Here is a 57671-nt window from a genome sequence, read left to right on the forward strand (position 1 = left end):
TCGGCGAGGTATTGGTGCACCACCGACGCGAAATCCGGGTCGGGCTCCAGCCCGAGCGCGGCGGCGCGCGCGTTGTCGAAGCCGGCGGGCCACGAGCCCACGATGGCCTCGACGCCGGGATCGGGTGCGGTCGTCACCAGGTCGGCGACGGCGTCGCCGGCCACGCGGCGCAGTGTGGTCAGCATGTCGGCGACCGAGACCGTGAGCGCCGGAAGGTTGACCGGCACCCCGCCATCGAGGAGGCCCGGGCCGGCGCCGCGCTCGACCTCCGCGATGCGCAGGATCCCCTCGACGGTGCGCCGTGGCGAGGCCAGGGCCACCCGCAGGTCCGGGCGGACCGGGCAGGTCGCCGGGAGGCCCGCGAGCGGTTCTCGGATGATGCCGGACAGGAAGCCGGAGGCGGCCGCGTTCGGTTTGCCCGGCCGTACCGACACGGTCATCAGGCGGGCGACGCGTCCGTCGATGAAACCGCGGCGGGTGTAGTCCGCGATCAGCTGCTCGCAGACGAGTTTCTGGGCCCCGTAGCTCGACCGCGGCGTGGGCAGGGTCGCCTCGCTGACCACCGTGGGCAGCGGCAGCGCGGGGTCGGAACCGTAGACGGCGACGCTGCTGGAGAACAGCACTCGCGGCGTCGGCCCGCCGGCGGCCGACTGGGCCCGGGCGGCTTCGAGCAGCGCACGGGTGGTGTCCACATTGGCGCTCATGCCGAGATCGAAGTCGGCCTCGCACTCGGCCGAGACCGCGGAGGCGAGGTGGATCAGCACATCGACGGGCTGCGCGAACACCTCATCGAGCCGCTCGGTCACATCGCCCTGCACGACGTCCACGAGCGGGTCGGCGGCTGATGGGTCGGAGGGCACGACGCGGTCGGCGAGCACCAGCCGGTCGATGGGTGCGCCACGGAACATCCGTGTCGTGAGCAGTGCGCCGGCGACCTGGCGTCCCAGAAAGCCGAAGCCGCCCGTGATGACGATCCTCATGCGTTGTCTCCTCGGTAGTCGTCGAGCCAGCCGAGCCCCTCGCTCGTGGCGGCCGCGGGGACGTACTCACAGCCGATCCACCCGTCGAAGCCCAGGTCATCGACGACGCCGAAGAGGTGGCGGATGTCGAGTTCACCCCGGTCGGGCTCATGGCGGTCGGGCACGCCCGCGATCTGCAGATGGCCGACCCGGCCGGTCGGTACGTCGCGGCGCAGGGTCGTGGTGAGGTCGCCTTCGACGATCTGGCAGTGGTAGAGGTCGAGCTGCACCTTGAGGTTCGCCGCTGCCACCTCCCGTACCACGGCGTGTGCTTCGGCCTGTCGATGCAGGAAGTAGCCGGGCATGTCACGGCCGTTGATCGGTTCGATCAGGATGTCGACGCCCGCCACGGCGGCCCGTTCCGCCGCCCAGGCGAGGTTGGCCAGATAGGTGCCCCGGTGGCGGGAGGACTGCGCGGGTGTCGCTTCGGGCGTTACGAGTCCGGCCATCACATGCACCTGAGGGCAGCCCAGTTCCGCGGCGAACTCCAGGGCCCGGTCGATCCCGGAGCGCGTCTCCGCCTCGCGTCCGGGCAGCGCCGCGGTCCCCCGCTCCCCGGAATCCCACGCACCGGGCGGTGCGTTGAACAGCACCTGCCGCAGGCCGTGGTCGTCGAGCCGGCGGCGCAGTTCGGTGGCCTCGTACGCATAGGGGAAGAGGTATTCGACGGCCTCGAAGCCGTCCGCCGACGCGGCGGCGAAGCGGTCGAGGAAATCGTGTTCGGTGTACATCATGGACAGGTTCGCGGCGAACCTCGGCATGCTGGCTCCTGTGTTCAAGCCGGGACCGTCCCGGTCAGCGGTTGACGACCTGCCTCTTGGTGGTGAGCACCGCCGTGGCGCCCACGACGAGGCTGAGTGCCAGGACGTACATCGGGATCGACGCCGACCCGGTGGCGTCCTTGAGTGAGCCGATCATGTATGGACTGACGAATCCGGCGAGGTTGCCCACCGAGTTGATCATTGCGAGCCCGGCCGCGGCCGCGGTGCCGCCCAGGAACGCGGTGGGAAGCGACCAGAACAGCGGAGCGCAGGTCAGCACCCCGGCCGCAGCGACGGACAGCGCGATCAGGGACAGTGGGGTCGACCCGCTCCAGACGGCGGCCAGCGAGAATCCGACAGCGCCCATGAGGCTCGGGGCAACCAGGTGCCAGCGGCGCTCGCGACGCCTGTCCGCCGAACGGCCGAACAGGTTCATCGCGACGAGTGCGGCCAGGTACGGCACGGCACTGAGCACACCGATCGCGAGGTTGCCTTCGATGCCGGTGGACTCGACGAACGAGGGCATCCAGAAGGTCAGGGCGTACTGGCCCATGACGAAGCAGAAGTAGATGACGCACATCAGCCACACCTTGGGCTCGCGGAAGGCGTCCCAGACCCGGCCGTGCACGGTCTGGTGCGCGGTGTCGTCGGCGATCGCCCGCTCGACGACGGTCTTCTCCTCATCGGTGAGCCACTTCGCGCCGCGCACGTCGTCGTCGAGGTAGAAGAGCGTGGCCACACCGACGGCGAGTGCGGGGACCGCCTCCAGCAGGAACATCCACTGCCAGCCCTGCCAGCCGCCCACGCCGTGGAACCGGTCCATGATCCAGCCGGAGAGCGGGTTGCCGAAGATGCCCGCCACCGGGATGGCCGACATGAACATCGCGATGACCCGGGCACGGCGGTGCGAGGGGAACCAGTAGGTGCAGTAGAGGATCACCCCCGGATAGAACCCCGCTTCCGCGGCGCCGAGCAGAAACCTGAGCACATAAAACGTCGGCTCGTTGGTGACGAACACGAACGCCGCCGAGACCAGCCCCCAGCTGATCATGATTCGGGCGATCCACGTACGGGCTCCGACGCGTTGCAGCATCAGGTTCGAAGGCACCTCCAGGAGGAAGTAGCCGATGAAGAACAGCCCGGCCCCGAGACCGTAGGCCGCCTCGCTGAACCCGAGGTCGTCGGACATCTGCAGCTTCGCGAACCCGACGTTGACCCGGTCCAGATAGGAGACGACGTAAGCGAGGATGAGGAAGGGGACGATGCGCCGTACGACCTTGCGGAAGACAGCGTTCTCACGAACGAGTCCGGGGGACTCGGCCGCCGCTATGGGCATGGACATGATGAATCCTTTGCGCGGCTCAGGGGATTCTCGACGGGGAGGGTTGGGTCACCACGCGGCGCCGAACGCGGACCTCAGCTCTTCGATGGCGTCGGCGGTGAGCGGACTGGGCCGACGGCCGGTCAGGAGCCAGAGGCGTGCCGTTTCCTCGAGCTCTTCGAGGACGGCGAGGGCGGCGGCCGCGTCGGGGCCCCAGACCACGGGGCCCAGCCGGTCGAGCAGCACGGACCTGATCGGTGTGCGGCTCGCCGAGTGGTCGTTGATCCGGGCGGTCACCAGGTCGGCCACGCGCGGATCGCCGGGCCGGTGGTACGGGATGAGCGGAACGTGCCCGACCTTCATCACGAAGTAGGGCGTGAGCGGCGGAAGCACATCGTCCTGGCTCCACACACCGGCCAGGGTGAGCGCGACCAGATGGGTGGAGTGGGTGTGAATGACGAATCGGGCCGTGGGGTCGGCGGCGTAGATACGCCGATGGAGCGTCAGGGTCTTGCTCGCACGGTCGCCCGCGAGCTGTTCGCCCCGGGCGTCGACCAGCGCGAGGCGGTGGCGTTCCAGGAAACCCAGGGCCGCGTCGGTGGGCGTGATCAGATGGCCGTCGCCCACCCTGGCGCTGATGTTCCCGGCGCTGGCGTGGACATAGCCCCGGTTGAACAGGCTGGTCCCCACCCGGACGATCTCCTCGCGCGCCTCGTTCACAGCGGTGTCGCAGAGCTCGGTCATCATGCCTCCCGGTCCAGCAGGGCGAATGCGTCGGTGAAGAAGCCGGGGCCACCGAAGTTGCCGGACTTCAGCGCGATGTGGAGCGCGTCCCCGCCGGGAAGCGCAGCCGCGCACCAGGGCACTCCGGGATCGATCTGCGGTCCGATCCGCAGTCCGGTGATGCCGAGCGCCCGGACGACCGCGCCCGAGGTTTCTCCGCCGGCGACCACGATCTGGCGTACACCGCGCGCCACGAGGCCCTGGGCCACGTGGGCCAGGGTCCGCTCCACCAACTCGCCCGCCCTGGCGGCTCCGAGCCGGCTCTGGACGGTGCGGACCGCCTCGGGGGTCTCGGTGGAGTAGAAGAGGACAGGCCCGTCGGCCAGGTGCGCCGCGCCGAATGCCAGGGCCTCCCCCACCATGTCCTCACCGGCCGCGATGCGCAGCGGATCCACGCTGAACGCGGGGCGGCCGCCGCGCAGGAACTCCGCTACCTGCTCGTTGGTGGCCGTGGAGACCGATCCGGAGATGATGGCGCGGTGGCCACCGGGCGGCGGCAGCTGTGCGGCGGCGCCCGACGGCTTGAACCCCCAGTTCGCGGGCAGCCCGATGGCCAGCCCGGAACCGGCGGTCACCAGGGGCATCTCCCGGACCGCCGTGCCGAGGCGCAGCAGGTCGTCGTTGGAGATGGCGTCGGCGATGGCGACACCGATGCCCTGCCGACGCAGTTCGTCGATCCGGGCCTGGATGGCCTCGGCGCCGCCGGCCACGGTCGTGTGGTCGATCAGGCCGACCGCTCGCGTGGTCTGCGCGCCGAGGACCGAGACCAGATTGGGGTCGGCCATCGGCGTGAGCGGGTGGTGGCGCATACCGCTCTCGCTGAGCAGCACACCGCCGACGAAAAGATGGCCCTTGAACACCGTGCGCCCGTTGTCGGGGAACGCGGGTGTCGCGATCGTGAAGTCGGTATCCAGCGCGTCCATCAGGGCCTCGGTGACCGGCCCGATGTTGCCCGCCGGTGTCGAGTCGAAGGTGGAGCAGTACTTGAAGTAGATCTGTTCGGCGCCCGCGGACCGCAGCCAGTGGAGGGCCCGGAGCGACGCCTCGACGGCGTCGGCGGCCGGAACGGTCCGCGACTTGAGCGCGATGACCACGGCGTCCGCGTCCACCGCCGGCTCCGCGCCGGCCGACGGTACGTCGATCAGCTGGACCACCCGCATGCCCGCACGCACCAGGTTGTTGGCCAGGTCCGTGGCGCCGGTGAAGTCGTCGGCGATGCAGCCGAGTCGGATGCCCATCTCAGCCCTCCACCGGCGCGGGCAGGTCGATCCCGGGGAAGATCTTGATGACCGCGCTGTCGTCCTCTGAGCCCAGACCGGACGCCGACGCCTGGAGGAACATCTGGTGGGCGGCGGCGGTCAGGGGCAGGGGAAACCTCTCCGGCCGTGCGGAGTCGAGCACCAGACCCAGGTCCTTGACGAAGATGTCGACCGCGGAGCGGGGTGTGTAGTCACCGGCGAGCACATGAGCCATGCGGTTCTCGAACATCCATGAGTTCCCGGCGCTGTGGGTGATGACTTCGTAGACCGTCTCGGCCGGAACACCGGCCTTCAGCCCCAGAGCCATCGCCTCGGCCGCCGCGGCGATGTGCACGCCCGCGAGCAGCTGGTTGATGACCTTGACCTTGGAGCCGAGGCCGGCCCGCTCGCCCAGGCGGTAGACCGTACCGCTCATGGCCTCCAGCACGGGGCCGGCGACTGCGTAGGCGGCGGCGGGGCCCGACGTCATCATGGTCAGCTCACCGGTCGCCGCCCGCGTGGCACCGCCGGAGAGGGGGGCGTCCAGATAGAGCACACTCCGCTTCGCCAGGCGTCCCTCCAGTTCGGCGGACCAGCCGGGGTCGACCGTGGAGCACATCACGAAGACGGCCCCCGGGCGAAGCCGGTCGGCGGCCCCGTCGGCGCCGAACAGCACCGACTCGACCTGCTCCGCGTTGACCACCACGCTGACCACGATGTCCACGGCGGCCGCCAGGTCGCCGGGGGAAGCGAACGCCGTTCCGCCGCCACGGGTGAAGTCCGCGGCCACCTCCGGCCGCAGATCATGGACCCCCACGTCGTAGCCCGCTCTCCGCAGGCTGCGGGCCATTCCCAGCCCCATGGCCCCGAGGCCCACCACACCCACGCGCGGTCGTGCACGCCTGTCCTGATCGTCCATACCCATCCTCATGTGTGCTGTGCGAATCGGGTACGCCGCCGCATTTGCCGTGCCCGTTTGGCAGCGCAATCGGCTCCCGACGCCTGCGGCGATCAGGTCATATGATGACCTGATGACACACCACTCGCTACTGTGATGCCTGTCACACACAAACGAGAGGATTCGAGCCGCAGCCATCAACGGCGATGGATGATCAGCTGATCGACGAGCTGGTGGGCATACCGCTCCGCGCACGACGCCGGCACCGACACCGCCGACGAGCGAGACTGCGCGGTCACCCACAGGTCTGGAGAAAAGCGGTGGCCTCGACGGCTGGAGTGGGCGGGGCGGAGGATCAGATGAGTGTGGCGACCTTCTCGGACGGCTTGTTGCGCCGCCAGCCCGCCGCGAGGTAGGCCAGCATCCCGGCGGGCGGGAGTGCGCAGACGGCCCAGCTGACGGACAACGGCGGGCCCGGCTGGCTGAGCACGCTGACATCTCGCAGGGTGCCGCGGCCGTGGCCGGCGTGGCCGTCGATGTCGAAGGTGAAGTTCCATTTGCCGGGCTCGGGCAGGGCCTGGACATCCAGGCCCCAGACGTCCCGCTTGCGGGGGTGCCTGCTCAGCGGGGTCTCCCGATCGTCGGCGTCGAGGCCGGGCCCGTCGAGAGTGAGCGTGCCTGACTTTCCTGCGACGCCGCCGTCTGGTGCGAACGTGAAGTCGAGTGACTGCATGGCCCGCAGGGGCCACTCGGAGAACCCGACTGTGACCGTGTAGGGACCTGCCTGTACCCGTTCGGTATGGACGATGCCGACCGGGGCGTACGCCGCGGCCGGCGCGGTCGACACCGCCACCAGCGAGAGTGCGGCGGCCGCGGCAAGCACCAGTCGGCGTGCGTGGTCTCGCACGCACCTGGATTCGGAGGCTACGGCGAGGAGGAGCGGTGAACGTGAGGAGCGCATGGTCATCGGCCCTTCGTGACTGAGGCAGTGGAGTGCTCGCGTAGCAGGACGGCGAGTCGAGCGGCGAGGTAGCCCGCGAGGACGCCCGTCGCCAGACCGACGGCCGTCATCGTCAGCAGTTCGGCCGGAGTCGGGCCGGAACCGCCGAACAGGGCGCTCTGGATGGGGAGGGAGAGGCCGATCACGGCTCCGCCTCCGGCGCCCACGATCTGCGGCGCGATGCGGCCCGACCAGCCCCGCTTCCGGCTCAGCCACAGCAGTGCTGTGATGGTCGCCGCCGCAAAGAGCATGAACACCGGAATCTCAGAGGGCAGTTCGGGCGGATTGTCGCCGAGGTTGTCGCGCAGCGGCAGGCCGGTCGAATCGGCGTAGACGCGGGCTGCCCAGGGGGAGAACCACCACAGGATGAACTGCAAGACGCCGAGGGTTACGGCGGTCGTCAGCGCGGTGCTCCGCCGGCCGATGGTGAGCGTCCCCATGATCAGCAGGAGGGTGGAGAGCAAGATGTTCCCGACGAGATCGGGTTCGACCGGCAGAGGAAGTGCGCCGAACGCCTTCGTCGTGATGGGGCTGAAGACGATGAGCACGGGAACACTGAGGATCACGCCTGCTCGGCCCCACCGGGTGTCGCGCGCCGCGGCGAAGACGATGATGCTCCCCACCATGGAGAAGGAGATCGAGAGGAACAGCCCGATGTGGGGCGGTGAGTCCAGCACGGCGTCAAAGCCATACAGCGAGTGCCACCACAGGTCCAAAAGCCCGAAGAGAAGGAACAGGGCGGCTCCCGTACCGGCGATCAGATAGCCCAGCGGGGCCCGGAAGACCCCGCCGAAGACGCGTACGGGTTTGCCGCCGGGGAACTGGTCCACCGGCTGGCCGGCGCGCTGGGCAGCGGTCGCGATCAGGACCATGGCCAGGCTGGCGATGCCGGCGAGGGCGCTGCCGGAGTACAGCATGAGGTGGGAGAGCGTGAAGAACGTGTCCGGGCCGACATCGACGTGCCACTGGATGTCCCAGCTCAAGCCGAACAGGGACGTCGTCGTCCCGGCGAGGACAGTGTTGGCGGCGATGGGGCCGGTCCGGCTGCTGCGGGAGACGCTGACAGCGGGGGACGGCCGGGATGCCCTACTGGTACTGGTGACGGGTAGTGTTGTGTCCACGGGATGCCTTTCTCATGACAGTTGCAAGAGCGGTTACTGGCGCTGCGTGGTCGGTCGTTCAGCCGGAGATCGCCAGAGGGAAGGCGAACTGGTCCCTCCGCGTGCCGTAGTCGACGCTGACGTGGAAGGTCCAGCGCCCCGGCATCATCAAGTGGACGGCCGTGGAGTAGTTGCCTGGGCTGTGAACCTGTGCGTGTGCCGCAGACGTTGCGTGTCCGTGGGTGGGCATGACGGCCTGAAGCGTGACGGTGGGAGGACGTCCGTCCTTTTCCCCCCGGCGCGAGGCCAGACGGATGTCGACGTCCGTGGCGCCGATGCGGGGCCGGGCCACGGTCAGTGTCACTTCGTCGGTGGCATTGCCCCCGGTCAGCGAGACGGCCTCGTCCGTCCAGGACGGAAGGAACCCGACGGCCAACAGAGCGAGGGACATCGTCAGCAGGGCCGCGGCGCCTCCATACAGAAACCGGACCGTGGGGTTGCGCGAAGTGCTGAGGGGGTTCACTTCGCTCCTCCCGTCGGCGCCACGCGCAGGAGGTATGGGATGGTCAGGACGGCACTGTCGCGCTCGGCCTGTATCCACACGCGGTAGTAGCCGGGACGGGAGAAGGTGTACACGAAGGAGACGTCCGGCCCGTAGGCAGCCACGGTCTCGTCCGCGGGACTGTCGCCGTTGAGGGGCATCAGCCCGCTCATCGAACCCATACTCGTCTCGTTCTCGTCTTCCCTGGCGCCCGCGTGGTGGGCCGAAGCGCCTCCCATGTCGTGTGTGGAGGGACTGCTCGTGTTGCCACCCATGGAGTGCGCGTGAGCCCAGACGGGTGCGCCCTGGACGGCTTGTCCCATACGTGTCGGGCTGGTCGCGTCGGTCTTGTCGAGCGGCCCGACCACGATCATGTGGCCGACCATGCCGAGCCAGGGTTGGAGCGTCGGTGTATCGCCGACGCGCGCGGTCAGGGTGCTCGCCTCTCCCGCAGTGGGTGAGGGCGCTGACAGGCGCACCGATACACCGTCGATCGTCCGCGTCCCCGGCCCCTGCGGGGTGAGCTCGGCGGGCAGGGTCGGGGCGCCTCCGCGCGCGGTGCCGTCGGCGACGGTCAGGCCGGTTGCCGAGCGCACGTGCTGGATCCCGCCACCGCGTCGGGCGAACTCCGCGGACACGGCGTAGTGGCCGGCAGCGGGCAGCCGCAGCTGGACCTCGTAGGTGCCGGGCGCGGTGCGTATGGGGTGCCGGTGCCAGAGCTCGCCGGTCGGTCCGATGACCAGCAGGTGCATCAGGGCACTGTCGTGGACGATGAGATCGTCCGCGGGCAGGCCGGTGGAGCCGTCGGTCACGCTCAACCGGAGCGTGCCCCGTTCCGCCGCCTTGGCCGTGTACGACCCTATTTGGAGTGAGGCGGGCGGCCGGGAGTAGTCGTTCGTCACCGGCCGGACGACCGCGTAGGGATTGGTGACGTTGTCGTTCGTGGCATCCACCTGCCCGCCTGGCTCGGGCGGCAGAGGCAGGGAGGCGGACAGCAGCGCAGAGGTGACGGCTACCGCGAGCGCAGCCACGACACCTCCTGCCGGCAGCAGCACCCAGGCCCCGCGCCGGACCCGGACAGCGACAAACAGGGTCACCAGCATGAGCGCACCGGCGGTGACGAAGCCGCCGAACACGGCGAGTTCCGGCGGAGACGTGGCCTGGCCCGGCACCACGAAAGGGATCCGCGCCGTGCGGGATCCGTCATCGACGACGAGCTCCCAGGGTCCGGCTCGATCGATGTCCAGGGCTCCGCCGTAGGACCCCGGCGTGCTGCCGAGCCTGACCGAGGCGCTGCTGGTGGTGGTCCCCGCTGAGGAACCTTCTGCCCGATCTGCTGACGCACCTGTGGGAACGGTGCCCAGGCGCAGGGTCCCCGCAGCGGTGCCTTGATGGGTGAGCACATCCACATGCAGGGTGCCGGGCAGCCCGGTGACGCGCCGCAGGATGACGGTCAGGTCGCGGTCGCCGAGCGTCTGCGCCACTTGCAGGTCGCCCCCAGCCGTGGAATCCGCCCACGTGGGGGATGCCGCAGTGACGGACAGGACCAGGGCGCAGAGCACGGCCACCACCACTTGTGCCGCGCGTGACGTGCCAAGGGTGTTTTGACCGGTGGATCTGCTGCGAACAGATGGAGGTGGTGTGTTGTCGTTCACGCGGCAGACAGTAAAAGCGGCCTCACGTGGTGTCATCACGCAACCGGGGTACGTCATGTCCCCCGCACGGGGGACACCGTCTCCCCCAGGCGCAGGAATGTTTTCCCCTGGGGCTCGTGCACTATGTGTGCAGCGCCTGGTGCAACTGGCCGCGTACAAGGCGGCGTTCCGACCGCACCTTCCACCTTCCGACATGCTCGCGGTACGGGCATGCAGATGCCCTGAGAGAGGGGCCGTGTCCGTGCAGACTTGGGACGTGAGTGGGTCCCTGACCCGGCAGTCCGTCATGGTGGCGGCGTTCTGCCTGCTCGCGGATACGCTCACCTTCTCCTACGAGGGTTCGCATGTGTATCCCGCAGTGTCTTTCTGGTGCCTGCTGACAGGGATCGTCCTGGCGGACGCGGCGTTGGCGAGTTCGGCCCGTCTCTCGGGAGTCGTGGCGCTCGCCCAGGCCGCCCTGGCCATGGCCGGTGCGCTGGCCCTGCCCAGCGGCAGCCCGCTGCCGGACACGAACGACGCCGGACTGCTCATTGCGGCCTACCGGGCCGGGGCCTGGCTGAACGGCCGACCGGCCGTTCTGGCTCTCCTGTACCTGGCCGCAGGGTCCATCGGGTCCAGGACACTCGGCGGAACAATCGATCTCACCGAGTGGCGCTCTGTTCTGCTGAGCGCGGTGAAGGAGGCATTGCTCGCCTGGCTGGTGGGCCGCTACACCACCGCCCGGGGCGCTCACATCGCCGAACTGGAACAGCGGGCCGTCCGGGAGCGGGAAAGAGCCCGGCAAGACCTCGTGGACGCCATTGCCGAAGAACGCAGTGCCATCGCCCGCGATCTCCATGACGTCATCGCCCATCACGTGAGCGCCATCGGCGTCCATGCCGGAGCCGCCCGTCTGGGACTCTCCGCCAAGGAGGTGTCACCGGTGTCGACGGCGCTCACGGCGGTGGAGACCTCCAGCCGCGCGGCCCTCCTCGACCTGCGCCGCCTGCTGGATTTCCTGCACGACAGCCCTGCGGAGGGCGCACGGCAACCGGGTTTGGGCGACCTCGACGAACTGATTCACGTCGTGTCCGCCGCCGGCCTCGAGACGAACCTCAGCATCAAGGGCACCCGACAGGAGTTGGAAGGGTCCTTGGACATCGCCGTTTTCCGTGTGGTGCAGGAGATGCTGACCAACGCTCTTCGCCACGGCGACGGCCACGTGGACATCACCCTGCACTACGGGAGTTCGTCCATCGCTGTCACTGCTGTCAACCCGATAGCCGCCTCGAAGCGTCTCGTGGAGGATTCTCCGCACCGGGGCCTCGAGGGCATCAGCAGCCGAGCCGGCATGTTCAACGGCTTCGCCTCGTACGGACCGGTACACGGCGGAGCGGACTGGAAGATATCCGTCACCTTCTCCATGGATGGCACATGAGTCTGCGTATTCTCCTGGCCGACGATCACGCCATGTTCCGCTCGGGACTGAACGCGGTCCTGAGCACCCAGGACGACCTGTGCTGTGTCGCGGAAGTGCCCGACGGCCAGGCAGCCGTCGAAGAGGTCATCAGGTTGACACCCGACGTCGCCATCCTGGACATCCGTATGCCGCGACTGGACGGGCTTCGTGCGGCCGAACGCATCCTCGGCAGGCCGGGCAACACCACGAAAGTCATCGTGCTCACCACCTATGACGACGACAGCTACGTCTACAGCGCCCTCCACATGGGAGTCAGCGGATTCCTCCTGAAGAGCGTCCCTCCCGAGGAGACGATCGCAGCCATCCGCATTGCCGCCAGAGGTGATGCCATCATCGATCCCTCGGTCACGCGCCGTCTCATCTCCCGCTTCGCCGGCAGCATCGCCCCGCCCGCATCCTCCGCCGGGCTTGAAAGGCTGACGGCCCGCGAGCGCGAAGTCCTGATGCTCGTGGCCCAGGCACACAGCAACACAGAGATCGCACGCGGCCTGGGCATAGGCGAGGAGACGGTCAAGACACACGTCTCCCGGATCCTGGCAAAGCTCGGTCTGCGCGACCGCACTCAGGCCGTCATATACGCGGTTTCCCATCAACTCGTGGCACCGCTTCGTGCTCTGCCGCCCGGTACGGAGAAGACGGGTCGGCACAAGGGAAGAGGCCGTCGCCGCGCCACATAAGCCGCCACAGAGTGCGAAGACAACACCCTCGCATTCTAGAGAGATGTCGGCGATGACCTTTCCGCGTGCGCGTTCGCGCGTGGGCTGTGCGGAGGGATCTTTACGACCGTGATGTCGGCGCTGGTCAGGACAGCATCGAAGGAGGCGGTGAGCTGCCCGGCCCGGTCCCGCACCAGGAACGCGAACGCGGATGCTCGGTCACCCATCCCACGTCCCCGCCGACCGTGACGCGGGCGGTGCGTCCCGCCCGTAGCAGGGCGGTAGCCTGGTCTGCCACCGCCGGGCCTGTCGGTCCCTCGTCCAGCGTGCTGCCTGCGACGCGGCCGTCGCCGAGCAGGCTCAAGGTGGCGCCGAGCAGTGTGTCAGGGCCGTCGACGACGTGTGCCACGGCAAAACGCGTCGTCGTCGGAGTAGCCGAACCAGGCGCGCTGGGGAGCGCCCCGGTCGTGGAGCGCCTGTCGGCACAATTCGTATACCGAGCCCTCGACGCAGCCGCGCGAGATACTGCCGACCGCGTTGCCGTCCTCTTCCACCGCGACCGACGTACCGACCGGCAGCCGGGCCGCCGCCGCGCCTGCCGGGGAGCGAAGACGTGGTGGCGGCCCGGGGGGTCGGCAGCCGGGCGGGGGACGTGGCTGCCGGACCGTTTCGATGGGCCCGGCCCATGAAGGAATCGCCCAGGGTCAGAGCAACGCTTCGGTGGTGATGGGAAGTTGGCGGATGCGGCGGCCGGTGGCGTTGTGGACCGCGTTGGCGATGGCGGGTGCGACGCCGACGTGGACGACCTCGCCGAGGCCCTTGACGCCGAGGGGGTCGGCCTCGCGGTCCTCGCCGTCCAGGTAGATCGCCCTGACGTCGGGGACGTCGGCGTTGACGGGGACGAGGTAGTCGGCGAGGTCGGCGTTCACGATGCGGCCGTCGCGGTGGTCGGTGATGGTGTGTTCCAGCAGGGCCGTGCCGATGCCGCCCACGATGCCGCCGATCGCCTGGCTCTCGGCAAGCTTGGGGCTGATGATGCGGCCCGCGTCGTACACACCCAGCATCCGCCGCACCCGCACCAGACCGAGGGTCGCGTCGACGGCGACCTCGGCGAAGGTGGCGTTGTAGGCGTAGAACGAGTGCCGCTGGGAGCTGGGCGCCCCCGCGTAGGAGCCGAGTGCTTTGAGATGAGAGCGGTTGTTGCGGTCCAGCAGCCGCTGGTACGTCTCACCGCGCACCGGGTCGTCCTTCACGTGCAGACGGCCACCACGGACGACGACCTCGTCGGCCGCCGCACCATACAGCGGCGACTCCGGGTCCTCGATGGCCAGCGTGATCGCCTGACGTCGCACCTTGTCGCAGCCGTCGAGGACGGCGGAGCCGACACTGGCCATGGTCTGGGAACCGCCGTGCGGCGGGGTCGGCGGGAAGAGGGAGTCGCCGAGCCGCAAGGTGACGGTGCGCATGGTCAGTCCGAGGGCGTCGGCGGCGACCTGGGTCTGGGAGGTGTAGGTGCCCGGTCCCATGTCGCTGGCGGCGGTCTCGACCAGGGCGGTGCCGTCCGCGTCCAGACGGACCCGGGCCTGGGCTTGGTTGCGCTGCGTCTCGTACACGCCGACCGCGACCCCCATGCCGAGCAGCCACTCCCCCTCACGCCGGGAACGCGGCCTCGGGCTGCGGCGGTTCCAGCCGAACTCCCGGGCACCGACGGTGTAACACTCGCGCAGACGACGGGTGGAAAACGGCAACCCGTTCGACTCGTCCTCGTTCGGCTCGTTGCGCCGCCGCAGCTCGATCGGGTCGATACCGAGCTTGTCCGCCAGCTCGTCCAGGGCCGACTCGATGACGAACGACGCCGTGGCGAAGCCGGGACCGCGCATCCAGATCGGGCTGTTCACATCCAACGGCACCGTCCGGTACGCCTGGCTCACATCGGGCATGCTGTAGAGCATCTGACCCGCGGGCATGACCGTCTCGGTGAACGTCTCGTACGACGAGGTCTCGGCGTCCATCTCGTGAGCCATGGCCCTCAGCCGACCCCGCCGGTCGCTGCCCACCCGCAGCCGGTACTCGTACGACGGCCGGAAGCCGGTACCGAAATACTGCTGCCTGCGGCTCAGCACGAGCTTGACCGGACGGCCCGTCTCGCGCGCCGCCACCGCGGCGACGACCGTGTGCGGCCAGCAGCGCAGGCCGCTGCCGAAGGCACCACCGACGAAGGGTGAGATGACGCGGACGGAGTCCATCGGCAGGTCGAACACCGTGGAGAGTTCGGTCTGCGTACCGAGCACCCACTGGGTCTTGTCCCACACGGTGAGCTTGCGGCCGTCCCAGCGGGCGATGGTGGCGTGCGGCTCCATCGGGTTGTGGTGGTTGCGGGCGAGCTTGTACGTCAGATCCAGCTGTACGGCGGAGGAGCGCAGGGCGGCCTCGGCGTCGCCGCGCGCGTAGTGCGTCGGCTTGTCCGGCTTGCCCTCGGCGAGGTCGGTGGTGGACTGCTCGGCGTCGTAGCGGACCTCGACCAGGCTCGCGGCGTGCTGCGCGGCTTCCAGGGTGGTGGCCACTACGACGGCGACCGGCTGGCCGTGGAAGAGTACTTGGTCGTCCTGGAAGACCCGCAGCCGTCGGCCGGGCGGGTTGTTGGAGTTGGAGTTGTCGCGGTACGGCAGCTTCGGGGCGTTGCGGTGGTGGACCACCTTCAGCACGCCCGGCTGGGCCTCGGCATCACGGGTGTCGATCGAGGTGATACGGCCGCTTCCGACGCTTGCGTCCACGATGACCGCGTGCACCACCCCGTCAGCCTCGTGCTCGGCGGCGTACAGCGCCTTGCCGGTGACCTTGAGACGGCCGTCCACCCTGGGCATGGGCGCGCCCACGGCTGCCTGCGGCTGGGGGCTCACTTCGTACCTCCTACGATGCGCAGCTGGCGTTCGACGGTCCGTTCCAGCAACTCGGCCTTGAACCGGTTGTGCTTGAGTGGTCGCGCCCCCTCGGCGGCGCGCGCAGCGGCGGCTGCCCACAGGGACTCGGAGGGGCGTTCACCGATGAGGTGACGCTCGACCGCGGGCAGCTTCCACGGCACGGTCCCCACTCCCCCGGCGGCGACCAAGGCCTCGCGAATCACCCCGCCGCGCACGTGCAACGCAACCGCCGCCGAGGTCAGGGCGAACTCGTACGACTGCCGGTCACGCACCTTCAGGTAGCCCGACTTCAGCGGGCGCGGATACGCCGGGATCTCGACGGCTGTAATCAACTCGCCTCGTTCGAGGGCGTGTTCACGCTGAGGCGTGTTGTCCGGCCGTAGCAGGAAATCGACGAAGGGGACCTCGCGCTCCCCGTCCGGACCGAGCAGGTGCACGGTCCCCTCCAGCGCCGCGAACGCCACGGCCACATCGGACGGGTGCGTGGCGACGCAGTGATCCGATGTGCCGAGGATGGCGTGAGTGCGGTTGAAGCCCTCCCGTGCGGCACAACCCGAGCCGGGCTCACGCTTGTTGCAGTCGGCGGTCACGTCACGGAAGTACGTACACCGGGTGCGCTGCATGATGTTGCCGCCGATGGTGGCCATGTTCCGCAGCTGGGCCGACGCGCTCAGCTCCAGCGCCTCGGAGATCACGGGGAACAGGGTGCGCACCTTCGCATGCGCTGCGGCCTCGGCCATGGTCACCAGCGCTCCGATACGCAGCCCACCGCGCTCGGTGACGCTGACCTCGTCCAGCGGCAGACTGCTGATGTCGACGAGGATCTCAGGGCGTTCGACGGTCTCGCGCATCAGGTCGACCAGGGTGGTGCCCCCGGCGATGTAACGCCCGCCGCGGTGACCGGCGTTGAGGGCTTCCCCGGTGTCGGAGACGCGGGTGTAGGAGAAGGGATGCATGACGGCCCGGCCTCACTTCCGGCCCGCGGTCTGCTGGACCGCGCGCACGATCTTCACGTAGCAGCCGCAGCGGCAGATGTTGCCGCTCATCCACTCCCGGATCTCCTCCGGCGATCCGGTATGCCCCTCCTGGATGCAACCGACACCGGACACGATCTGACCGGGGGTGCAGTAGCCACATTGGAAGGCATCCTCGTCAATGAACGCCTGCTGCAACGCGTGCAGTTCGTCACCGTCGGCCAAGCCCTCGATCGTCGTAACCTCCGCGCCCTCAAGCCGCACGGCCAGCGTCAGGCAGGAGTTGACCCGGCGCCCGTCGACCAGCACCGTGCACGCTCCACAGGCACCGGCGTTGCAGCCCTTCTTCGACCCGGTCAGGCCGAAGTGCTCGCGCAGCAGATCCAGCAGCGACGTGCGGTTGTCCACCGTTACGGTCCGGGACGTGCCGTTGACCGTCAGGGACACATGGCTGGAGGGCGCTGGCCCCGCAGCGGCCGCTTCCTCGGAACCGACGAGGGACATTCCCCCGATCACACCGCCCGCGACGACGACACCGCCGACCGCCGTACTGGTGGCGATGAACGTGCGCCGACTCGGAGCCGAGGAGGACTCATCGGCTCCGGGGGGAGGTGGAGCAGCGGGCTCGGAGACTTCGGTTGACATAGACAGCCCTTCGCATCACAGACGGACGGCCGCGCGCCGCGGCCGCTACGCGGGATCAGGTGTTCCAGGCGACGACCGTGGAGGAACGAGGTCGGCGCTGGGTGAAGGCGATGGCGATGGTGGGCACCAGGGTCAGTGCCGATATTCCGGTGCCGATCATGGCAGGACCGGCGGCCCCGAGGGTGGAGTCCAGGGCGAGTCCGTCGATCCACGAGCCCGCCGCGGTACCGAGGTTGAACGCCGAGACGGTCAGGGCGGACCCCAGGGTGGGAGCGCGGCCCGCGAAGCGGACGCCCAGGGAGATCAGCACCGGGGTGGCCACGAACCCGAAGAAGCCCAGCAGGGCGACCAGCGCGACCGTGGGCACGGCGAAGTCCGACAGCAGGGCGATCGCCAGCAGGATGACCGTGGCCGACGCGGCAGCCATGACGGTCGTCGCGTACGGGCGGACGTCACCGAGACGACCCCCGACGAGGAAGCCCACCAGGGCGCCCCCGCCGAACCCGACGAGCACCAGCGGGACGAGACCGGCCGCGATACCCGCCCGCTCGGTCAGCAACGGCGAGATGTAGGAGTACGTCCCCAGCACCCCGGCGTTCGTGGTGATGCAGGCCGTCAGCGCCAGCCACAGGCGTCCGGAACGCAGCGCGGACAGCTCGGACCGGATCGACACCGCCTGCTGGCCGGGCCCGTCCTCAGGGACGTGGCGAGCGATGAGGGCGATGGAGGCCGCTGCGAGGGCCGCGAGTACCCAAAAGGGTCCCCGCCAGCCCGCGAGGTGCCCGGCGAAAGCGCCCAGCGGCACGCCGACGACGTTGGCGAGCATCGCGCCCGAGCCGACGACTCCCACCGCGCGCGAGCTGGCGGCGGGCCCGGCGGCGCGTGCGGCCACCACATTGGCCACAGCCCAGAAGGCTCCGGTCGCCAGCGCCGTCAGGAAGCGGGCCGCCAGCAGCAGCGGGAAACTGGAGCTGAGCGCCACGATGACGTGGCCGGCGGCGAAGACGCCCAGTGCGAGCACCAGCGTCAGCCGCCTGGGCAGCCGCAGCGTCAGCATGGACATCAGCGGCGCGCCGACGATCATCCCGACCGCGAAGACGGTGATCAGCAGCCCCGTCCGGGCCACGCTCACGTCCAGATCGCCCGCGATCTCCGGCAGCAGGCCCGCGACCACGAACTCGGTCGTGCCCATCAAGAAGGTGCCCAGCGCCAGCACATGGATGACGAGCGGAAGCCTGGCAGGCGCACGCTCGCGCTCTTCGACGCCTGCGTCGCCAGGGATGTCGAGGACTTCTCCTCGCGTGGTCATGTTTCTTACTCCAGAGGGGGCGTGATCAAGCTTTCGTCCCCCAGGAAACCTTCCTGGCCGCGCGCGAGGAAGGTTGAATTTATGGGGGGTACAAGCTCAACCTCTCTCCGCGGTGGTGCACGGCTACCGTGGGGTCATCGCGGCCCTCGCCGCCACCGCCTGGCGCCATTTCGTGTCCTGCACGCCGAACTCTGCACCGAAGCGCTGAGCACCCGGATCACCGACCTGGATATCAGCTCGCTGCCGAGGATCGGCACCGTCGACCAGCTAGGTGTGCTGTCCGGGGACGTTGGTGACGGGCGACGCGCCGTGAGTGGTGCTTGAACGAGGCGAGGGCCTCTGGTTTCGGTGTGGATTGCGACATCTGTACCGGCACGCAGGAGGCCCTCGTTGATCCACCGTAACGCCCCGCTGACTCCGACCGGCAGGCTGCGTCTGGCCCGGTGTGTCGTCGAGGACGGCTGGCCGCTGCGACGGGCGGCCGAACGGTTCCAGGTCAGCCACACCACCGCAGCCCGCTGGGCCGGACGCTATCGCCACCACGGGGCAGCGGGCCTGCACGACCGCTCCAGCCGCCCCCACCACTCACCCCGCCGGACACCCGCCGGTGTGGAGGAGCGGGTGCTGCGGATGCGCCGCGAACACCAGATCGGCCCACTGCGGCTGGCCGCCCGTTCTGGCGTCGCCGCCTCCACCACCCACCGCATCCTCCAACGCCACGGCCTGCCACCGCTGACCGTGTGCGACCGGGCCACCGGCGAACCCCTCCGCCGCTACGAACGCTCCCGACCGGGCGAACTGGTCCACATCGACGTCAAGAAGCTCGGCCGCATCCCCGACGGCGGCGGTCACAAAGTCCTGGGCCGCGTGGCCGGCCGCAAGAACAAGAGCGGGACCGGTTATGCCTTCCTGCACACCGCGCTGGATGACCACTCCCGCCTGGCCTACACCGAGAACCTGTCCGACGAGAAGGCGGCCACCTGCGCGGCCTTCCTGGCCCGCGCCGCCGCCTGGTTCGCGGTCCAGGACGTGACCGTCGAACGGGTGCTGACCGACAACGCCTGGGCCTACAGCAAGAACACCTGGCGGCAGACCTGCCGTGACCTGGGCATCAGCCCCCGCTGGACCCGCCCCTGGCGCCCGCAGACGAACGGGAAGGTCGAGCGCTTCCACCGCACCCTGCTGGAGGAGTGGGCCTACCAGCGGCCCTACACATCAGAAGCCGAACGCCAGGCCGCGTTTCCCGACTGGCTGGACTGGTACAACTTCCACCGACCCCACACCGGAATCAGCGGCCACACCCCAGCCAGCCGCATCACCAACCTCTCCGGACAACACAGCTAGGCCGTGTCTCTTCGATCATCAGCCGCCTTCCTCGGTCCCCAAACCCGCGGCACGCGAGCCGGTCGGAAACCGGGTGCGGACTGTCCGTGCCGTGGTGTGTGATCGGGGGTATGGCGATTAAGTTGGGCAAGCCGGGCATCGACGGGCTGAGCGAGGCTGTGGTCGTGCTGCGGGAGTGGCAGTACGACAGGGCGCCGATGCAACTGCATCCGGGGGACCTGGGCTGGTTCTGGCGGTCAGGTGCGGAAGCGACTGCCGCGGCGGTCAGGACGTGGAGCCGGGACAGACAGATTCTCGCCGTCGGGCTGCTGGACGGTCCTGGGCTGTTGCGGCTGACGATCGCGCCAGACGCTCATCGGGACGAGGAGCTGGCGCAGCAGTTGGTTGAAGACGTGACCGAGCCGGAACGCGGCGTGCTGCCTGTGGGGAAGGCGAACATCGAGGCGCCGCTGGGTGCACTGGTCCAAGATCTGCTGTCGGAGGACGGCTGGAACGCCGACGAGCCGTGGACGCCGCTGCGACGCAACCTCAAGGAGCCGGTGAAGGACCCAGGCGTGCGGATCGAGGTGGTCGGGCCGGAGCAGGCGCACGTATTTGCCGCCGTACATCGCGCAGCGTTCAACGGGTCGAGGTTCACGGACGAGCGCTGGCGATGGCGGCCGGATTGCCGTACGTCGACGCCCGGTCTCTGGTCGCGTACGACTACCAGGGCAACGCGGTGGCGGCGGTGACGGTGTGGTCGGCCGGTCCGGGTAGGCCCGGGTTGCTCGAACCGATGGGCGTGCACCGGGAACATCGCGGTCACGGCTATGGCAAGGCGATCACCGTCGCCGCGGCGGCCGCACTCCAGAAGCTGGGCTCGTCGAGCGCGATCGTCTGCACCCCGAGCTCCAATGTCGGCGCCGTCGCCACCTATAAGTCAGCCGGCTTCCAGCAACGCCCCGAGGTCCGGGACAAATACCGGGATGCCCAGTGCCTTGTCTCCTCGATCACGAGCGGAGCCAGATGAGGAGTGCGGCAGCTGTGACGGTGCCGAGGAAGACGTATCCGCGCTTGTCGTAGCGGGTGGCTACGGCTCTGAACTGCTTGAGCTTGTTGATCGCCCGCTCAACGGTGTTCGGGCCTTGTACCGGGTCTTGTCGAAGCCGGGTGGCCGACCGCCGCGTGAACCCCTGCGGAGGCGGGCGGACTTGGTGCCGCTCTTCTCTGGGATCACGTGCCGGATCCCACGTCGTCGCAAGTAGGAGCGGATGAGACTGTTGCTGTACGCCTTGTCGGCGCTGACGCTGTCCGGCAGCCGCCGCGGTCGCCCCGCGCCGAGCCGGGGAACGCGGATCTTGTCCATGACCGGTTCGAACTGGGTGCAGTCCGCCCGCTGGCCTGGGGTGACAACCAGTGAGAGCGGTCGGCACTTACCGTCCGCGCTCAAATGGACCTTCGTGCTCAGTCCGCCACGGGAGCGGCCAAGCGCTTCGCCTGGCGCCCCGCCTCCGTCAGGAACGGGCGCAAGAGCGTGTGCGCGGATGTGAACTGATCTTTGCCCAGCCCCTTTTGAGGTACTGGGCGGTGCAGGTGGCGAAACGGTTGCGGCCCCGGCGGCGTGCTGGTGAGCGCGGACCGAGGCGGAGTCGATGTTGATGTTCCAGTCGATGTCGCCCGCGGCGTCGGCGACCGCTTGGACGTGCTGGAGCAGGCGCTCCCAGGTGCCGTCGGCCGACCACAGCAGGTGACGCTTGTGGACGGTCTGCCATGAGCCAAAACGTCCGGGCAGCTTGCGCCACTGACGGCCAGTGCTGAGCCGATGAATGATCCCGTTGATCACCTGCCGGTGATCACGCCACCGACCGCACCGATTGTTGCTCTTGGGCAGCGACGGCTCCAGCGCCGCCATTCGTCGTCGTTTAGATCCCCCCTGCTGAGCATGACCAGAACAACGAATCACTGATCGAAGAGACACCCTCTAGTCGACAGCACCGATGTCCTCAGCAATCCGGAACTGACACACGCCGCCACCCACGCACAGCTGGCGTGAGGGTTCACCGCAAACCCACCCTCCGCCCCGGCGACGAGAGTGCCCGTAAAGGCGCTGTGTGGCGCTCGGCCGGAGACATGAGCCTGCGCGCCTACGTCGTCGCCGCTGCGGGGCGACGACGCGGGCGCATCGCGCTCTCAGGGTCGGGGGCGGCCTTCCGCATCTGTGGGCACGGCGTGATCGGCATGGGCCGGGGCCGGGACGACGACCTTGCGCGGCTCGCCCAGAGCGCCGTGGTGGGCTTCCTCCTCCCGGGACAGACACTCGATCAGATAGTCCCCGGTTTCGGAGTCGATGGTCACCCCGTGGGTCTCGCTGCGGAATCCGGGGAAGCGGCGGTCGAACGACTCAAGGGCAGTCAGATAGCGCAGTAGCGGACCGTTCACGTTGCCGACGCTCTCGCCCGGCATCAGCACCGGGATTCCGGGCGGCGTGACGGTGACCATGGCCGCAGCCACCCGCCCCGCCGCGTCGGCCAGCCGCACCCGCTCCGTGCCGCCGCGGATCAGTCGCTGGTAGCAGAGCTGCGGAGGGACGACCGGCTCCGGAAGCTCCTGAAAGGCGGTGTCGAGCAGCTGGACCAGACTCACCTCGCGCAGATAGTCGTGCATCTCCTGGCACAGACCGCGCAGTGTTCCGCCGGTGTAGCGGTTCGGATATGCGGTGACCAGTCCGGGCAGGACACGGTCGAGCGGCGTGTCCTCGTCGTAGAGGGACTTGAAGTCCATCAGAGCGTCCAGGAGGGTGCCCCACTTGCCCTTGGTGATACCCATGGAGAACAGGACCAGGGTGGTGTAGCTGTCGGTCTTCTCCACCACGACGTTCCGGGTGGCCAGGTAGGACGTGAGGATCCGGGCGGGAATGCCCCAATCGGCCATGTGGCCCGTAGCGTTGATCCCCGGGCAGGTCACGGTCACCTTGAGGGGATCGAGCATGCAGTAGCCCTGGCCGAGCCCGGGGAATCCGTGCCAATCCGCCTCGGGCTCCAGCTCCCAGCACGAGGGCTCCGTACGCAGCAGCTCGGCCGGGGCCTCGTCGAAGGGCAGCCGCTCGCCGCTGGACGGGTCGGTCACCGTCTCCGGCTGCCAGATGCCGAAGAACCAGGCGGGACGGTCACCGGCGGCCTTGATGCGACGGCCGATCCGCACCACCGCCTGGCGGAAGCGGACCGCCTCGGTCACCGCTTCGTCGATCAGCCAGTGGCCTTGTGGCCCGTCCATCATCGCGGTGGCGACGTCCAGGGAGGCGATCATCGGATACAGCGGGGAGGTGGTGCCGTGCATCATCAGCACCTCATTGAACCGGTCGTGCTCCACCGGGGCTCGGGGTGCGGGCTTGATGTGCACCATGGCGCTCTGCGACAGCGCGGCCAGCAGCTTGTGGGTGGACTGGGTGGCGAAGACGGTGGGCCGATCCGGGCCGGGGAAGGTGTCAGGTCCCACCGACATCCCGTAGCGCCCGGCGTAGAGGGGGTGGAAGCGGGCGTAGGCGAACCACGCCTCGTCGAAGTGGACCCGGGGCGTGCTGACCGCGAACGCTCGGGCGACCTGGACCGCGTCGTAACACAGGCCGTCGTAGGTGGAGTTGGTGAAGACGGCGTACTGGGCCCGGGGAGACAGCGCGTCGCGCGCCAGCGGGTTTCCGCCGATCCGGGCGGTCACGGTATCCGCCTGGATCTCCCCCGGGGGCAGCGGCCCGGCAAGACCGTAGCCATTGCGTGTAGGGATCAGATACACCGGCCGCGAGCCGGAGATGACCAGGCCGTGCAGCACCGACTTGTGGCAGTTCCGGTCCACGAGGGCGATCTCGTCACGGGTCACGCTGAAGTGGCCGACCAGGCGATCGCAGGTCGAATCGCCGTGGAGGACGAAGTACGTGAGGTCGGCGCCGAAGACCCGGGCGGCGTTCCGCTCCGCCTCCCCGATGGGCCCTGTGTGCTCGAACAGGGAGCCGAGCGCCTCGACCGAGATGGACAGATCGCTGCGGAACAGCCGCTCCCCGAAGTAGTCGTGGAAGGCCCGGCCCACCGGTGACTTCAGAAACGCGACGCCGCCGGCATGGGCCGGGGTGTGCCAGGAGTACTCGTGCGTATCGTCGAAGTGGCGCAGCGCCTTGAAAAACGGTGGCAGAACGGCCTCGCGGTAGGCGCGGGCAGCGCCGGTAATCCGTCCGGCGATGAAGGCAGCGGTGTCCTCCTCCGGCCAGACGTACCCGACCACGGTCTCCGACACCCACAGCGGCAGGTCCTCGAACCCCTCGTCGGCCGCGATGAGGAAAACCGGCAGGCCCTGGAACCGCCGGCCGACGTCGCGCAGCACCGTGGCGCCGCCCGGTTCGCCGTCCGGCCCGCCACCCGGCCCATCGTTCGGATCAAGCTCCCAATCCACCAACGCCGCCGCCATACCGGCCTCGGTGCGCAGCACCGTCCGGGCCTCGGCGCCCGTCCCGGCCCACCGCACCGCGAACCCGGCTGCCTCGACCGCCCCACGGATCCTGCGCAGCTGTTCAGCCCCGGCCGTGTCACCCCCGGGGTGCTCCCGGACCGCGAACAGAACGGTGTTGCCCGCCATATCCCCTCCTCAGCCTGCCGCCCTCTGTCCGTCAGAGTTTCGGGGGACGGACCCACGCATGGTGGTACAGCCAGAGAAGACCACCCGAAAGAAGGAAAATCACCCCGCACCGTCTGGACGCATCCAGGCGGCGACGGCCGCAGGACGGTCCACTCCAGCGCCGAGCCGCGCACGGCATCCTCGGCCGACCGCACGAGTTCGTGGTCCGGGCCGAGGCCGCCGAGATGCGGCGGCCTCGGCCCTGCTCTCTGGGCACGGAAGCGACGGCCGGTGGCTGGTCAAGAACACCGGAGTTGGCCGTCCTCATACGAGGAGTCCGAACGTCACCGCCATCCCCAGTGCCATGGCACTGTGGCAGGCAAGACCGAACGCGTCGCGCTCGACCGGCGCCGCGGGGCGCCGCGGGCCGGTGGCGTCGGCGAGCCGGGCGGCGTCGAAACTGCGCGCCAGCCACCGCAGGGCCAGCACGAGCAGCACCCCGGCCAGCAACCCGGCGGTCAGCCTCGGGCCGGTGTCGGTGAGAGTCATGGTCACGGTGCCGGAGCCACCGGACATGTCCATCCCCGGCATATCCGCCATGTCATGGGAACCGCCGTGTCCCGCCATCGAGCCGGACGAGACCATCGCTGCGGCCATCCAGGCCATCGCACCCATCATGACGACGTGCGGAAGAGCACCCCGTAAGGCGTGTGTGCGGGAGGCTGGAGCGGGCCGTGCCAGAGCCACCCCCGCGAACCACACCGCGCCCAGCGTGAACAGCGCGCCCTGCGGCCCGGCAGGGAGGGTCATCCCCCAGGGCCACACCATCGCCGCCATAGCAGTGGCCATCACCGCGTGCAGCAGGTGTGCCACCCTCTCGACCGCGCCCGGGCCGCCTCCGGCCCGTCCGGGCGCGCCGGTCCGCCACACCGCGGAGAGGGCGGGCACGACGAACAGCAGGGTCAGGACCCAGCGCAGACCCGTCGCGGCGATCATCGGTCACCGTCCCGGGGTGTGCGGTGTTCGTCCTCAGGGGCGTCCGGCCGCGTTCCCGATGTCCCGGGCGCGGTGGGCGCGGTCTGCTTGTTGGGCATCGCTGGCCTTCTCTCAGGTGACAGCAGGAACAGTGATCAGTGGGGCCATGTGGCGGCGGCTCCGCCGGGCCGTCCGATGGGGGGTCAGGCCAGGCCGGTGACGCTGTATCCCGCTTCGGTGATCGCGGCGCGCACCTGCTCGTCGTCGAGCGTGGCGCCGCGCACCGTGACCTCGTTCGACGGAAGGTCGACGCTGACCTCGCTGACCCCGGACACCTCGGAGACCTCCTCGGTGATGCTGGCGACGCAGTGTCCGCAGCTCATGCCGGTGACGATGTAACGGATCTCTGTCATGGTCATCGCTCCTGGTGTACGGAGGTGGGGAAGGTGATGCTTTCGATAGGGAATACGCGTATATAGGCGTTGATGTTCATCTCAAGTGCCTGCTGTCTGCGTCCGTTTTCCGCTCCGGTCGGCCAGGCGGCCGAGGGCAAGGTCGATGAGCAGGAAGGCGGCCAGGGGGATGCCGAGGAGCGGCAGGTAGTAGCCGAGCACCGCGATGGCGACGGTCAGTGTCGCCAGGGCGTACGACGGCACCTGCCGCCAGGCGCCGCGCGGGATCGGGCGGCCGAAGGCACCCGCGCGGCCACGCTGCCACCACATCCGGTAGCCCCACAGGATCAGGAAGATCAGGGCGAGGGCGAGCGCGGCCAGGGCGATCTGGTTGGGCAGCCCGAACAGGCTCCCCATGTGGGCGTCGACGCCCCCGCGCGAGAGCTTGGCCAGCAGCGGATAGTCGGTGAACCGCACCACGTCGGTGACCTGACCGGCGGCTGCGCTCCGTCCTCGGTGTCGGCGGTGGCGGGTTCGGCGGACATGGGAACTCCTGGATCGGGGGCGGTGCCGGTCGGCCGGCGCCGTACCAGTCCAGTAGTCGGGCCGCCGGACTAAGGAGTTCCCGGAGACATGGCGTGACGTGCGCCACGGCGTGTGGTCCGACAGACTCATTCCGCTGAGGGTCCGTGCGGTTCACCGGCCACGGCGGAACGGAGAGTTCTCACCCTGCATATGTCGGGCGACAGGCCCGGACAGTTCCCGGCCCGGACCGTCTTCTCCTTGTGTGACAGAGCCTTCGCAGGATGAGCGGCCTGCCGCGCCGGCTCGTAATGGTGAGCGGATCCCAGCCGTTTCCGGAAGCCCGTACAGGGGAGTGCCGAAGATGCCGTTGACCGATACCGTCTCGCCGCCGCGACCGGCGCCCGACGAAGCGGAGCCACGCGGGGCCTGGGTGCGTCGCGTGCTGCCGCCTCCCGCGCTGGCCGGATTCCTCGTCCTCCTGGTGGTGTTGATGGCCGCCTCCTACGCCGTGGGGCGGGCCGCCGGTCCGGTGGCGCCCGGCATCCACCGGAGCGTGCCGCAGGACGACGGGGGCGGGGGCATGGGCACCCACGGCATGGGGTCACTGGACCACAGCGCGTGGGTGGGGGCGCGATGAGCGAGCGCCCGGATGCCGCGTCCCCTCCGCCCGGCCCGTCCGACGCACCCGCTCGCACCACCGATCTGCTGATCGGCGGCATGACGTGTGCGGCCTGTGTGAACCGGGTGGAGAAGAAGCTGGCCCGCGTCGAGGGCGTGAGCGCCACGGTGAACCTGGCCACCGGAACGGCACGGGTCTGCCATCCGGAGAACGTCACCCCGGACGAGCTGATCGCCACCGTAGAGCGGGCCGGTTACACCGCCGAACTCCCGGCCCCCGCCACCGGAACCACGGACGAGGACCTGTCCTCTTCTGCGGATTCCACGGATTCAACGGATTCCACGGACGGGGCCGATGGGCAGGGCCGTGAAGAAGCCGGTGACCTCGAACGGCTCTTCGTCACCGCGGTGCTGGCGGTGCCCGTGATCGTGCTCTCGATGGTTCCCGCCTGGCAGTTCGACCGATGGCAGCAGGTGTGTTTCACCCTCGCCACACCGGTCGCGATCTGGGGCGCGTGGCCCTTCCACCAGCGGGCACTGCGCGGCCTGCGGCACGCCGCGGCCACCATGGACACCCTGGTGTCCCTCGGTGTCCTCGCCTCCTACGCGTGGTCCGCGTACGCGCTGTTCTGGGGCGGTGCGGGCCTGCCGGGCATGCGGATGCCGTTCAGCCTGCTGCCCTCGGCCGACGACGGTGTGCCCCACATCTATCTGGAGGCGGCGGTCGCCGTGCCCCTGTTCGTCCTCATCGGACGGCATCTGGAGGCGCGTGCCCGGCACCGGAGCGGTTCGGCGCTGCGGGCGCTGGCCGAACTGGGCGCCAAGGACGTGGAGTTGCGGGAGCCGGGTGGCAATCGCCGCATCCCGGTGGCCGCGCTCACCACGGGGCAGGAGTTCGTGGTGCGCCCCGGTGAGAAGGTGGCCACCGACGGGGTGGTGGTCGAGGGCGGGTCGGCACTGGACCTCTCGCTGGTCACCGGCGAGAGCGTGCCAGTGGAGGTGACGCCCGGCTCCGCCGTGGTCGGCGGTGCCGTCAACGCCGGTGGGCTGCTCGTCGTACGGGCCACGGCGGTCGGCGCCGACACTCAACTCGCCCGTATCACACGGCTGGTGACCGAGGCCCAGGCGGGCAAGGCCGGGATGCAGCGGCTCGCCGACAGGGTGGCGGGGGTCTTCGTGCCGGTGATCGTGGCCATCGCCGCCACGGTGCTGAGCTTCTGGCTCGGCGCGGGTGCGGCGGGTGAGTCGGCCGTCACCGCGGCCGTGGCCGTCCTCGTCGTGGCCTGCCCCTGCGCGCTGGGACTGGCCACGCCGACCGCGTTCCTGGTGGCAAGCGGACGAGGGGCGCAGCTCGGTGTCCTCGTCCGGGGCCCGGAGGCGCTGGAACGGCTGCGCCGCGTGGACACGGCGGTGCTCGACAAGACCGGCACGCTCACCACCGGCCGTATGTCCCTGGTCGACGTAGGCGTGGCGGAGGACGGGCCGGAGGCGAAGGAGGTGCTCCGGCTGGCCGCGGCCGTGGAACAGGGCTCCGAACACCCCATCGGCCGGGCGGTGGTGGCGGCGGCCCGCCGTGACGAGGACGGTGACAGCGGTCTGCCGGGGGTGACGGAGTTCCGGGCCCACCCCGGAGAGGGGGTGTCCGGCCAGGTCGAGGGCCACCAGGTGCGCGTACGCCGCCCGCGTCCGTCGGAGCCGCTGCCGGACGCACTGCGCCGGGCGCGGGATGCCGCCGAGCGTGCCGCGCACACCGCCGTGATCGTGGAGCTCGACGACCGCCCGGTCGGACTGCTCGCCGTCGGTGACACTTTGCGGCCCACCAGCCGCGAGGCGGTGGAGGCGATGCGCGCGCTGGGTATCGAGCCGGTGCTGGTGACCGGCGACGGGACCACCCCGGCCCGGGCGATGGCCGAGCGGGCGGGCATCGAGAGGGTCCACGCCGGGGTGACCCCGGAGGGAAAGGAACAGATCGTCACCGCGCTGCGCGCCGAGGGCCGGTGCGTCGCGGTGATCGGCGACGGAGTCAACGACGCCGCCGCGCTGGCCACCGCCGACCTGGGCATGGCGATGGGCGGTGGCACGGACGCCGCGATCGGCGCGGCCGACATCACGCTCGTACGGGAGGACATGCTGGCCGTGGTCGATGCCATCCGGCTCACCCGGCGCACACTGAGCACCATCCGCGCCAATCTCCTGTGGGCCTTCGGGTACAACGTGGTCACCGTCCCGCTGGCCGCGACCGGTTGGCTCAACCCCATGGTCGCGGCCGCGGCCATGTCCGCGAGTTCGGTCCTGGTCGTCACCAACAGCCTGCGGCTGCGGGCCTACGCCCCGGGCGGGCGGCAGACCGGCACACCGCCTGCTCCCCTCGCGTCACATGACTCAGCGGTCGCCGAGCGTGGCCGTACGGGAAGGAAGAACGATGTCCTCAGCGACCGATGACCGCATCCCACCGCGGCGCCGTCTGAGAGGGGCGGTGGCCCGGGGAGCGCGGGCGGCACTGGTACCGGTGGGCGGCTGCGCGCTGGCTCTGGCCCTGCTCACGGGCTACACGGCGACCGGGGCGGCGGGAGAGCCCGCACCGAAGATCGAGGTCAGCGGCGGCCGTATCGTCCAGTCCGCAGGTCAGGCGGCCGCCGCGTACTTCGAGATCCGCAATGTCGGGGACCGGGACGACACGCTGGTCTTCGCCGACTCCCCGGAGTTGGGAGTCTCCATGCTGCGCGAGCCCGACAGGAAGCAGCCGGGTGCCGTCCGGCGGGCGAAGAAGGTGACCATACCCGCGCACAGCACACTGCGGATGAAGCGGGGAGGCGCCCATGTCGCCGTCCTCGACCCGCCGTTGCTGAAGCCGGGCGAGAGGGTGTCCTTCAACCTGTGGTTCTCCGGACGTGGCCGGGTGGGGGCCGAGGCCATCCGATCGCATCTCATCGAGCCGTGAGATCACAGCCTGCTCGCCATGGCGGGAGGTTCCCCTCCGGGGAGTCGTTTCTCCGGCTCTTCCAGTTCCCCGGGGTGCCACACTTTTCGCTTTTCCTCAGAAGAGTTTCGGGCCATCGAGGCGCCGGGCACGAGTGCGTCAGCGGCCGTATGCCCCTGATTTCCGAAACCAAAGGCGGTGCACCATGCGCGAAATTGAGGCGCAGTCCCTGGCCACGCCGCACTCTGACGCGAGGTGAAATCACCCGCGGACCGGCACTGTGCGGTACCCCCGGTCATTGGCCGGGGTACCGCCGGACCGGGCACCGCTACATCCTTCCTCGGATGGCGAATGCTTTCGCCGAACGACGGCATCGAAGATGCGAATGAGACGGGGGTACAGCACCGTGCACTGGTATGAGGACGAGGATTTCTGGTCGGAATTCTCCGAGACCATGTTCTCCGGACGAAGGCGCTCCGAGACGGCGGAAACGGTGGCGACATCACCGCTCTTGGCCTTCCCGCCCGGGGCCCGGGTGTTGGATCTGTGCTGCGGCCCGGGGGTCTATCTCGTGCCGCTGGCGCGGCGCGGCTACACGGTGACCGGCGTCGACCTCAGCCCGGTCATGCTGGAGCGGGCGCGGGCCGTCTGCGCCGAGGCCGGAGCCGACGTCCGTCTGGTGCACGCGGACATGCTGGAGCACGTCGAGCCGGAGTCGTACGACGTGGTGCTCAACGTCTTCACTTCGTTCGGCTACTTCGACGACCCGCGGGACAACCTCCGGGTGCTGCACAACGCCCATGACTCGCTGGTGCCGGGCGGCCAGTTGCTGATCGACGTCATGGGCAAGGAAGTGCTCGCGGGCTGGATCGGCCGCCCCCAGGTCGTCGAGCTGGAGGGCGGCGCGTACGTGGTGCAGCGCGACACCGTCCTCGACGACTGGTCGCGGCTGCGCACCGACTGGACCCTGGTGCGGGACGGCACGGCGCGGGAGTCGTCGATCACCTCCTTCCTCTACAGCGGAACCGAGCTGCGAGCGCTGTTCGAGCAGGTGGGCTTCACGGACGTGGAGTGTTTCGGCGATTTCGACGGCGCTCCGTACGACCAGCACGCACGGCGGCTCATCGTGCGCGGCACCCGCCCCGTCTGAACAATCCGCGGTGTCCCGGGAACTCAGAGGCTCCGTCGGCCGACCACTGAGGAGACGGCGGTGCTCGGCCGCCCCTTGAGGAAGGTTTGCATGGCCAACACCGCGCAGGGCACCACATCACAGCATGCGGCATCCGCCGCCCGGGCCGCTCCGGCCGCCTCAGCCTCCCGGGCCGGCCGCGGGCGGCTGCTGACCATGCTCGTGGCACTCTCCGTCATCCTCGTGGTTTCCGTGCTGGCCGGTATCGCACTTGGCCCCACGGTCGTCCCGCCCGGGGACGTCCTGCGTTTCCTCGTCGCCGCCGTCACCGGAGGCACCATCCAGGCGGAGGACGCGACCGGGTACGCCGTCGTGTGGGAGGTGCGTACCCCGCGCGTACTGCTGGCCTCCGTGGTCGGCGCAGGGCTCGCCACGGTGGGCGTGGCGGTGCAGGCGCTGGTGCGCAACGCGCTCGCCGATCCGTTCGTGCTGGGCATCTCGTCGGGCGCCTCGGTCGGCGCCACGGCCGTCGTGGTCTTCGGGGTGTTCGCCTCCCTGGGGGTGTACGCGCTGTCGGCCGCGGCGTTCCTCGGAGCGCTCGGCGCCACCGTGCTGGTGTACCTGGCGGCGCGCGGACCGCTGGGACTGACCCCGCTGCGGCTGGTGCTGACCGGGGTCGCGCTGGCGTACGGCTTCCAGGCCCTGATGAGCGTGCTGGTCTTCCTCTCCCCCAACGGGCAGGCCGCGCGGACCGTGCTGTTCTGGCTGCTGGGGAGCCTCGGGTCGGCGTCGTGGGAGTCGCTGCCGCTGGTGGCCGCGGGGGTCCTGGTCATGGTGGTGGTGCTGCTGCGGCAGAGCCGGTCGCTGGATGTGCTGTCGATGGGGGACGAGACCGCGGCCAGTCTGGGGGTGGACGCGGAGCGGCTGAGGCGTGGGCTGTTCGTGCTCACCGCCGCCGTGACGGGACTGATCGTGGCGGTCAGCGGAGCGATCGCCTTCGTCGGGCTGGTGCTCCCCCACGTCGTGCGCATCCTGGTCGGCTCCACGCACCGCCGGGTGCTGGCGGTCGCCCCGCTCGCCGGGGCCTGCTTCATGGTGTGGGTCGACCTCCTCGCCCGTACCGCGTTCGCCCCGGAGGAACTCCCGCTCGGGGTGATCACCGCGCTGATCGGGGTGCCGGTGTTCATCACGCTGATGCGGCGGCGCGGATACCAGTTCGGAGGCCGGTAGATGTCCCTGTGTCTGCGTGCGATGTCGGTCGAGGCGGGCGGTCGTGCCCTGGTCGACCGGTTGGCTCTGGATGTGGCGGAGGGCGAGGTGGTCGGCCTGGTCGGGCCCAACGGCAGCGGCAAGTCCACCGCGCTGCGCTGCGTGTACCGGGCCCTGAAACCGACCTCCGGCGCCGTGCTGCTCGACGGCACGGACCTCGCCGCCCTCTCGCTGCGCGACAGCGCCCGGCAGGTCGCCGCGCTGACCCAGGAGAGCCGGTCCGAACTCGACTTCACCGCCTGGGAGGTGGTGGCCCTGGGCCGCGCCCCGCATTCCCGCGGCAACCGGCCGCTGACCGCGCGCGAACGCGACCTGTGCCACGAGGCGATGAACCGCATGGACGTCGGACACCTCGCCGACCGCAGCGTGCTGACCCTCTCCGGCGGGGAACACCAGCGCGTGCTCGTCGCCCGGGCCCTGGTGCAGGAACCCCGCGTCCTGGTGCTGGACGAACCCACCAACCACCTCGACATCCGCCACCAGGTGGGGTTGCTGTCCTTCCTGCGCGGCTCCGGGCTGACCGTCCTGACCGCACTGCACGACCTGAACCTGGCCGCCGCCGTCTGCCACCGCGTCGCCGTGCTGAGCCACGGCACCCTCGTCGCGGACGGCCCTCCGGCCGAGGTCCTGACACCCGGACTGGTCCGGGAGGTGTTCGGGGTCACCGCCACTGTCGTGGCCCATCCGCGCACCGGGGTCCCGCAGTTGCTGTACGACCTCGTTCCGTCCACGGAGCCCGCGACGCCCCCGGGCAAGGCAACACCCACGGACACCGCAACACCCCCGGACACCGCAACACCCGCCGATGCCCTTCCGGAAGGAACACGCACGTGATCAGATCTCCGCGCTCCCCCCGCGCCCTGGCCGCCGGGTTCCTCGCGGCCGGGCTCCTGGCGACCGTGACCGGCTGCGGCGCCGATGTCGAATCCAGGGCGGAGGACGGCAAGCCCACCACGGTCACCGTGTCCAACTGCGGGGAGAAGGCCACGTACACCCGCCCCGAGCGGGCGGTGGCCTACGACGTCAGCGGCGCCGAGAAGATGTTCTCCCTGGGGCTGGCGGACAGGATGCGCGGCTACGTCATGAACAAGCTCGGCGACCCCGCGATCGCCGGTTCCCCCTGGCGCGACGACTACAAGAAGGTCGACCGGCTGGGCACGGAGCGCATCACCCGTGAGATCGTCATGGACGCCAAGGCCGACTGGGTGCTGGCCGGCTGGAACTCCGGCTTCGGGGAGGACCGCGGCATCACCCCCGCCCTCCTCGAGAAGGTGGACATCGCCTCGTACGTGCACACCGAGACCTGCTGGGACTACGGCGACAAGAAGCCGGACGTCACACCGCTGGAAGCGCTCTACACCGACCTGGAGAACCTGGGCCGGATCTTCGGCGTCGAGGGGCGGGCCGACAAGCTCGTCAGCAGTCTCAAGTCCCGTGTCGCGGCGTTGAAGAAGACCTGGCCGACGAAGGGCGACCCCGCGAAGGTGTTCGTCTACGACTCCGGCACCGACCAGCCGTTCACGGCGGGACGCCACGCCGCCCCCAACGACATCATCCGCGCCGCCGGCGGCCACAACGTCCTCGATGGCCTCGACAAGGGGTGGACGAGCGTGGGCTGGGAGCCGGTGGTCAAGGCCAAGCCCGAGGTGATCGTCGTGGTCGACTACGCGGACCAGCCCGCGAAAGACAAGATCAAGTACCTGAAGTCGCTGCCCGCGCTGAAATCCGTCCCGGCGGTCGAGAACGGGCGCTTCTTCGTCATGTCGTACGGCGACGCCGTCAGCGGGCCGCGCAACGTCAAGGGCGCCGAGGACCTGGGCCGCTACCTGCGCTCGGTGGGACGGTGACCGCGCAGATGACACCGCTGCACACCGAAGCCGCACCCACGGCCGTCGTCCACGAGCACATCACCGACGCCATGAAGGCCCCCGACCTGCTCCGGCTGACCGACAACATCGTCCTCGCCCGCTTCGAGACGATGAAGATCTACGCCGCGCTCGGCGCCGTCCGCACCCTGCTGGAGCGCGGCACCATCAGCCCCGGCCAGACCCTCGTGGACAGCTCCAGCGGCATCTACGCCCTGGCTCTGGCCATGGCCTGCCACCGCTACGGGCTGCACTGCCACATCGTCGCCTCCACCACCGTCGACGCCACCATGCGCGCCCAACTGGAAATCCTCGGCGCCACCGTCGACCAGATGCCGCCCTCGGAGGACCTCCGTCTCGACCAGGAGCGGCGCGTGCGCCGCGTACGGCGGCTCATCGCCGAGCGGCCCGGAATGCACTGGATGCGCCAGTACCACGACGCCGTCCACTACGCCGGATACCGCGAACTCGCAGACCTCGTCGACGACGCGCTGCCCGGCGCCCCACTCGCGGTGATCGGCGCCGTCGGCACCGGAGCCTCCACCGGCGGACTCGTCCACCCGCTGCGCGAGCGGGGCCGTCCCGTAACCCTGCTGGGCGTACAGCCCTTCGGCAGTGTCACCTTCGGCAGCGACGGCTTCCAGGACCCCGAGGCGATCATCGCGGGCATCGGCAGCTCCATTCCCTTCGACAACGTCCGCCACCACCTCTACGACACCCTGCACTGGGTCGACTTCCGCCACGCCATGGCGGGCGCGGTCGGCCTGCTGCGCGACCACGCGGTGTTCGCCGGACTGTCCACCGGCGCGGCCCACCTCGTCGCGGGCTGGGAAGCCGCCCGCCACCCTGAGCGCACCCATCTGGTCATCGGCGCGGACACCGGACACCGATACACCGAGAAGGTGTTCACCCGTCACCGTGAAGCACCGGACCCACGCACGCTGCGGCCCCGCCAGATCACCACCCTCGACGACCTGGCCATGCCGTGGTCGGTCATGGAGTGGCAACGGCGCCCCTACGACGCCGCCTCGGCACGAACCATGGAGAAGAGCGCATCGTGACCATCGCCGCGCTGGAAGCGCTCACCTTCGGACTGGCCCGGCTGGTGGAAGCGGCCGCGAACGCCGGACACCGGCTGGCCCTCCTCACCCAGGACCGCGCCATCTACCGCCACGAACTGGCTCAACTCCCGCCCGACGCCGCCGCGCTCGACATCATCGATGTCGACACCGGGGACGAGGAGGCCACCGCCAAGGCCCTTGCCGGACTGTCCGATCTGCGCGGGCTGATCAATTCCACCGACACCTGGAGCGTGCCGGGCGCCGACCTCGCCGCCCGGTTCGGCCTGCCCGGCCCCGACCCGGCATCCGTGCGTCTGCTGCGCGACAAGTACCGCGTACGCAACCTCCTCCATGAGCACGGACTGAGCCGTGGCGGCGCCCTGGCCGTGACCGCCGATGCCACCTCGGCCGCCGAGGTGATACGAGCCGTGGGCCTGCCCGCCGTCCTCAAGGACTCCGCGGGCACCTCCTCCCGCAACGTCTGGGTCGTACGCGATGAACACCGGCTCCGTACCGCGCTCACCGAAGCCGCACAGCAGACCCTCAAGGGGGAACTGTTCGCCGAACCGTTCCTCGCCGGGCCCGTCTACAGTGCCGAAACCCTGAGCTGGACGGGCAACACCCGGCTGCTGGGCGTCCTCAGCCGCCAGCTCTCGCCCGAGCCCGCCGTGCGCGAGGAGGCCGCCGCCTTCCCCGTCGCCCTCCCCGAGTCCCAACGCGCCCTCATCCAGGACTGGGTGGGACGGGTCCTCAGCACAGCCGGACACGACAGCGGCTTCGCCCACGTGGAATTCGTCCTGACCACCGAGGGCCCGGAGTTGGTGGAGATCAACCGACGTATCGGCGGCGCGATGGTCGGCGAGGCGCTGTGCCGCGCCCTGGACACCAATGTGTACGACGCCATGGTCGACACCGCGCTCGGCCGACGCCCCGCTCTCCTCGACCGCCCGGCCCTCACCGGGCCCGCCACCGCCTTCGTCCTCCTCTACCCCGACCGGCCCGGCACCCTCACCGGCTGGGCCGGACTCGACAGCCTGGCGGACTTCCCCGGAGCGCCCGAGTGGTATCCCACCGCCGCCCCCGGGGACCGTGTCGAGCACCTGACCGACCAGCGCGGCTGCACCGGCATCGTGCTGGCCGAAGGCGCCACCGCCGAACTGGCCCTGCACCGCGCGCTCAGCGCCGCCGGAAGCGTACGACCGCTCATCGACACCCTCGACGACCGCCCCCACGACCGCCCCGACCGACCGTGAGCCCGCGCTCCGGCCGACCGGCGGGCTTCACCGGCCCGCAACGGTTCCTGCTGGCCGGTTCGTTCCTCATCCCCCTGGGCAGCTTCGCCGTCCTGCCCTTCATGTCCGTCCTGCTCCACGAACGGCTGGGCATGGGGCTCGGCGCGGTCGGCGTGGTGCTCGCCACCGCCTCGCTGGTGCAGTTCTCCGGCGGAGTGGTGGGCGGCGCCACCGCCGAACGCCTCGGGCTGCGGCGCACCATGCTGCTGGCCCTGGTGATCCGCACCGTGGGCTTCGCGGCCTTCCTGCCCGGGCTGCGCCACGCCTACGTCGCCGTCGCCGCCCTCTTCCTCGTCTCCTGCGGCGCGGCGCTCTACCTCCCCGCGAACAAGGCGTACCTGGTACACGGCGTCGAGGAGGCTCGGCGCCCCCTGCTGCTGTCGGCAAGCGGCTCCGCGCTCAACGCCGGTATCGCACTGGGGCCGCTCGCCGCGGCGCCCTTCGTGCTGAACTTCTCGGCCGGGCTCTTCACCGCCGTCGCCGTCCTCTTCGCGGCCATCACGGCGGGCCACGCCCTGCTGCCCGCCGAAGGGCCCTCACCCGCACCGGCCGGGCCGGGGCGCGAGGATGGCGAGGACACGGGCAACGCCACCCGGCAGAGCGTCCTGCCCTTCGCCGTCACCGTGCTGAGCCTGTACCTGTTCATGTTCTTCCAGCACTACCTCGCCCTTTACGCCGTGCCCCGGACCTCGGCGACGTACTACGGCCTCGTCCTCGCCCTGTACGCCCTCCTCCTCGTGGTGGCGCAGCCGCTCCTGTCCGGCTGGATCGCCCGCCTGCCCTACGCCCGCGCCCTGCGGATCGGCTTCGCCGCGATGGCCACAGGCATGGCAACGCTCGCCCTCGGCAACCACGCCGCGATCCTGGCCGGGGCCCTGCTCATCTGCTGCGCCGAGGTCATCCTCTTCCTCAAGAACGACCTCGAAGCCCTCGCCCGCTCACCCCGCTCCCCCGCCGTGGTCTTCGGCCGCCAGCGGCTCGCGGCCGGAATCGGCGCGTTCGTCAGCGGCGTCGCCGGGGGCGAGGGCTACCAGGCGGCCGAGCGGGCCGATCACGCCGGTCTCTTCTGGGCCGCCGTCGCGGTGCAGTGTGTCGTGCTGCCTCCGCTGCTGACCGCGGCCCTGCGGGTTCGACGCGTCCGTAACGGCTCCCCTACCTCCGGAGTCTCCGGGGAAACAGCTTGATGGGCGAGCCCGGGCGCCTGTGACGATCGGTGCCCGAGGCCGGGAGGCTCAGGGGCCATGCCGCGGGCCCTGACCTGCGGATCTGCGGCGGCTGCAATTCAGCCCTGACAGAACTCGGCCTCGACGGCCGCGTCCTCCAGCTTCTGCTCGCCCCAGTCGCCATTGCGGTTCATGGTCAGGACGTGCCGACCGTCCGCCGAGGCCATCGTCCGGGTTGCGGATCCGGGGATCATGCCGCCATGGCCCCAGGCCCAGCAATCCGCCTTGAGCTTGAAGTGCCGGATGCCGAGGCCGTAGACGTCCTCCGGCCCGCCGTGCCCCTTGTCCCCGTCGACAGGGACCGCGTCGAGCAACTCCCGCTGCTGTGCGGCGGGGAGCAGCTCGCCGCCGAGCAACTCCGACAGGAAGGTGTTCACGTCGCCGACGGTCGAGATCATCTGTCCGGCCGAGAAGGCCACCGTGGGGCTGAACTCAGTGACGTCACGCACCTGTGCGTACGGCCGGTCCTCGAAGAGCGTGGAGTAGTGCGTCGCATGCGGCGAGGGAACCTTGGGCGAGGCACCGGGCACTCGGGTGCCTCGCAGGTCGAGCGGTTTGATGATGAATCGCTCGACCGCCTTCTTGTAGGTGCCGCGGGTGACCTTCTCGATGATCATTCCGGCGAGAATGTAGTTGGTGTCGGAGTAGTCCCATTCACCGGGCCTGCCGGGCCTGCTGCCTTGTTCGGGCTGGAAGTTCGGCGGGTGGGCGAGCGCTATGTCCAGTAGCTCCGCGGGGGCCCACCTGGTGTAGCGGTTCTTGTCGAACTCGTCACCGGCGTACTTGGCGCGGAAACCCTCGTCCATGTTGTAGTCGAAAATCCCGCTCGTATGGCGGAGCAGGTGCCGCACGGTGATGTGCTCGGGCCTGTAGCCCGTGCCGCGCACCACCCCGGGCAGCCATTTCTCAAGGCTGTCGTCCAGCGACAGCCTTCCCGTGGCTTCGAGCTTGAGAAGCACCGCGGCGGTGAAGGTCTTGGTCACGCTGGCGATGCGGAACTTCTCCCGGGTACTGCGTTGGTGCCTGACGGAAAGGTCGCCGACACCGGCCCGGCCGTTCCACACCCGGTGGCGGTTCCGCACTTGGGCGATGACGCCAGGGGTGCCCTGCGCCACGATCTCGTTCAAGGCTGCCTGGGTCTTCTCGTGTAATCGCGAACCTTGGTGACGGGAATCCGCGAGGGCAGGGGTTGTGGCGATGAGCGAACACACCGCGGTGAGGACGACGAGCAGACGACGCGAAGACTGAAGGTTGCTCATGACAACAGCTGACCAGCAACGGAAGCCGTGCACCATCGGGAATGCCCCGGAGACCGCTCCGGGGGCGGCTCAGGGACCTGTCAGGGGCACGGCTCAGGCAAGACGGCCTCTTCGACGCGGCCGTCACGGGCCTCTCTTCAGTGCCGACCGGGCACATGCCAGAGCTTCGGCGTCTCCTCGGACACGGCCGCGACCCTCGCGACGCTGACGCAGCTCGGCTACGCGGCCGGGATCTTCGGCCACCGGCCTCCTGCTCGCCGCGGGCACCCTGGTCGGCCTGGCCACCGTGGTCCCGCAGATCCTGCTGCCCATGGCGGCCGGGCTGGTCGAGCCCGGGCGGCGCGGCAGCGCGATCGGCACGCTTCAGCCCGGGCTCATCGGGGCGGCATCCTGCTGGCCCGCACCTTCGGTGGCGTCCTGGGCGAGCACCTGGGCTGGCGCGCCCCCTAGCTGCTCGCCGCCGCCCTCACCGCGCTGATCGCCGTCGCGCTGGGATTCGTCCTGCCCACGACCACTCCAGCTGTCCGTGACCGCTACCCGGCACTGCTCGACGACACCCTGCGCGTGCTGCGTACGGCGTCCCGCATCTTCGCCCTGCGCCCCGAATTCGGCAGCCGCGTCTTCGACCGTTTCGGCTGGGTGGTCGTGTGCGCGCTCATCGCGCTCGCCGTGGCGGTGTCGCTCGCCGCGTGGCGACCTGCCGGTCCCCGGCACCGCCACCCTCTGGTCGTACGGCCGGCGGGACAGCCGCAATCGCAGAAACCCGGCCACGAGCAGAACCGCCGCCCGGCGGCGGCCCGGCCGATCTCGAAGAGGCGGGCGGGCCCCCGCCGGGCAGCGCATCGGAGGGACCGCCGCGTTCAACCTGCGCTCCCGCTGGCGAAAGGCCGACTGACACGGGCGGCGCCGGCCGAGCCCCGCTCAATGAATGTGAGACCCGCCGTTGACGTCGTACGTCGCTCCGGTGAGGTAGCTTGACTCGGGCCGGGCCAGGAAGGCGATGACGTCGGCCACGTCCTCGACACCGCCGATGCGGCGTACCGGTACGTCCGCGATCATGGCCGTCTTGCGCTCCTCGTCCAGCTTCCCCTGCGTGATGTCGGTGTCGATCAGGCCCGGGGCGACGGAGTTGACCGTGACTCCGGAGGGGCCGAGTTCGCGGGCGAGCGACCGCGCGAAGCCCAGGAGGGCGGCCTTGGCCGCCGAGTAGGCCACTCCCCCGAACACCCCGCCCCCGCGCTCGGCCGACACGGACGACAGGAAGATGATGCGGCCGAAGCCCCGGTCGGCCATCCCGGATGCCACGCGGTGGGTGACCAGGAAGCTGCCGCGGACGTTGACCTCGAAGACCCGGTCCCACTCCGTGGGCGTGACGTCGACGAAGCGGGTCGGGGACGTGATTCCCGCGTTGTTCACGAGGGCGCCGATCGGCGGGAGCGCCGCTTCGACCTCCCCGATCGCCGCGTCGACCGCGTCGGCGTCGGTGACGTCCGCCGCGAGGCCCAGGGCTTCCACCCCGTGCCGGGCCGCGACTTCCCGGGCGGTGTCCTCGGCAGCCTCCTTGTCCAGGTCGAGGACGGCGATGTGGTAGCCGCCGGCGGCCAGGGCGTGCGCGGTGGCGCGTCCGATGCCGCGACGGGAGCCCGCACCGGTGACGACGGCGGTACGGGGGATGTGCTCGGTGGCCATGCGGTTCTCCTGAGGAGTGGGAAAAGAGTGGGTGCGCGGGACGTCGGTCGCGCGGATCAGAGTTCGCGGCGGACGCGTTCCTTGATCGCCGCGACGGAGAGGCCGTAGCGGTCGTGGAGCGTGGGCAGAGCGCCCGCGGCGAGGAACTCGTCGGGCAGCCCGATGGGGATGATCCGTACCGCCTGCTGGGCGAAGGCCAGGCAGGACGCCACGGACTCGGCGAGGCCTCCGACGACGCTGTGGTTCTCAAGGGTCACCATGAGGCGTCCCTTGGCGGCCTCCCGCAGCACCGTCTCGCGGTCGAACGGCTTGATCGTCGGTACGTGGAGGACGGCGGCGTCGACGTGGTCGTCCGCGAGTTCCTGGGCCGCGGTCAGGGCACGTACCGTCATCAGGCCGGTGGAGATGAACAGGACATCGCGTCCACCGCGCAGTTCCGCCGCTTTTCCGAGTTCGAACCGGTAGTCGTACTCGTCGAGGACCGTGGGTACGGCTCCGCGCAGCAGTCGCGTGTAGGTGGGGCCCGGGTGGGCGGCCAGGGCCGGGACGGCCTGTTCGATGTCGACGGAGTCCGCGGGGTCCACGATCGTCAGGCCGGGCATGCCGCGCAGGATGGCCAGGTCCTCGGTCGCCTGGTGACTGGGGCCGTAGCCGGTGGTCAGTCCGGGCAGGGCGCCGACGACGTTGACGTTCAGTTGCGGCTCGGCGATGTCCAGGCACAGGAAGTCGTACGCGCGCCGGGTGGCGAAGACGGAGTAGGTGGAGGCGAACGGCGTCAGGCCCACCTCGGCCAGCCCGGCGGCCGCGCCCAGCATCACTTGCTCCGCCATGCCCATCTGGAAGAAGCGGTCGGGGTGGGCCTCCCGGAAGATGTGCATGTCGGTGTACTTCGCCAGGTCCGCCGAGAGCCCGACCACATCGGGGCGTTCGCCCGCGAGCCGGGCCAGTGCGTGTCCGAAGGGGGCCCGGGTGGTGCGCTGCCCCTCTTCGGCGATGGAGGCGATCATGGCGGATGTGGTGGGCTTGCGCCCCGGGGACTTGGCCGGCGCGTGTGCCGCCTGAGTCGGCGCTGAGGTGTTCATCGGACGGGTCCTTCTCCCTGGTCGGTTGCGCGGTCGGAGCCGGAATGTGTCCGGTGGCGTTGTGCCAGCTGCTCGCGGGCGAGCTGCCATTCGTGCTCTTCGACTCGCATGAAGTGCGCCTTCTCCCGGGTCTCCAGCATCGGTACGCCGCACCCGATCCTGGTGTCGCACACGAGTACCGCCGGTGATCCCCTGTGCTCGCGCAGGCTGTCGAAGGCCGCGACGAGGGCGGCGACGTCGTTGCCGTCCACGCGGATCGTGTGCCAGCCGAACGCCTCCCACTTGGCCGTGACCGGCTCGGTGCGCAGTACGCCCTTGGTCGGGCCGTCCGCTTGGAGGGCGTTGACGTCGACGATGGCGGTGACGTTGTCCAGGCCGTGGTGGGCGCAGGCGAGTGCCGCCTCCCAAGTGGAGCCCTCGTCCAGCTCTCCGTCCGACAGCAGGTTGTACACGTGCGCGTCGCTGCCCTGGTGGCGCAGTCCGAGCGCCATTCCGGTGGCGACGCCCAGGCCGTGTCCGAGGGAGCCGCCGGAGATTTCCATGCCGGGTGTGTAGGAGGCCATGCCCGACATGGGAAGACGCGAGTCGTCACTTCCGTAGGTGGCGAGTTCGCCTGCATCCAGCACACCGGCCTCGGCGAGCGCCGCGTACAGGGCGATCGCGTAGTGGCCGATCGACAGCAGAAACCTGTCGCGCTGCGGCCAATTGGGCTCGTGGGCACGGTGGTTGAGGACGTCCTGGTAGACGACGGCCAGGATGTCGGCCACGCCCAGCGCCTGTCCGATGTAGCCCTGCCCCTGGGTCTCCCCCATGTCCAGCGCGTGCATGCGGATGCGGTGGGCGGAGTCCTTCAGGGCACTGACGCGTCGGCTGTCGGGCGCTTGTGTTCCGTCCGGCGGAGCGCCCTCGGGGGTCGCGCGGCTCGACGCCGATGTGGACTGAGTGGACATCGTGTTGGTCCTCGTTTCTGTCAGCGGACTGCGGGCAGGGCGGGTTCGGCGGACGCGGTCACGGCTCGGTCGGCTTCCCGGCGCTCGTCCACACCCCACGTTTCGCGCGTCACCAGCGTCGCCACGAACCCCAGCAGCCCGTAGGCGCTGAAGAGAACCGCGGGCCCGGTCCATCCGGTGGCGGAGTAGAGCGCGGTGGCGATCATGGGGGTGAACCCGGAGACGACCGCGGACAGCTGGTAGGCCAGGGATGTTCCGGCGGTGCGGGTCTTGGTGGCGAACAGCTCGCAGAACCAGGCCCCCTGGACACCGGCCAGCGAGTTCTGGCAGACGGCGTAGCTGATCACGAAAGCGATCAGGACGAGTGCCGCGGTCTCGGTGTTGACGAGCAGGAAGAGCGGGATGCCCCATGCGGCGCTCACCGCGCAGCCCAGCAGGTAGACCGGGCGGCGGCCGACCTTGTCCGACAGGCTGCCCCAGAGCGTCGTGGCGGCGATGCCGAGGGCCGCGGCGGTCACCAGGGCGATGAGGCTGGTGGTGCCCGAGACGTCGGGGGCGTCGCCGTCGTCCAGGTAGGACAGGACGAAGGTGACCGAGACGGCGTACCCCGCGGTCTCCGTGCATCGCAGGCAAAAGGCCCGCAGGACGTTGCGCCAGTCGTCCCGGATCACCGCGAGCAGCGGGTTCTTGACCACCTCACCGGACTCCTTGAGCGCCTCGAACTGGGGCGACTCGTCGATCTTGAGCCGGATGAAGATGCCCACGGCGATCAGCACGGCACTGAGCAGGAACGGCACGCGCCAGGCCCAGGTGTCGTCCAGGGTGTACCGGCTGAACAGGAAAGCGAGATTGGCGAGCAGCAGGCCGACCGGGAAACCGGCCTGTGTGATGCCCGTGTACAGGCCGCGTCGCCGCCAGGGGGCGTGCTCGAAGGTCATCAGGATGGCACCGCCCCACTCGGCGCCGAAGGCGAGCCCCTGGATCACGCGGACGGCCACCAGCAGGACCGGCGCCCAGACCCCGACCATCTGGTAGGTGGGCAGGCAGCCGATCAGCACGGTCGCGATGCCCATCAGCAGCAGGGAGCCGACCAGTACGGGTTTGCGGCCGACGCGGTCCCCGAGATGACCGGCGATCACGCCGCCCAGCGGCCGCGCGGCGAAGCCGATCCCCAGCGTCGCGAAGGACAGCAAGGTGGCCGACAGCGGGTCGGAGTCGGGGAAGAACACGTCGCCGAAATAGAGCGCCGCGGCCGTTCCGAAGCCGATGAAGTCGTACGTCTCGATGGTCGCGCCGACTCCGCACCCGACGGCGACTCTCAGGCGCTCCGGCGACCCATGCGCCGCCTGCTGCGGCGCTGTGAACTCAGCCATGACGATCCTCCTTGATCGTAGGCGGGCCAGCCGTCCCGGGCTTGGCTGTTGGCTGCCGACTGTTAACAGTCGAGAGAGATGCTGAGCCTGACGGCGAGAGGGTGTCAAGAGCCTCGGCGGAGATCGGGCGGTCTACTCGAGTAGCGCCCGGACGCACGGCAATCCGGTCGTCCGCGGCACTCGGTTATGCCGACTGTCAACAGACGACAGCCTTTCGGGCTACTATGATCACTCGTGCAGTTGAGGAGGGTTCAACGTGTCCGGTCAGGCGCTTTCCAGTCTCACCCGCTCGACGACCCTCCGGGAGCGCGCGCTCGTGGCGCTGCGCACGGCCATCACCACCGGCCAATACCGCCCCGGTGACCACCTCGGGGAAGTGGAGATCGCCGAGCACCTGTCGGTGAGCCGGGGCACGGTACGCGAAGCCCTGCGCCACCTCCAGCAGGAAGGGCTCGTCACCGCGGGAGCGCGTGGCATGCTGCGCGTGTCCCAGCTGACCCCGACCGAGGTGCGGGAACTCTTCCAGGTCCGGGAAGCGCTGGAGGGGCTCGCAGTGGCGCAGATCATCGCGTCACCGCGCAGGCAGGAGGCGGCCGAAGCCCTGCGCAAGGCCCTGGCAAAGCTCCAGGAGGCCTTCGCGACGGGTGCGGATCTGGCCACGAAGGTCGAGGCCGATCTCGGCTTCCACCTCCTGTTGTGCGAACTGTCCGGCAACTCGGTGCTCCTCAAGACCTGGCGGCAGCTCGAGGGCCCGATGCGCGTGGTGATCATGAGCGCTGCGGGCGAACGCCGCGACGTGGCCATGTCCGCAACAGCCCACGAGCCCATTGCCGACGCGATCGCCCGCGGAGACGCCGCCGCGGCTCAGGAGATCCTGCACGCACATATGGCCTCGGCGATCGAGCAGCTGGGCATCGAGCGCGAAGACACACGCGACACCGCCTGACCATCAGCCTCCGGAAAGCTCACTCCGGGCATCGGCCAGTGCGGAGACGACGTCCCGAGCGGCGGCACGCACGGTGGCTTCCGCCGGCGTGACCGAGGGTTCGACGGCCCCCTTGATCACCCGGCCGAGCAGGTCCGCGCGGTGTTCCGGGGAGGGGCCCTGACCTTCCGGCACGGCGATCCCGCCGGAGAAGAACCCGGCCAGAACTGCGTCGATCATGCACACGTGGTCCGCAGCCGATGTCTCGGCCACCAGTAGTGCGTGTTCCCGCCATACGTCGACGAGACGGGCGAGCAGGGAGTGGAAGCCGAGCTGCCGGGCCACCGGATGCCCGTCGGCGGTCATGGCGAGCGCGCCGAGAACATCGCCGTCACTGGTGAGGATCGCACGGGCCAGGGGCCGCCGGACCTGCTCCAGAAAGACCTCCGGGACCAGCCGACCGGGCAGGGCAACCGCCGGGTCCTGCTCGATCCGGGCGGCGATGAGGCCGAGAACGTCGTGGAACTCCCGGCGCAGCAGCTCGGCGAACAGCACCTCCTTCGTCTTCCAGTGCAGGTAGACGGTGCCCTTGCCGATGCGGGCGCGGCGCGCGATCTCGTCGACGGTGACCCGCTTGTAGCCCCACGCCAGCAGGAGCTCCCGGGCGGCGGCCAGGATGCGTTCGGCGCGTTCCCTGTCGGCCGGAAGGGAGGCGGCGGAGGCTTTGGTGGTCATGGCCACAGCATCCCACCCCCAGACCTCCGTGACCAAATTTCGAAACTGGTCATTCAGTTTCAACCAAGAGTAGGCTCGGCCCATGACCACTCCCTCACTCCCCCCACGTCCCGCCCGGCGTGCCGTGATCGTCGGCTCCGGTATTTCGGGTCTCGCCGCGGCCCTGACCCTGCACCGGGCCGGCTGGCAGCCCCTGATCGTCGAACGAGCCCCCGAGCGCCGTACGGGCGGCTACTTCGTGCGCTTCTTCGGCCCCGGCTACGCCGCCGCCGAACGCCTGGGCCTCCTGGACGCGCTCCCCAACCGCCAGCGCCCCGGCGCGCGCGGGTTCGAAATCGACCGCAGCGGCCGTGTCACCCCCGGCCTGACCTTCCCGGATCAGGGCGACGGCACCCCTCTGCGGATGCTGCTGCGCAGCGATCTGGAGCGTGTCCTGTACGACGCGGTCCACGACCTGGTGGAGATCCGCTACGGCACCGGGCCCGCCGCCATCACCCAGGACCGCCACCAGGTGACCGTCACCATGACCGACGGGTCGGTGGAGAGCGCGGACCTGCTCATCGGCGCCGACGGCATCCACTCCACCGTCCGCTCCCTGGCCTTCGGCCCGGAAGACCTCTACCGCGAGGACTTCGACCACGCCGTGGCCGCCTGCGTCATCGACGGCGCACTGCCCGGCGTACGCGACGGCGACACCATGGTGGCCACCGCCCCCGGCCGCTCAGCCTGGATCAACACCTACGTCGACCATCCCCCGGTCGCCTTCCTGCTCTACCGCACGCCCTGGCCCGCCGCCGAGGTCCGCAAGAACCCCTCCGACGCCCTGCGCGAGGTATTCGGCGACTTCGGCGGCACCATCGTGCCGGCCATGCTGAACGCGATGGACCGCTCCGAGTCCGTCCTCTTCGACCAGGTCAGCCAGATCCACATCAACCGCTGGAGCCAGGGCCGGGTCGTCCTGCTCGGCGACTCCGCCTGGTGCATGAGCCTCTACTCGGGACAGGGCTCCGGCATGGGCATCGCCGGCGCCGAGCTGCTGAGCCGCCTGTTGGAAGAGCATGACTGCGTGCCGTCCGCCCTCGGCGCCTGGGAGCAGCAACTGCGCCCGCTGACCACCCGATACCAGAAGGAAGCCCTGCGCATGCAGCACTTCTTCATGCCCGTCAACCGCTTCGGACACATCGCCCGCCGCGGCCTCGTCCGCGTGATCTCCCACCCCGCCGGCGCCAAGATAGCCAAGGCCATCATGAACTGACACTCCAGCACGACGTCCGACGTCACCCGCTTGAGCGCTGTGGGTCTTGCAGGCTGCGTCTCAACCTCCCTTCGCCATACGGCGGGTGGCGCTGAAGGTGCCGAATGTGACTGCTTCGATGGTGCCGTCGGGGAAGACGACGCGCGCGGTACTGGCCCGCGGGACCTCGACGGTGATGGTGAGCTCGTCGCCGGTCATCCGCCATTCGACCGCGATCGTGCCCTGCGGGGACTCGTGCGTGCCTCGGGCCCAGGTCAGCGGCCGGTGCGGGACGGGCGCGACCTCGAAGGATTCCCAGGCGGCCGATCCCGGCGCCTGCCGCAGCCCCAGGGTGTGGGTGTGCAGGAAGCGGACCACGGCGCCCTTGCTGTAGTGGTTCAGGGAGTCGTGGGCGGTGCCGTTCTCGTCGATGCCCTCCCAGTCCTCCCAGATCGTGGTCGCGCCGCGGTCGAGCATGTACAGCCAGGACGGTGCGGTGCGCCGGAAGAGCAGTTCGTAGGCGACGTCGGCGTGGCCGGTGTCGGCCAGGACCGGGAGCAGGTCGCCGGTGGCGAGGAAGCCGGTGCCGAGGTGGGTGTCGGCGCCGCGGATCAGTTCGACCAGACGCGTGGCGGCGGCCTCGCGCAGCTCGTCGGGGACGAGTCCGAGAGCCAGCGCGCGCACATATCCGGCCTGGGTGTCGCCGGTGGTGCGTCCGTCGGGGGTGAGGAACTCGGTGCGCCAGGCGTCGCGGATGCGCTCGGCGGCCTCGGTGTAGCGGGCGGCGTCCTCGGTGCGGCCCAGCACCCTGGCGGCACCGGCGAGGGTCGCCGTCGAGCGGTACAGGAACGCGGTGCCGATCTCGCCCTTGTCAGCCATGAACCAGGCGATGGGGTTGGTCTTGATCGGGTCGATGCGGGTGCCGTCGGCCGCCTTCGCCTTCGGCTCGGTCCACTCGCCCCAGTGGAAGGAGCCGTCCCAGAGGTACTGCTCGTGCGGCAGCGGCTCGGCCGAGCGCTCCGTCCGGGACGGGTGGCGGGCGGTTCGGGCGGTCCGCAGCGTCCATTCGACCCAGCGGACCATCGCTTCCCAGTTCTCGGCGAGCACCTCCCGGTCGCCGTAGGACTCGTACAGCTCCCAGGGGACGGCGACGATCGCGTCGCCCCAGCCGGCGGAGCCGGTCATCAGGGCGAACTGGTCGTCGAGGTGGTGTTTGATGCGTCGGCCGTCGGGCGAGAAGTTGGCGATCCGGCCGTCGGGAAGCTGGTCGTCGCGGACGGAGCGGAGCCATTTGCGGCTGAAGCCGAGGACGTCGTACAGGCGCGTGGCGGTCGGTGCGAAGACCTGGTAGTCGCCGGTCCAGGCAAGGCGTTCGCGGGTCGGGCAGTCCGTGGGCACGTCGACGGCGTTTCCGCGGAAGCTCCACTCGGCGATCTCGTGGAGGCGGGTGAGGTCGTCGTCGCTGCACGCGAAGGTGCCGGTGCGGCGCAGGTCGGTGTGAACGACGCGCATGGTGAGGCTCGCGGGGTCGAGCGGGGCGCCGTCGCGGCGGATGCGCGCATACCGGAAGCCGTGCACGGTGTGGCGCGGCTCGAACGTCTCGCCACGACCCGCGGAGACGGCCTCGTCGCGCTGGACGAAGGGAATCGGGTCCTCGCCGGGCCGGGCGGAATCCAGATGGGCGGTTGTCAGGTCGCCGTCGGCGCCGACGTGCTCGCCGTAGTCGACGACGGTGCGGGTGCCTGCCGATCCGAGGTCGCCCAGGGCGACCCAGCCGGAGGCGTTCTGCCCGAAGTCGGCGATCCAGCGCCCGTCTTCGAGCTGCTTGACCGACTGCGCCGGACGCGACTCCACGACGCGAACGGGCGGTGCCGGCGACCAGTCGATCGCAGGCACCTCGACCTGGTCGACGAGGACGGGCTGCCCGGTTCCGGGCCGGCCGCGGAAGTCGGTGGTCTGCCCGTCCATGAGGTCGGCACGGGTGATGGCCGACCTCATGCTCGTCCAGGTTTCGCCGCTGCGCACGACCTGGTGTGAGCCGTCCTCGTAGGCGATGTGCAGTTCGGCACGTGCGCCGAGCACCGTGCCCCAGCCGGCCGGCAGACGGAAAGCGCCGACCTGCCCCCGGTACCAACCGTCGGAGAGGACGATCTCGATCAGGTTGCCGCCCGCCTTGACGGCGGCCGTGACGTCCGATGCCTGGGCATAGAGCGTGCGGTCGTAGGAGGTGGTCCCGGGCGACAGTTCGGCGGTGCCGGCCCGCTCACCGTTCACATACGCCTCGTACACGCCGAGCGCCGTCGCGTACAACCGCGCCGAGCGCGCCCCGGTCCGTGCCTCGAACCGCGTCGTCAGGGTATGGGCCGGGCGCTTACCGTAACCGGGGTCGCCGGATTCGGCCGGCGATATCCAGCGCGCCTGCCAGTCCTGATCGAGGAGGCCGACCTCGAACGTGTTCCACTCCGACCACGGCGACGGGCCCTCGGCGTCGTCGGCCCGGACCCGCCAGGCCACCTGCCGTCGGCTGCCCAACGCCGCCCAGGGCCAGGAGAGGAACCGGTGCCGGCCGGACGCGGCCCTCACCGCGGGCTGCGCCTCGCCGTCGACGGTGCACTCCAGCTCGTATCCCGCCGGGCAGCCCGCGTCCGACGGCGGCTTCCACGACAGGCGGGGAGCGGGGCCCGACACGGCGAACTGGTCACCGCCGCTGTCGATGCGCAGGTCATACGGTGCGTTGTTCATGCTCTGCTTTCTCAGGAGTCGATGAACTCTGGTGTTCCTCACGGCGGTTGTCGCGGCGAGGCTCGGGACCGAGGCATAGCGAGTGCCGGGGTGCCCTTTCAGCGGACCGACGTGACCTTGAACTTGACGATCAGGCCGCCGACGAGCGCGAGGAGCGCGCCGCTCAGGTAGAGCAGTGTGTAGTTCTTGTCGCCGCCCGTGACGCCGATGGTGATGATGAGTGGGGCGATGAGCGGGGCGATGGCGCTGGGGATCTTCTGCGCGAACGCGACGACCGCGAGATAGCGGCCGGCCTGAGCCCGGTCCGGGAGGACTGCGAACACGATCGCCTGGTCGACGGCGCTGAACAGCGCGATGGCGAGCTGCATCAGCACCGCGCCGACGACGAGCTGGGGCAGCGAGTGGGCGAATGCCTCGGTGACGGCCCCGGCGACGAAGATCGTGGAACCGAGCAGGGTGAACAGCTTGCGCCGGCCCAGCTTGTCGGAGAGGAAGCCGCCCCCGATGGCGCCGCCGGCTGCCGCCAGCACCCCGATGGTCCCGATCGTCGCTACGACGCCGGCGACCTCCTTGATGGGCAGGTCGAGCCGCTGGGCGTAGAAGAACGTGCCGAAGGTGGTGTTGAAGTACAGGCCCATGAAGAAGACGAAGCGGCCGAGCCAGTTCCAGCCGAAGTCGGGGTACTTCCGCGGATTGAACCCGTAGCTGGCGACCATGCCTTTGAGGGTCACTTCGCTGGTGTGGACGAGTTCACGGGAGTCTCCTTCCGGTTTGAAGACCGGGAACAACAGCAGCAGCGCGGCGCCGAGGACGCCCGGGACGAGGAACACCAGGAGGGTGCTGGAGGCCACCGTGTACGCGATGCCTATGCCGATCACCGGTGCTATCTGGGTCGTGACGCTGCTCAGCGCCGAGACACGGCCGCGCTGCTCCTCGGGCACGCGGTCGGCTTGGACGTTCTGGATGGCCTGCCCGGCCGTGGACCAGCCGATCATGCCGACGACCCATGACAGGCCCACCAGGAGGACGGTGGGGGCGACGGCGATGCCGAAAAGCCCGGCGATGCCGAGGATCGTGCCGACGATCATGAATGGTGTCCTGCGGCCGAGGCGGGAGCGCCTCCGGTCGCTCCAGAAACCGATCAGGGGGCTGAGGACGAGGTAGACGAATTGGGCGGACCCGGTGACGTATCCGAGCAGTTCCTCGCGTCCGGGGGCGAGGTCGGAGATCCGCAGTGCCAACGAGTAGGACAGCGGAACCATCAGGGCCAGCGAGGCCCCGAAGTTGGCGATCATCATCCAGGTGAGGTAGTCCGTGCCGACCTTCTCCAGTGGTGGCGCCTCGATCTCGGGGGCGGGGGCCTCGGTCGGCTCCTCGCCGTCGCCCTTCGCCGGTTCGGTCGGCGGGGGTCCGGCCACGCTGATGTCGCGATCGTTTTGAGCCATGAGGACTCCTTCGTCTCATGATGGCCAGGTGGCACGGCAGTTGGCGGAGGACGGCACACGCGTTCATGGATGAACTGGTGGGGCCGCGATCGGACCGGTGCGTCAGTCATCCGCGGTGTGGCCGGGTTTGCGCCCGTCCAGGCCGCGCCAGCGGCGGCGGAGGGCGAACGCGGCCGTCTTCGGCTTGCGGTCGCGGGTGAACACGCCCTTCTTGTTGCCGTCGACCCGGTGGATGCCGGCGCCGGTCTGGAAGTCGGCGAAGTTCCAGACGTGTTCGCCGATGAACTCGGGGATGCGGTCGAAGACACGGTGGTACATGGCGAGGTAGTCGCTCTGGTACTCCTCGCTCCACGGGGTGTCCCAGACGGAGTGCAGCCCCGGCTGGGTGTCGGCGCCGTACTCGGACATCATGACCGGCTTGCCGAAGCGCTCGGCCCAGCCGCGGAGGTCCTGCTCCAGGTGCTGCTCGGCGGTGGCGAGGTCACCGGTGAAGAGGTACCAGCCGTAGTAGCGGTTGATGCTCAGTATGTCGAACAGGTCGCCGATCAGGTCGTTCTGCGGCGTGGCGAACATGACCGCGGCGTAGGTGAGGGGGCGGGTCGGGTCGAGTTTGCGGGCCAGCTCGACCAGCGGCTCGAAGTACTCGCGGGCGCCGTCCTCGTTGGAGGCCGGTTCGTTGGCGAGGCACCACATCACCACGCTGGGGTGGTTCTTGTCCCGTTCGATCAGTTCACGCAGGTGTTGGGCGTGGACGTCGTGGGTGGGCCCGCCGAAGTTCTCGGGTGCGAACGTCGGGGTCGGCGCGGCGCCGGTGAGGCCGCCCATGACGCCCAGGTTGAGGCCGACGGCGGCGGTTTCGTCGATGACGACGATGCCGTGCCGGTCGGCGAAGTCGAGCACCTCCTCCGCGTACGGGTAGTGGGCGGTGCGGAAGGAGTTGGCGCCGGTCCACTGAAGGAGCTGGAAGTCGTGGACGAGGTAGGCATCGTCGTGGCCCTTGCCGCGGACGGGGATGTCCTCGTGCTTGCCGAAACCGGTGAAGTAGAACGGTTCGCCGTTGATGAGGAACTTGGTACCCCGCACTTCGACGGTGCGGACACCGAAGGGCTGGGTGTAGCTGTCGACGGTCTCACCGTGGGTGACCAGCTCCACCACGAGGTCGTAGAGGTAGCCGGCGCCGGGCTGCCAGAGGGTGACGTCCTCGATGCGGAGGACACCCTCGGGGCCGTGTGCCTCCGCCACGGTCCGGCCCGCCGCGTCGACCGCGCGCGCCCGGACGGCGGTTGCCTCGGCGGCCTCGCCGGCCACCTCCACGCGGTAGTCAACGATGCCGGCCGCGCCGTCCCGTCCGGTGACGACCGTGACGTCCTCGACGAAGGTCAGCGGTGTGCTGCACAGTCGGACCGGGCGTGCGATGCCCGCGTAGTTGTAGAAGTCGTGCAGGTACGACTGGCGTTCGCGGCCGTCGGGGCCGGTGGTGACGGTGCCCGGCGGGATCGTCTCGTTCGTCAGCCGGTTGTCGACGCCGACCGTCAGCCGGAACTCGGCACCGGGGCGGACGATCCCGGTCAGGTCCGCCTCGAACGGGGTGTAGCCGCCGGTGTGCTCGGCCACGAGCCGGTCGTCCACGTAGACCCGCGCGGAGTGGGTGACGGAGCCGAAGCGCAGGACCACCCGCTCCCCCGCCCAGCCGCGCGGCACCCGCACATCGCGCTGGTACCAGACGACTCCGACGTGGTCACGTATCTGGGCGTCAACGAACAGGTCGTTGTAGCTGGCGGGGACGGGGACTTCGAGCGGCGAGGTGAGCCGCGACGTCCACGGGGTGGCGCCGGCGCGGGTGCCGAGGGCGAACCGCCAGAGGCCGTCGAGGCTGACGATGTCGCGGGTGGGGCTGGTGCGGGGCGAGAGCATGGGGCTCCTACGCGTCGTTGCGGGGCAGTGGCCCGAGAAGGGCAGAGGTGGGTACGGCGGATTAAATCGTTTCACCGGCATCGGCGAAGAGCGTGCGCCCCGTCATGAAGACCGGGACGAGACGTCGGGATACCTGCACGGTGCGTCCTTCCGGCGGCGGTGCGTCAGTTGAGCCCGCGACGGGCGGTTTCGCCCAGCCAGGCGAGGCTGGGCTTGGGGCGGCGCTCGAAGGTCTCGCGGTCGACCTTGATCAGGCCGAACGTCGGCTCCCAGTGGCCCCACTCGTAGTTGTCCAGCAGGCTCCAGTGCAGGTAGCCGCGTACGTCGATGCCGTCGCCGTCGGCGATCGCCGCCTCAAGGTGCTTCAGGGCCTCGCCGGTGTAGGCGATCCGGCGGGTGTCGTCGCGGGTGGCGATGCCGTTCTCGGTGATCAGGATCGGCATGCCGCCGGTGACCTTGGCGGTGTGCCGTACGGCGATGCTCAGGGCGTCGGGCCGGTAGGCGGTTCCGACGAGCGTGTTGTCCGGGTGCTGCGGGTGGGGCTCGATGCCGTCCGGGCCGACCCACTGGCTGGAGTACGACTGCACGCCGACGAAGTCGTCGCCACACGCTCCCTCCAGATACAGGTCCTCCCAGACGTACTCCAGCTCCCGCTTCTTCTCCTCGGCACCCGGGCGGGCGACGAAGGCGCGGTTGGCGACCGTCCAGCCGACCTTCGCGCCGGTGCGCTCGCGCAAGCCGTCCCGTATGGCGTGGTGCACCTCGACCAGCCGTTCGCCGATCTTCACGTCGGGCGCCGGCAGCGGCGGCCGCGGCCCCTCGTGGTCCACGGTGGGGCTCTGCCACTCCTCGCCCGCCTGCTGGTTCTGCATGGCCTGGGCCATGCCGACCATGATGGCCAGCATGTTGGGCTCGTTCATGGTGACGACCCACTCGACGCCTTCGAGGATCGGGGAGACCGCCTCGGCGTACGCCCGGAACCGCTCGGTGGCGCGGTCGCCGAGCCAGCCGCCTTCCTGGGCGAACCAGAGCGGGCTGGTGAAGTGGTGCAGGGTCACGACCGGGGTCAGGCCGAGCTCGAAGGCCGTTTCGATCATGCGCCGGTAATGGGCGAGTTCGGCCCGCGAGATCATGCCGGGGACCGGCTCGATGCGGGCCCACTCGATGCCGAAGCGATAGGCGTTGAGTCCGGCGTCGGCGAGCAGCTTCATGTCCTCGCGGTACCGGTGGTAGCTGTCGCAGGCGTCGCCGCTGCGCTCCATGCCGGGCACGTGCCCCTCGCTCGCCCAGAAGTCGCTGTTGAGGTTGTTGCCCTCGATCTGGTGCGGTGCGGTGGAGGCTCCCCAGAGGAACCCGGGAGCGGGTTCGGTCATCGTCGACTGCCTTCCTGAGGGTCGGTGGTGACGGGCGCGGTGGCGTTTGCGCCGCGTCCGGGTCGTACGGACGACCTTCGTCAGCGCGCCGGTGCGCGGGTATGGCGGCGGGCGATCACCAACACTTACCATGTGGTTGGTTTTCGATCGGAAGGTAGACCGAGACCACAAGGGCGGGAAGACTGTTGCTCGGCTTCGTAATCAGAGCGTTACGTATTGGTGGATAGCCCGAGTGAGGACAGGGAGCGCATCGTGACTCAGGCAAAGGCCCGCGGACCGTACGCCAAGACGGCGGCCCGGCGGGCGGAGATCGTGCGGGCGGCACGCGACAGCTTCGCCGAGCACGGTTTCACCAAGGCCTCCCTGCGAGACATCGCCGAACGGGCCGGGATCACCCACGCGGGCCTCCTGCACCACTTCCAGAACAAGGACGACCTGCTCGCCGCGGTGCTCGCCGAGCGGGACACCGAGGAGTGGCAGTACGGCCTGTCGCGGGTGTCGGGCATGGACGAGCTCGCGCCGCACCTCGGCGAACTCCTGCGCCACCACCAGAAGTCACCCGAGCTGATGCGCCTGTGGATCGAACTCGCCGCGGCCGCCTCACGCCCGGATCACCCGGCACACGCCTACTTCGTCCGGCGCTACGACGTGGGGCGCGCGCACTTCGCCCAGGGCATGCGCGAGAAGGCGGACCGCGGCGAACTGCACACGGGTCTCGCCCCCGAACACGCGGCCACTCTCCTCCAGTCCGTACTCAACGGCCTTCAGCTCCAGTGGCTCCTCGACCACGACCTGGACATCGTCGGACCGATCCACGCGTTCCTGGACCTGATCTTCCAGACGAACCAAGCGGACGAGCCGCGCGTGCCGGACGGGGCATGATGCCGGTGGAGCGCGCCCTGCACCCGCTCGGGCCAGCGGCCCTACCGGACTCCGGCCGATGGACGCCATCCCAGTCTGCGGGACACGGCCAGCCCGGAGGCGATGACGGCCGGGCGTACCGTCCGGAGATCGACCGACCCGGCGCCTACGACGACCGACAGGGCCGCGACGACCTCGCCGTCGGCGTTGATGACGCGGGTGGCCACTGACTCGACCCCCGGTGTCCTTTCCTGGCGGACGACGGCCACACCGGTCTCGCGGCACTCGGCCAGCAGCGCCCGCAGCCGCGCCGGAGCGGTGACGGTGCGGTCGGTGTACGCCTGAAGGCCCCGCGCGATGACCTGCTCCATCAGCTCGGGCCCCGCGTGGGCCAGCAGTACCTTGCCCACGCCGGAGCAGTGCAGCGGCAGCCTCCCGCCGATCTTCGACACGACGTCCACCGCGCTGCCCGCCGACAGCCGCTCGACGAGAACCGCCTCGGTGCCCTCCAGCACCGCGAGCTGTACGTGCTGGCGCAGCGCCGTATGCAGGTCGTCCATGAAAGGGAGCGCGATGGTGCGCAGCGGAACGCTCAGCGGCGCCAGGGTGCCCAGTTGCCACAGCCGGAGGCCGACGCTGAAGGAGCCGTCCGGTGCCCGGTCCAGCGCCCCGGCTGCGACGAGCTCCAGCGCCAGCCGGCGCACGGTGGCATGGGGCAGCCCCGTCTCACGGGTCAGGTCGGCGAGGGTGAGCCGGGACCGGCCGGGCCGGAACGCGAAGAGAACATCGAACAGCCGCGCGCTCACGCTGCGTCCGGGCTGGCTCGTACGGGGCATCAGACCTCCGCTCCCCGTGGGGGCCGCCGAAAGTGGACGTCCATTGAATGAACATGGCCGGTCCCGGTGGTGCGGCACATCGGTGAGGATCGGGCTCTCACCAGGACGTTCGCCATCGAGGCTGAGGAGTGGCTCCATGCCCGACCTTGTGCACGGCCCGCGGATCGCCATCATCGGGGGTGGCATCGGCGGCCTGGCAGCCGCCGCCTTCCTGCGCCGCGCGGGCCTGACCGCCACCGTCTACGAGCAGGCGCCCGCCCTCACCGAGGTCGGCGCCGGGCTCGTCGTGGCCCCCAACGCCGTACGGCTGCTGCGCCGTCTCGACACCATGGAACGGTTCCTGCGCCGGGCCGTGCCGCTCGACTGGGGTTGGGAGTTCCGTCGCTGGGCCGACGGGAGCGTGCTGTCGGTGGAGAACCTGAGCGGTGTGTGCGAGCGGCTCTACGGCGAGCGCACCTTTGTCGTTCACCGGGCCGATCTGCTCGATACCGTCAAGACGGCCGTGCCCGGCGAGTGGATCCGTCTGGGCGCGCGCTGTACCTCGGTCGCGGCGGCCCCGGATGGCGCGCTGCTGCGCTTCGCCGACGGCAGCGAGGTCGAGGCCGACGTCGTCATCGGCGCCGACGGTGTGCACTCCGTCGTCCGCAACACGGTGGCCGAGCCCGCGCCGCCGGAGTACTCCGGACTCTGCGCCTTCCGGACCATCGTGCCCGCCCAGGACGCGCCCGACTTCGCTCTGCGCCCCGCCCAGACCCTCTGGCTCGGCCCCGGTCGGCACTTCGTGCACTACCCGATCGCAGGCGGGCGGGCCGTCAATGTGTTCGCCGCCGCCCCTGCCGAGGACAACCTCGACGAGTCCTGGAGCGCAACGGCCACGGTCGAGGAGTTCCACGCCGAGTTCGCCGGCTGGGACCCGCGGGTGACGGACCTCATCGCGGCCGGTGGCGTCCCCGGGCGCTGGGCGCTGCTGGACCGGGCACCCCTGCGGCACTGGAGCCGGGGGAGGATCACGCTGCTCGGTGACGCCGCGCACCCCATGTTTCCCTTCTTCGCCCAGGGTGCGGCCCAGTCCATCGAGGACGCCGCGGTGCTGGCGCGCTGCCTGGCTGCGTCCGTGGACGACCCCGAACAGGCGCTGAAGCGGTACGAGTCGGCACGGCTCGAACGCACCACACGGCTTCAGCAGGCCAGCCACGCCCGCCGGGACGTCAACCACCTGCCCGACGGACCCGGGCAAGAAGCGCGCGACGCGGCACTCGCCGAGTCCGACCCCCTGGTGGGCAACGGCTGGATCTACGGCTACGACGCCGAGGCGGCGCTCACCTCCTGACCAGGGGACTTCAGCAGACATGTGACGGCTCTCGTGTCCTTCGGCATCAGACCTGGCGGATGTCGGTTGTAAGGTCGTCCGTGTGACAGCGGAGGAGACGACATCAGGAAAGTCGGCGGCACCGTCCGGCAGGCAGCAGCGCCGGAGGCGCCCCGACGATCCCGGTCGTCGGCGTGACCCCGTGGGCACACGGCGGGCCATTCTGGCCGCGGCCGGGACGGAGTTCGGCGCCCATGGTTTCGACGGGGCCCGGGTCGTCCGCATCGCGGAGGCGGCCGGTGTCAGCCATCAGTTGATCACCTACTACTTCGGGAGCAAACGCGGGCTGTACGAGGCGCTGAGCGATCAGTGGCTGGAGACTGCCATGCCGGTCGGCCACACTCTCCCCTACGCCGAGGCGGTGCGACGCTACGTCTACATGGCCTGTGAGGATCCGGGGTGGGTCCGGA

At 70.0% G+C, this 57671-nt stretch carries 50 protein-coding genes and 2 pseudogenes (2 of these 52 only partly in view); 19 read left to right on the forward strand and 33 right to left on the reverse strand.

Going from position 1 to position 57671, the window contains the following annotated elements; all coding sequences use genetic code 11:
* From denD to HYQ63_RS01590, 10 genes are all read right to left on the reverse strand, one after another.
* On the reverse strand, window positions 1-980 hold the 5' portion of the coding sequence (gene denD, locus HYQ63_RS01545) for a D-erythronate dehydrogenase (RefSeq protein WP_179932133.1). Its footprint begins 64 nt before the window's first position; only the first 980 of its 1044 coding nucleotides appear in the window; it begins with the start codon at window positions 978-980; its stop codon lies beyond the left edge, outside the window.
* On the reverse strand, window positions 977-1780 hold the full coding sequence (gene otnI / locus HYQ63_RS01550) for a 2-oxo-tetronate isomerase (protein ID WP_179932134.1): 804 nt from the start codon (window positions 1778-1780) through the stop codon (window positions 977-979). Before otnI ends, denD begins: the two co-directional genes overlap by 4 nt.
* 34 nt (window positions 1781-1814) lie before the next feature.
* Window positions 1815-3122 carry an MFS transporter gene (locus tag HYQ63_RS01555; protein ID WP_179932135.1) on the reverse strand — a complete coding sequence of 436 codons (1308 nt, stop codon included), beginning with the start codon at window positions 3120-3122 and terminating at the stop codon, window positions 1815-1817.
* 48 nt (window positions 3123-3170) lie between these two features.
* On the reverse strand, window positions 3171-3848 hold the full coding sequence (locus HYQ63_RS01560) for an aldolase (RefSeq protein ID WP_257231525.1): 678 nt from the start codon (window positions 3846-3848) through the stop codon (window positions 3171-3173).
* A complete protein-coding gene (otnK, locus tag HYQ63_RS01565) occupies window positions 3845-5122 on the reverse strand; it encodes a 3-oxo-tetronate kinase (RefSeq protein WP_179932136.1) in 1278 nt (425 codons plus the stop codon). Before otnK ends, HYQ63_RS01560 begins: the two co-directional genes overlap by 4 nt.
* Before the next feature lies 1 nt (window position 5123).
* Entirely contained in the window at window positions 5124-6041 is a 918-nt protein-coding gene (gene ltnD, locus HYQ63_RS01570) for an L-threonate dehydrogenase (RefSeq protein WP_179932137.1), read from the reverse strand.
* Between the two features lie 334 nt (window positions 6042-6375).
* Window positions 6376-6927: a hypothetical protein gene (locus HYQ63_RS01575; protein ID WP_218929528.1), complete on the reverse strand. Its 552-nt coding sequence runs from the start codon at window positions 6925-6927 to the stop codon at window positions 6376-6378.
* A gap of 56 nt (window positions 6928-6983) precedes the next feature.
* The gene (locus tag HYQ63_RS01580; RefSeq protein ID WP_179932138.1) at window positions 6984-8141 is read right to left on the reverse strand and encodes a hypothetical protein; all 1158 of its coding nucleotides are present in this window, start codon (window positions 8139-8141) and stop codon (window positions 6984-6986) included.
* A 58-nt stretch (window positions 8142-8199) separates the two neighbouring features.
* Window positions 8200-8571, reverse strand: coding sequence for a FixH family protein (locus tag HYQ63_RS01585; protein ID WP_179932139.1), 372 nt, complete (start codon window positions 8569-8571; stop codon window positions 8200-8202).
* 68 nt (window positions 8572-8639) lie between these two features.
* On the reverse strand, window positions 8640-10373 hold the full coding sequence (locus tag HYQ63_RS01590; RefSeq protein ID WP_218929529.1) for a hypothetical protein: 1734 nt from the start codon (window positions 10371-10373) through the stop codon (window positions 8640-8642).
* Window positions 10374-10602: 229 nt separating this feature from the next.
* Here HYQ63_RS01590 and HYQ63_RS01595 point away from each other — a divergent pair, with 229 nt between their 5' ends.
* Together HYQ63_RS01595 and HYQ63_RS01600 are read left to right on the forward strand one after the other, a co-directional pair.
* Window positions 10603-11733, forward strand: a complete 1131-nt coding sequence (locus HYQ63_RS01595; protein ID WP_179932140.1) for a sensor histidine kinase — start codon at window positions 10603-10605, stop codon at window positions 11731-11733.
* Entirely contained in the window at window positions 11730-12452 is a 723-nt protein-coding gene (locus HYQ63_RS01600; protein ID WP_179932141.1) for a response regulator transcription factor, read from the forward strand. Before HYQ63_RS01595 ends, HYQ63_RS01600 begins: the two co-directional genes overlap by 4 nt.
* A gap of 124 nt (window positions 12453-12576) precedes the next feature.
* Here the strand turns inward: HYQ63_RS01600 and HYQ63_RS45540 are convergent, their stop codons facing one another.
* From HYQ63_RS45540 to HYQ63_RS01625, 6 genes are all read right to left on the reverse strand, one after another.
* Window positions 12577-12840 (reverse strand): hypothetical protein, encoded by a 264-nt coding sequence (locus HYQ63_RS45540; RefSeq protein ID WP_306664804.1) that lies wholly within the window; start codon window positions 12838-12840, stop codon window positions 12577-12579.
* Window positions 12815-12985, reverse strand: a complete 171-nt coding sequence (locus HYQ63_RS45545; protein WP_306664805.1) for an XdhC family protein — start codon at window positions 12983-12985, stop codon at window positions 12815-12817. The genes HYQ63_RS45540 and HYQ63_RS45545 overlap by 26 nt, the downstream gene beginning before the upstream one ends.
* Before the next feature lie 150 nt (window positions 12986-13135).
* Complete coding sequence (locus HYQ63_RS01610; RefSeq protein WP_179932142.1) at window positions 13136-15331, reverse strand: xanthine dehydrogenase family protein molybdopterin-binding subunit; 2196 nt, start codon at window positions 15329-15331, stop codon at window positions 13136-13138.
* Window positions 15328-16308 carry a xanthine dehydrogenase family protein subunit M gene (locus HYQ63_RS01615; RefSeq protein WP_179932143.1) on the reverse strand — a complete coding sequence of 327 codons (981 nt, stop codon included), beginning with the start codon at window positions 16306-16308 and terminating at the stop codon, window positions 15328-15330. The genes HYQ63_RS01610 and HYQ63_RS01615 overlap by 4 nt, the downstream gene beginning before the upstream one ends.
* A 12-nt stretch (window positions 16309-16320) precedes the next feature.
* The gene (locus tag HYQ63_RS01620; RefSeq protein ID WP_179932144.1) at window positions 16321-16971 is read right to left on the reverse strand and encodes a (2Fe-2S)-binding protein; all 651 of its coding nucleotides are present in this window, start codon (window positions 16969-16971) and stop codon (window positions 16321-16323) included.
* A gap of 55 nt (window positions 16972-17026) precedes the next feature.
* A complete protein-coding gene (locus HYQ63_RS01625; RefSeq protein WP_179932145.1) occupies window positions 17027-18280 on the reverse strand; it encodes an MFS transporter in 1254 nt (417 codons plus the stop codon).
* A gap of 390 nt (window positions 18281-18670) precedes the next feature.
* Between HYQ63_RS01625 and HYQ63_RS01630 the strand changes: the two genes are divergently transcribed.
* Window positions 18671-19624 (forward strand): IS481 family transposase, encoded by a 954-nt coding sequence (locus HYQ63_RS01630; protein ID WP_179932146.1) that lies wholly within the window; start codon window positions 18671-18673, stop codon window positions 19622-19624.
* A 110-nt stretch (window positions 19625-19734) separates the two neighbouring features.
* Window positions 19735-20633 (forward strand): annotated as a pseudogene (locus tag HYQ63_RS01635) (GNAT family N-acetyltransferase).
* On the opposite strand, the pseudogene HYQ63_RS01640 reads toward HYQ63_RS01635, so the two are convergent.
* The 5 genes and pseudogenes from HYQ63_RS01640 to HYQ63_RS01660 form a co-directional block, all read right to left on the reverse strand.
* A pseudogene (locus HYQ63_RS01640) lies at window positions 20614-21547 on the reverse strand (IS5 family transposase). The pseudogenes HYQ63_RS01635 and HYQ63_RS01640 sit on opposite strands and share 20 nt — an antisense overlap.
* Before the next feature lie 246 nt (window positions 21548-21793).
* Window positions 21794-24226 (reverse strand): Orn/Lys/Arg decarboxylase N-terminal domain-containing protein, encoded by a 2433-nt coding sequence (locus tag HYQ63_RS01645; protein WP_179932147.1) that lies wholly within the window; start codon window positions 24224-24226, stop codon window positions 21794-21796.
* Window positions 24227-24529: 303 nt separating this feature from the next.
* A complete protein-coding gene (locus HYQ63_RS01650) occupies window positions 24530-25201 on the reverse strand; it encodes a DUF5134 domain-containing protein (RefSeq protein WP_179932148.1) in 672 nt (223 codons plus the stop codon).
* A 182-nt stretch (window positions 25202-25383) separates the two neighbouring features.
* Window positions 25384-25593: a heavy-metal-associated domain-containing protein gene (locus tag HYQ63_RS01655; RefSeq protein WP_179932149.1), complete on the reverse strand. Its 210-nt coding sequence runs from the start codon at window positions 25591-25593 to the stop codon at window positions 25384-25386.
* Window positions 25594-25674: 81 nt separating this feature from the next.
* Complete coding sequence (locus HYQ63_RS01660; RefSeq protein ID WP_179932150.1) at window positions 25675-26247, reverse strand: PepSY domain-containing protein; 573 nt, start codon at window positions 26245-26247, stop codon at window positions 25675-25677.
* Between the two features lie 211 nt (window positions 26248-26458).
* Here HYQ63_RS01660 and HYQ63_RS01665 point away from each other — a divergent pair, with 211 nt between their 5' ends.
* The 10 genes from HYQ63_RS01665 to HYQ63_RS01710 all read left to right on the forward strand — a co-directional run bounded on the left by HYQ63_RS01665 (window position 26459) and on the right by HYQ63_RS01710 (window position 37435).
* Entirely contained in the window at window positions 26459-26734 is a 276-nt protein-coding gene (locus HYQ63_RS01665; protein ID WP_257231526.1) for a hypothetical protein, read from the forward strand.
* Complete coding sequence (locus HYQ63_RS01670) at window positions 26731-29157, forward strand: cation-translocating P-type ATPase (protein ID WP_179932151.1); 2427 nt, start codon at window positions 26731-26733, stop codon at window positions 29155-29157. Before HYQ63_RS01665 ends, HYQ63_RS01670 begins: the two co-directional genes overlap by 4 nt.
* Window positions 29138-29656: a copper chaperone PCu(A)C gene (locus HYQ63_RS01675; RefSeq protein WP_179932152.1), complete on the forward strand. Its 519-nt coding sequence runs from the start codon at window positions 29138-29140 to the stop codon at window positions 29654-29656. Before HYQ63_RS01670 ends, HYQ63_RS01675 begins: the two co-directional genes overlap by 20 nt.
* Before the next feature lie 385 nt (window positions 29657-30041).
* Window positions 30042-30785, forward strand: coding sequence for a class I SAM-dependent methyltransferase (locus tag HYQ63_RS01680; protein WP_179932153.1), 744 nt, complete (start codon window positions 30042-30044; stop codon window positions 30783-30785).
* Window positions 30786-30875: 90 nt separating this feature from the next.
* The gene (locus HYQ63_RS01685) at window positions 30876-31994 is read left to right on the forward strand and encodes a FecCD family ABC transporter permease (RefSeq protein ID WP_373689009.1); all 1119 of its coding nucleotides are present in this window, start codon (window positions 30876-30878) and stop codon (window positions 31992-31994) included.
* Window positions 31995-32867 carry an ABC transporter ATP-binding protein gene (locus HYQ63_RS01690; protein WP_179932154.1) on the forward strand — a complete coding sequence of 291 codons (873 nt, stop codon included), beginning with the start codon at window positions 31995-31997 and terminating at the stop codon, window positions 32865-32867.
* Entirely contained in the window at window positions 32864-33880 is a 1017-nt protein-coding gene (locus HYQ63_RS01695; RefSeq protein WP_257231527.1) for an ABC transporter substrate-binding protein, read from the forward strand. Before HYQ63_RS01690 ends, HYQ63_RS01695 begins: the two co-directional genes overlap by 4 nt.
* Window positions 33881-33888: 8 nt before the next feature.
* A complete protein-coding gene (locus tag HYQ63_RS01700; protein ID WP_179939643.1) occupies window positions 33889-34959 on the forward strand; it encodes a pyridoxal-phosphate dependent enzyme in 1071 nt (356 codons plus the stop codon).
* Window positions 34956-36212: an ATP-grasp domain-containing protein gene (locus HYQ63_RS01705; protein WP_179932155.1), complete on the forward strand. Its 1257-nt coding sequence runs from the start codon at window positions 34956-34958 to the stop codon at window positions 36210-36212. The genes HYQ63_RS01700 and HYQ63_RS01705 overlap by 4 nt, the downstream gene beginning before the upstream one ends.
* Window positions 36209-37435 carry an MFS transporter gene (locus HYQ63_RS01710; RefSeq protein WP_179932156.1) on the forward strand — a complete coding sequence of 409 codons (1227 nt, stop codon included), beginning with the start codon at window positions 36209-36211 and terminating at the stop codon, window positions 37433-37435. The genes HYQ63_RS01705 and HYQ63_RS01710 overlap by 4 nt, the downstream gene beginning before the upstream one ends.
* A gap of 98 nt (window positions 37436-37533) precedes the next feature.
* Here HYQ63_RS01710 and HYQ63_RS01715 read toward each other — a convergent pair whose 3' ends face one another.
* The 6 genes from HYQ63_RS01715 to HYQ63_RS01740 all read right to left on the reverse strand — a co-directional run bounded on the left by HYQ63_RS01715 (window position 37534) and on the right by HYQ63_RS01740 (window position 43827).
* The gene (locus HYQ63_RS01715; protein WP_257231528.1) at window positions 37534-38601 is read right to left on the reverse strand and encodes a serine hydrolase; all 1068 of its coding nucleotides are present in this window, start codon (window positions 38599-38601) and stop codon (window positions 37534-37536) included.
* A gap of 495 nt (window positions 38602-39096) precedes the next feature.
* A complete protein-coding gene (locus HYQ63_RS01720; RefSeq protein ID WP_179932157.1) occupies window positions 39097-39504 on the reverse strand; it encodes a hypothetical protein in 408 nt (135 codons plus the stop codon).
* A gap of 150 nt (window positions 39505-39654) precedes the next feature.
* Complete coding sequence (locus HYQ63_RS01725) at window positions 39655-40422, reverse strand: SDR family NAD(P)-dependent oxidoreductase (RefSeq protein ID WP_179932158.1); 768 nt, start codon at window positions 40420-40422, stop codon at window positions 39655-39657.
* Window positions 40423-40478: 56 nt separating this feature from the next.
* Complete coding sequence (locus tag HYQ63_RS01730) at window positions 40479-41504, reverse strand: transketolase family protein (protein WP_179932159.1); 1026 nt, start codon at window positions 41502-41504, stop codon at window positions 40479-40481.
* Window positions 41501-42454 carry a transketolase gene (locus HYQ63_RS01735; protein WP_179932160.1) on the reverse strand — a complete coding sequence of 318 codons (954 nt, stop codon included), beginning with the start codon at window positions 42452-42454 and terminating at the stop codon, window positions 41501-41503. Before HYQ63_RS01735 ends, HYQ63_RS01730 begins: the two co-directional genes overlap by 4 nt.
* 20 nt (window positions 42455-42474) lie before the next feature.
* A complete protein-coding gene (locus HYQ63_RS01740; RefSeq protein WP_179932161.1) occupies window positions 42475-43827 on the reverse strand; it encodes an MFS transporter in 1353 nt (450 codons plus the stop codon).
* A 256-nt stretch (window positions 43828-44083) separates the two neighbouring features.
* Here HYQ63_RS01740 and HYQ63_RS01745 point away from each other — a divergent pair, with 256 nt between their 5' ends.
* Complete coding sequence (locus tag HYQ63_RS01745) at window positions 44084-44773, forward strand: GntR family transcriptional regulator (RefSeq protein ID WP_179932162.1); 690 nt, start codon at window positions 44084-44086, stop codon at window positions 44771-44773.
* A 3-nt stretch (window positions 44774-44776) separates the two neighbouring features.
* Here the strand turns inward: HYQ63_RS01745 and HYQ63_RS01750 are convergent, their stop codons facing one another.
* Window positions 44777-45487: a TetR/AcrR family transcriptional regulator gene (locus HYQ63_RS01750; RefSeq protein ID WP_179932163.1), complete on the reverse strand. Its 711-nt coding sequence runs from the start codon at window positions 45485-45487 to the stop codon at window positions 44777-44779.
* Between the two features lie 82 nt (window positions 45488-45569).
* On the opposite strand from HYQ63_RS01750, the gene HYQ63_RS01755 reads away from it, so the two are divergent.
* Complete coding sequence (locus tag HYQ63_RS01755) at window positions 45570-46742, forward strand: FAD-dependent monooxygenase (RefSeq protein WP_179932164.1); 1173 nt, start codon at window positions 45570-45572, stop codon at window positions 46740-46742.
* A 60-nt stretch (window positions 46743-46802) separates the two neighbouring features.
* Here HYQ63_RS01755 and HYQ63_RS01760 read toward each other — a convergent pair whose 3' ends face one another.
* From HYQ63_RS01760 to HYQ63_RS01775, 4 genes are all read right to left on the reverse strand, one after another.
* The gene (locus HYQ63_RS01760) at window positions 46803-49463 is read right to left on the reverse strand and encodes a family 78 glycoside hydrolase catalytic domain (RefSeq protein WP_179932165.1); all 2661 of its coding nucleotides are present in this window, start codon (window positions 49461-49463) and stop codon (window positions 46803-46805) included.
* 98 nt (window positions 49464-49561) lie between these two features.
* Window positions 49562-50908 (reverse strand): MFS transporter, encoded by a 1347-nt coding sequence (locus HYQ63_RS01765; protein WP_179932166.1) that lies wholly within the window; start codon window positions 50906-50908, stop codon window positions 49562-49564.
* Between the two features lie 102 nt (window positions 50909-51010).
* The gene (uidA, locus tag HYQ63_RS01770; RefSeq protein WP_179932167.1) at window positions 51011-52822 is read right to left on the reverse strand and encodes a beta-glucuronidase; all 1812 of its coding nucleotides are present in this window, start codon (window positions 52820-52822) and stop codon (window positions 51011-51013) included.
* A gap of 164 nt (window positions 52823-52986) precedes the next feature.
* Entirely contained in the window at window positions 52987-54195 is a 1209-nt protein-coding gene (locus HYQ63_RS01775; RefSeq protein ID WP_179932168.1) for a family 1 glycosylhydrolase, read from the reverse strand.
* Window positions 54196-54447: 252 nt separating this feature from the next.
* On the opposite strand from HYQ63_RS01775, the gene HYQ63_RS01780 reads away from it, so the two are divergent.
* A complete protein-coding gene (locus HYQ63_RS01780) occupies window positions 54448-55077 on the forward strand; it encodes a TetR/AcrR family transcriptional regulator (RefSeq protein WP_179932169.1) in 630 nt (209 codons plus the stop codon).
* Window positions 55078-55118: 41 nt separating this feature from the next.
* Here HYQ63_RS01780 and HYQ63_RS01785 read toward each other — a convergent pair whose 3' ends face one another.
* Entirely contained in the window at window positions 55119-55892 is a 774-nt protein-coding gene (locus tag HYQ63_RS01785) for an IclR family transcriptional regulator (RefSeq protein WP_179932170.1), read from the reverse strand.
* Between the two features lie 136 nt (window positions 55893-56028).
* Here HYQ63_RS01785 and HYQ63_RS01790 point away from each other — a divergent pair, with 136 nt between their 5' ends.
* On the forward strand, window positions 56029-57222 hold the full coding sequence (locus tag HYQ63_RS01790; protein WP_179932171.1) for an FAD-dependent monooxygenase: 1194 nt from the start codon (window positions 56029-56031) through the stop codon (window positions 57220-57222).
* Between the two features lie 82 nt (window positions 57223-57304).
* On the forward strand, window positions 57305-57671 hold the 5' portion of the coding sequence (locus HYQ63_RS01795) for a TetR/AcrR family transcriptional regulator (protein ID WP_257231530.1). Its footprint extends 341 nt past the window's final position; only the first 367 of its 708 coding nucleotides appear in the window; it begins with the start codon at window positions 57305-57307; the stop codon falls past the right edge of the window.

Origin of the sequence: Streptomyces sp. Rer75, assembly GCF_013414305.1 — a bacterium.
Lineage (GTDB): Bacteria > Actinomycetota > Actinomycetes > Streptomycetales > Streptomycetaceae > Streptomyces > Streptomyces himastatinicus.

Excerpts from the sequence above, each read along its gene's own strand:
- otnI (WP_179932134.1), bottom strand. The coding sequence starts at position 1,780 with ATGCCGAGGTTCGCCGCGAACCTGTCCATGATGTACACCGAACACGAT.
- HYQ63_RS01555 (WP_179932135.1), bottom strand. The coding sequence starts at position 3,122 with ATGTCCATGCCCATAGCGGCGGCCGAGTCCCCCGGACTCGTTCGTGAG.
- HYQ63_RS01560 (WP_257231525.1), bottom strand. The coding sequence starts at position 3,848 with ATGATGACCGAGCTCTGCGACACCGCTGTGAACGAGGCGCGCGAGGAG.
- otnK (WP_179932136.1), bottom strand. The coding sequence starts at position 5,122 with ATGGGCATCCGACTCGGCTGCATCGCCGACGACTTCACCGGCGCCACG.
- ltnD (WP_179932137.1), bottom strand. The coding sequence starts at position 6,041 with ATGGACGATCAGGACAGGCGTGCACGACCGCGCGTGGGTGTGGTGGGC.
- HYQ63_RS01585 (WP_179932139.1), bottom strand. The coding sequence starts at position 8,571 with ATGTCCCTCGCTCTGTTGGCCGTCGGGTTCCTTCCGTCCTGGACGGAC.
- HYQ63_RS01590 (WP_218929529.1), bottom strand. The coding sequence starts at position 10,373 with ATGACGTACCCCGGTTGCGTGATGACACCACGTGAGGCCGCTTTTACT.
- HYQ63_RS01595 (WP_179932140.1), top strand. The coding sequence starts at position 10,603 with ATGGTGGCGGCGTTCTGCCTGCTCGCGGATACGCTCACCTTCTCCTAC.
- HYQ63_RS01600 (WP_179932141.1), top strand. The coding sequence starts at position 11,730 with ATGAGTCTGCGTATTCTCCTGGCCGACGATCACGCCATGTTCCGCTCG.
- HYQ63_RS01615 (WP_179932143.1), bottom strand. The coding sequence starts at position 16,308 with ATGCATCCCTTCTCCTACACCCGCGTCTCCGACACCGGGGAAGCCCTC.
- HYQ63_RS01620 (WP_179932144.1), bottom strand. The coding sequence starts at position 16,971 with ATGTCAACCGAAGTCTCCGAGCCCGCTGCTCCACCTCCCCCCGGAGCC.
- HYQ63_RS01625 (WP_179932145.1), bottom strand. The coding sequence starts at position 18,280 with ATGACCACGCGAGGAGAAGTCCTCGACATCCCTGGCGACGCAGGCGTC.
- HYQ63_RS01645 (WP_179932147.1), bottom strand. The coding sequence starts at position 24,226 with ATGGCGGGCAACACCGTTCTGTTCGCGGTCCGGGAGCACCCCGGGGGT.
- HYQ63_RS01650 (WP_179932148.1), bottom strand. The coding sequence starts at position 25,201 with ATGATCGCCGCGACGGGTCTGCGCTGGGTCCTGACCCTGCTGTTCGTC.
- HYQ63_RS01655 (WP_179932149.1), bottom strand. The coding sequence starts at position 25,593 with ATGACAGAGATCCGTTACATCGTCACCGGCATGAGCTGCGGACACTGC.
- HYQ63_RS01660 (WP_179932150.1), bottom strand. The coding sequence starts at position 26,247 with ATGAGTCTGTCGGACCACACGCCGTGGCGCACGTCACGCCATGTCTCC.
- HYQ63_RS01665 (WP_257231526.1), top strand. The coding sequence starts at position 26,459 with ATGCCGTTGACCGATACCGTCTCGCCGCCGCGACCGGCGCCCGACGAA.
- HYQ63_RS01670 (WP_179932151.1), top strand. The coding sequence starts at position 26,731 with ATGAGCGAGCGCCCGGATGCCGCGTCCCCTCCGCCCGGCCCGTCCGAC.
- HYQ63_RS01675 (WP_179932152.1), top strand. The coding sequence starts at position 29,138 with ATGTCCTCAGCGACCGATGACCGCATCCCACCGCGGCGCCGTCTGAGA.
- HYQ63_RS01685 (WP_373689009.1), top strand. The coding sequence starts at position 30,876 with ATGGCCAACACCGCGCAGGGCACCACATCACAGCATGCGGCATCCGCC.
- HYQ63_RS01690 (WP_179932154.1), top strand. The coding sequence starts at position 31,995 with ATGTCCCTGTGTCTGCGTGCGATGTCGGTCGAGGCGGGCGGTCGTGCC.
- HYQ63_RS01700 (WP_179939643.1), top strand. The coding sequence starts at position 33,889 with ATGACACCGCTGCACACCGAAGCCGCACCCACGGCCGTCGTCCACGAG.
- HYQ63_RS01725 (WP_179932158.1), bottom strand. The coding sequence starts at position 40,422 with ATGGCCACCGAGCACATCCCCCGTACCGCCGTCGTCACCGGTGCGGGC.
- HYQ63_RS01730 (WP_179932159.1), bottom strand. The coding sequence starts at position 41,504 with ATGAACACCTCAGCGCCGACTCAGGCGGCACACGCGCCGGCCAAGTCC.
- HYQ63_RS01735 (WP_179932160.1), bottom strand. The coding sequence starts at position 42,454 with ATGTCCACTCAGTCCACATCGGCGTCGAGCCGCGCGACCCCCGAGGGC.
- HYQ63_RS01740 (WP_179932161.1), bottom strand. The coding sequence starts at position 43,827 with ATGGCTGAGTTCACAGCGCCGCAGCAGGCGGCGCATGGGTCGCCGGAG.
- HYQ63_RS01750 (WP_179932163.1), bottom strand. The coding sequence starts at position 45,487 with ATGACCACCAAAGCCTCCGCCGCCTCCCTTCCGGCCGACAGGGAACGC.
- HYQ63_RS01755 (WP_179932164.1), top strand. The coding sequence starts at position 45,570 with ATGACCACTCCCTCACTCCCCCCACGTCCCGCCCGGCGTGCCGTGATC.
- HYQ63_RS01760 (WP_179932165.1), bottom strand. The coding sequence starts at position 49,463 with ATGAACAACGCACCGTATGACCTGCGCATCGACAGCGGCGGTGACCAG.
- HYQ63_RS01765 (WP_179932166.1), bottom strand. The coding sequence starts at position 50,908 with ATGGCTCAAAACGATCGCGACATCAGCGTGGCCGGACCCCCGCCGACC.
- uidA (WP_179932167.1), bottom strand. The coding sequence starts at position 52,822 with ATGCTCTCGCCCCGCACCAGCCCCACCCGCGACATCGTCAGCCTCGAC.
- HYQ63_RS01775 (WP_179932168.1), bottom strand. The coding sequence starts at position 54,195 with ATGACCGAACCCGCTCCCGGGTTCCTCTGGGGAGCCTCCACCGCACCG.
- HYQ63_RS01785 (WP_179932170.1), bottom strand. The coding sequence starts at position 55,892 with ATGCCCCGTACGAGCCAGCCCGGACGCAGCGTGAGCGCGCGGCTGTTC.
- HYQ63_RS01790 (WP_179932171.1), top strand. The coding sequence starts at position 56,029 with ATGCCCGACCTTGTGCACGGCCCGCGGATCGCCATCATCGGGGGTGGC.